At 66.0% G+C, this 55,324-nt stretch carries 55 protein-coding genes and 1 tRNA gene (1 of these 56 cut by a window edge); 19 read left to right on the plus strand and 37 right to left on the minus strand.

What is annotated here, in order from left to right:
* The coding region (locus D9X30_RS14710) for an integrase core domain-containing protein (protein WP_153948964.1) at nucleotides 1–287 on the plus strand (287 nt) is incomplete at its 5' end.
* Between the two features lie 142 nt (nucleotides 288–429).
* On the opposite strand, the gene D9X30_RS14715 is transcribed toward D9X30_RS14710, so the two are convergent.
* From D9X30_RS14715 to D9X30_RS14735, 5 genes are all read right to left on the minus strand, one after another.
* Nucleotides 430–2,826: an FUSC family protein gene (locus D9X30_RS14715; RefSeq protein WP_153949166.1), complete on the minus strand. Its 2,397-nt coding sequence runs from the start codon at nucleotides 2,824–2,826 to the stop codon at nucleotides 430–432.
* Between the two features lie 97 nt (nucleotides 2,827–2,923).
* Nucleotides 2,924–4,738 carry a M61 family metallopeptidase gene (locus D9X30_RS14720; protein WP_153949175.1) on the minus strand — a complete coding sequence of 605 codons (1,815 nt, stop codon included), beginning with the start codon at nucleotides 4,736–4,738 and terminating at the stop codon, nucleotides 2,924–2,926.
* A 62-nt stretch (nucleotides 4,739–4,800) separates the two neighbouring features.
* Nucleotides 4,801–5,805, minus strand: coding sequence for an acrylyl-CoA reductase (NADPH) (gene acuI, locus D9X30_RS14725; protein ID WP_153949165.1), 1,005 nt, complete (start codon nucleotides 5,803–5,805; stop codon nucleotides 4,801–4,803).
* Between the two features lie 123 nt (nucleotides 5,806–5,928).
* Entirely contained in the window at nucleotides 5,929–6,687 is a 759-nt protein-coding gene (locus D9X30_RS14730; protein ID WP_153949164.1) for a DsbC family protein, read from the minus strand.
* Between the two features lie 155 nt (nucleotides 6,688–6,842).
* On the minus strand, nucleotides 6,843–8,150 hold the full coding sequence (locus tag D9X30_RS14735; RefSeq protein ID WP_153949163.1) for a UbiH/UbiF family hydroxylase: 1,308 nt from the start codon (nucleotides 8,148–8,150) through the stop codon (nucleotides 6,843–6,845).
* A gap of 264 nt (nucleotides 8,151–8,414) precedes the next feature.
* Between D9X30_RS14735 and ychF the strand changes: the two genes are divergently transcribed.
* Entirely contained in the window at nucleotides 8,415–9,506 is a 1,092-nt protein-coding gene (gene ychF, locus D9X30_RS14740) for a redox-regulated ATPase YchF (protein ID WP_153949162.1), read from the plus strand.
* A 99-nt stretch (nucleotides 9,507–9,605) separates the two neighbouring features.
* Here ychF and D9X30_RS14745 read toward each other — a convergent pair whose 3' ends face one another.
* From D9X30_RS14745 to D9X30_RS14760, 4 genes are all read right to left on the minus strand, one after another.
* Nucleotides 9,606–10,106, minus strand: a complete 501-nt coding sequence (locus D9X30_RS14745; protein WP_153949161.1) for a GDYXXLXY domain-containing protein — start codon at nucleotides 10,104–10,106, stop codon at nucleotides 9,606–9,608.
* Complete coding sequence (locus D9X30_RS14750; protein WP_153949160.1) at nucleotides 10,103–11,257, minus strand: DUF4401 domain-containing protein; 1,155 nt, start codon at nucleotides 11,255–11,257, stop codon at nucleotides 10,103–10,105. Before D9X30_RS14750 ends, D9X30_RS14745 begins: the two co-directional genes overlap by 4 nt.
* Complete coding sequence (locus tag D9X30_RS14755) at nucleotides 11,254–12,267, minus strand: DUF2157 domain-containing protein (RefSeq protein WP_153949159.1); 1,014 nt, start codon at nucleotides 12,265–12,267, stop codon at nucleotides 11,254–11,256. The genes D9X30_RS14750 and D9X30_RS14755 overlap by 4 nt, the downstream gene beginning before the upstream one ends.
* A 93-nt stretch (nucleotides 12,268–12,360) precedes the next feature.
* Nucleotides 12,361–14,490, minus strand: coding sequence for a TonB-dependent siderophore receptor (locus D9X30_RS14760; protein ID WP_153949158.1), 2,130 nt, complete (start codon nucleotides 14,488–14,490; stop codon nucleotides 12,361–12,363).
* 258 nt (nucleotides 14,491–14,748) lie between these two features.
* On the opposite strand from D9X30_RS14760, the gene D9X30_RS14765 reads away from it, so the two are divergent.
* Nucleotides 14,749–15,516, plus strand: a complete 768-nt coding sequence (locus D9X30_RS14765) for a 5'-methylthioadenosine/adenosylhomocysteine nucleosidase (protein WP_153949157.1) — start codon at nucleotides 14,749–14,751, stop codon at nucleotides 15,514–15,516.
* 50 nt (nucleotides 15,517–15,566) lie between these two features.
* Here D9X30_RS14765 and D9X30_RS14770 read toward each other — a convergent pair whose 3' ends face one another.
* Complete coding sequence (locus tag D9X30_RS14770; RefSeq protein WP_153949156.1) at nucleotides 15,567–15,809, minus strand: hypothetical protein; 243 nt, start codon at nucleotides 15,807–15,809, stop codon at nucleotides 15,567–15,569.
* 157 nt (nucleotides 15,810–15,966) lie between these two features.
* On the opposite strand from D9X30_RS14770, the gene hemA reads away from it, so the two are divergent.
* The 6 genes from hemA to D9X30_RS14800 all read left to right on the plus strand — a co-directional run bounded on the left by hemA (nucleotide 15,967) and on the right by D9X30_RS14800 (nucleotide 21,024).
* Nucleotides 15,967–17,271 (plus strand): glutamyl-tRNA reductase, encoded by a 1,305-nt coding sequence (gene hemA, locus D9X30_RS14775; RefSeq protein WP_153949155.1) that lies wholly within the window; start codon nucleotides 15,967–15,969, stop codon nucleotides 17,269–17,271.
* Nucleotides 17,272–17,380: 109 nt separating this feature from the next.
* Nucleotides 17,381–18,463, plus strand: a complete 1,083-nt coding sequence (prfA, locus tag D9X30_RS14780; protein WP_153949154.1) for a peptide chain release factor 1 — start codon at nucleotides 17,381–17,383, stop codon at nucleotides 18,461–18,463.
* A gap of 190 nt (nucleotides 18,464–18,653) precedes the next feature.
* Nucleotides 18,654–18,983, plus strand: coding sequence for a hypothetical protein (locus D9X30_RS14785; protein WP_153949153.1), 330 nt, complete (start codon nucleotides 18,654–18,656; stop codon nucleotides 18,981–18,983).
* Between the two features lie 144 nt (nucleotides 18,984–19,127).
* A complete protein-coding gene (gene prmC, locus D9X30_RS14790) occupies nucleotides 19,128–20,000 on the plus strand; it encodes a peptide chain release factor N(5)-glutamine methyltransferase (RefSeq protein ID WP_153949152.1) in 873 nt (290 codons plus the stop codon).
* 83 nt (nucleotides 20,001–20,083) lie between these two features.
* Nucleotides 20,084–20,395: a Grx4 family monothiol glutaredoxin gene (gene grxD, locus D9X30_RS14795; protein WP_153949151.1), complete on the plus strand. Its 312-nt coding sequence runs from the start codon at nucleotides 20,084–20,086 to the stop codon at nucleotides 20,393–20,395.
* Nucleotides 20,396–20,412: 17 nt separating this feature from the next.
* Complete coding sequence (locus tag D9X30_RS14800; RefSeq protein WP_153949150.1) at nucleotides 20,413–21,024, plus strand: UbiX family flavin prenyltransferase; 612 nt, start codon at nucleotides 20,413–20,415, stop codon at nucleotides 21,022–21,024.
* A gap of 165 nt (nucleotides 21,025–21,189) precedes the next feature.
* On the opposite strand, the gene D9X30_RS14805 is transcribed toward D9X30_RS14800, so the two are convergent.
* The 3 genes from D9X30_RS14805 to D9X30_RS14815 all read right to left on the minus strand — a co-directional run bounded on the left by D9X30_RS14805 (nucleotide 21,190) and on the right by D9X30_RS14815 (nucleotide 24,283).
* Complete coding sequence (locus D9X30_RS14805) at nucleotides 21,190–21,420, minus strand: hypothetical protein (protein ID WP_194946569.1); 231 nt, start codon at nucleotides 21,418–21,420, stop codon at nucleotides 21,190–21,192.
* 149 nt (nucleotides 21,421–21,569) lie between these two features.
* The gene (gene amaB, locus D9X30_RS14810; RefSeq protein WP_153949149.1) at nucleotides 21,570–23,093 is read right to left on the minus strand and encodes an L-piperidine-6-carboxylate dehydrogenase; all 1,524 of its coding nucleotides are present in this window, start codon (nucleotides 23,091–23,093) and stop codon (nucleotides 21,570–21,572) included.
* The gene (locus tag D9X30_RS14815) at nucleotides 23,090–24,283 is read right to left on the minus strand and encodes a saccharopine dehydrogenase family protein (RefSeq protein ID WP_153949148.1); all 1,194 of its coding nucleotides are present in this window, start codon (nucleotides 24,281–24,283) and stop codon (nucleotides 23,090–23,092) included. The genes amaB and D9X30_RS14815 overlap by 4 nt, the downstream gene beginning before the upstream one ends.
* 137 nt (nucleotides 24,284–24,420) lie before the next feature.
* Here D9X30_RS14815 and D9X30_RS14820 point away from each other — a divergent pair, with 137 nt between their 5' ends.
* Together D9X30_RS14820 and dapB are read left to right on the plus strand one after the other, a co-directional pair.
* Nucleotides 24,421–24,870, plus strand: coding sequence for an Lrp/AsnC family transcriptional regulator (locus D9X30_RS14820; RefSeq protein ID WP_153949147.1), 450 nt, complete (start codon nucleotides 24,421–24,423; stop codon nucleotides 24,868–24,870).
* 134 nt (nucleotides 24,871–25,004) lie between these two features.
* A complete protein-coding gene (gene dapB / locus D9X30_RS14825) occupies nucleotides 25,005–25,814 on the plus strand; it encodes a 4-hydroxy-tetrahydrodipicolinate reductase (RefSeq protein ID WP_153949146.1) in 810 nt (269 codons plus the stop codon).
* Between the two features lie 69 nt (nucleotides 25,815–25,883).
* Here the strand turns inward: dapB and D9X30_RS14830 are convergent, their stop codons facing one another.
* The 5 genes from D9X30_RS14830 to D9X30_RS14850 all read right to left on the minus strand — a co-directional run bounded on the left by D9X30_RS14830 (nucleotide 25,884) and on the right by D9X30_RS14850 (nucleotide 31,435).
* The gene (locus D9X30_RS14830) at nucleotides 25,884–26,669 is read right to left on the minus strand and encodes a hypothetical protein (protein ID WP_153949145.1); all 786 of its coding nucleotides are present in this window, start codon (nucleotides 26,667–26,669) and stop codon (nucleotides 25,884–25,886) included.
* Nucleotides 26,670–26,773: 104 nt separating this feature from the next.
* Nucleotides 26,774–27,055 carry a hypothetical protein gene (locus D9X30_RS14835; protein WP_153949144.1) on the minus strand — a complete coding sequence of 94 codons (282 nt, stop codon included), beginning with the start codon at nucleotides 27,053–27,055 and terminating at the stop codon, nucleotides 26,774–26,776.
* A 254-nt stretch (nucleotides 27,056–27,309) separates the two neighbouring features.
* The gene (locus D9X30_RS14840) at nucleotides 27,310–28,773 is read right to left on the minus strand and encodes a chloride channel protein (RefSeq protein WP_153949143.1); all 1,464 of its coding nucleotides are present in this window, start codon (nucleotides 28,771–28,773) and stop codon (nucleotides 27,310–27,312) included.
* 91 nt (nucleotides 28,774–28,864) lie between these two features.
* Nucleotides 28,865–29,833, minus strand: a complete 969-nt coding sequence (locus D9X30_RS14845; protein WP_153949142.1) for a Bug family tripartite tricarboxylate transporter substrate binding protein — start codon at nucleotides 29,831–29,833, stop codon at nucleotides 28,865–28,867.
* Nucleotides 29,834–29,941: 108 nt separating this feature from the next.
* On the minus strand, nucleotides 29,942–31,435 hold the full coding sequence (locus D9X30_RS14850) for an acyl-CoA synthetase (RefSeq protein ID WP_153949141.1): 1,494 nt from the start codon (nucleotides 31,433–31,435) through the stop codon (nucleotides 29,942–29,944).
* A 152-nt stretch (nucleotides 31,436–31,587) separates the two neighbouring features.
* Between D9X30_RS14850 and D9X30_RS14855 the strand changes: the two genes are divergently transcribed.
* From D9X30_RS14855 to D9X30_RS14865, 3 genes are all read left to right on the plus strand, one after another.
* Complete coding sequence (locus tag D9X30_RS14855) at nucleotides 31,588–32,508, plus strand: LysR family transcriptional regulator (RefSeq protein WP_153949140.1); 921 nt, start codon at nucleotides 31,588–31,590, stop codon at nucleotides 32,506–32,508.
* A gap of 77 nt (nucleotides 32,509–32,585) precedes the next feature.
* On the plus strand, nucleotides 32,586–33,098 hold the full coding sequence (locus D9X30_RS14860) for a winged helix-turn-helix transcriptional regulator (protein WP_153949139.1): 513 nt from the start codon (nucleotides 32,586–32,588) through the stop codon (nucleotides 33,096–33,098).
* On the plus strand, nucleotides 33,085–34,455 hold the full coding sequence (locus tag D9X30_RS14865; protein ID WP_153949138.1) for an MATE family efflux transporter: 1,371 nt from the start codon (nucleotides 33,085–33,087) through the stop codon (nucleotides 34,453–34,455). Before D9X30_RS14860 ends, D9X30_RS14865 begins: the two co-directional genes overlap by 14 nt.
* Before the next feature lie 345 nt (nucleotides 34,456–34,800).
* Here D9X30_RS14865 and D9X30_RS14870 read toward each other — a convergent pair whose 3' ends face one another.
* On the minus strand, nucleotides 34,801–37,203 hold the full coding sequence (locus tag D9X30_RS14870; protein WP_153949137.1) for a carbohydrate-binding family V/XII: 2,403 nt from the start codon (nucleotides 37,201–37,203) through the stop codon (nucleotides 34,801–34,803).
* Between the two features lie 211 nt (nucleotides 37,204–37,414).
* On the opposite strand from D9X30_RS14870, the gene D9X30_RS14875 reads away from it, so the two are divergent.
* Entirely contained in the window at nucleotides 37,415–38,557 is a 1,143-nt protein-coding gene (locus D9X30_RS14875) for a metallophosphoesterase (protein ID WP_153949136.1), read from the plus strand.
* A gap of 363 nt (nucleotides 38,558–38,920) precedes the next feature.
* Here the strand turns inward: D9X30_RS14875 and ettA are convergent, their stop codons facing one another.
* Nucleotides 38,921–40,588: an energy-dependent translational throttle protein EttA gene (gene ettA / locus D9X30_RS14880; RefSeq protein WP_153949135.1), complete on the minus strand. Its 1,668-nt coding sequence runs from the start codon at nucleotides 40,586–40,588 to the stop codon at nucleotides 38,921–38,923.
* 159 nt (nucleotides 40,589–40,747) lie between these two features.
* On the opposite strand from ettA, the gene D9X30_RS14885 reads away from it, so the two are divergent.
* Nucleotides 40,748–40,972 carry a hypothetical protein gene (locus tag D9X30_RS14885; RefSeq protein ID WP_092602214.1) on the plus strand — a complete coding sequence of 75 codons (225 nt, stop codon included), beginning with the start codon at nucleotides 40,748–40,750 and terminating at the stop codon, nucleotides 40,970–40,972.
* A 37-nt stretch (nucleotides 40,973–41,009) separates the two neighbouring features.
* A complete protein-coding gene (locus D9X30_RS14890; RefSeq protein ID WP_153949173.1) occupies nucleotides 41,010–41,522 on the plus strand; it encodes a M48 family metallopeptidase in 513 nt (170 codons plus the stop codon).
* 47 nt (nucleotides 41,523–41,569) lie between these two features.
* On the opposite strand, the gene D9X30_RS14895 is transcribed toward D9X30_RS14890, so the two are convergent.
* From D9X30_RS14895 to petA, 7 genes are all read right to left on the minus strand, one after another.
* The gene (locus D9X30_RS14895) at nucleotides 41,570–42,466 is read right to left on the minus strand and encodes an endo alpha-1,4 polygalactosaminidase (RefSeq protein ID WP_153949134.1); all 897 of its coding nucleotides are present in this window, start codon (nucleotides 42,464–42,466) and stop codon (nucleotides 41,570–41,572) included.
* 258 nt (nucleotides 42,467–42,724) lie between these two features.
* Nucleotides 42,725–42,800, minus strand: a tRNA-Thr gene (locus tag D9X30_RS14900).
* 52 nt (nucleotides 42,801–42,852) lie between these two features.
* Nucleotides 42,853–43,353 (minus strand): ClpXP protease specificity-enhancing factor, encoded by a 501-nt coding sequence (locus D9X30_RS14905; RefSeq protein ID WP_092602079.1) that lies wholly within the window; start codon nucleotides 43,351–43,353, stop codon nucleotides 42,853–42,855.
* A gap of 29 nt (nucleotides 43,354–43,382) precedes the next feature.
* Complete coding sequence (locus tag D9X30_RS14910; protein WP_008643086.1) at nucleotides 43,383–43,994, minus strand: glutathione S-transferase N-terminal domain-containing protein; 612 nt, start codon at nucleotides 43,992–43,994, stop codon at nucleotides 43,383–43,385.
* Nucleotides 43,995–44,286: 292 nt separating this feature from the next.
* Nucleotides 44,287–45,030 (minus strand): cytochrome c1, encoded by a 744-nt coding sequence (locus D9X30_RS14915; RefSeq protein ID WP_153949133.1) that lies wholly within the window; start codon nucleotides 45,028–45,030, stop codon nucleotides 44,287–44,289.
* Between the two features lie 37 nt (nucleotides 45,031–45,067).
* Nucleotides 45,068–46,471 carry a cytochrome b gene (locus D9X30_RS14920; RefSeq protein ID WP_092602083.1) on the minus strand — a complete coding sequence of 468 codons (1,404 nt, stop codon included), beginning with the start codon at nucleotides 46,469–46,471 and terminating at the stop codon, nucleotides 45,068–45,070.
* Between the two features lie 2 nt (nucleotides 46,472–46,473).
* The gene (gene petA / locus D9X30_RS14925; RefSeq protein ID WP_092602085.1) at nucleotides 46,474–47,091 is read right to left on the minus strand and encodes a ubiquinol-cytochrome c reductase iron-sulfur subunit; all 618 of its coding nucleotides are present in this window, start codon (nucleotides 47,089–47,091) and stop codon (nucleotides 46,474–46,476) included.
* A 244-nt stretch (nucleotides 47,092–47,335) separates the two neighbouring features.
* Here petA and mscL point away from each other — a divergent pair, with 244 nt between their 5' ends.
* Nucleotides 47,336–47,770, plus strand: coding sequence for a large conductance mechanosensitive channel protein MscL (gene mscL / locus D9X30_RS14930; RefSeq protein WP_153949132.1), 435 nt, complete (start codon nucleotides 47,336–47,338; stop codon nucleotides 47,768–47,770).
* A gap of 52 nt (nucleotides 47,771–47,822) precedes the next feature.
* Here mscL and D9X30_RS14935 read toward each other — a convergent pair whose 3' ends face one another.
* Nucleotides 47,823–48,569 carry a Nif3-like dinuclear metal center hexameric protein gene (locus tag D9X30_RS14935; protein WP_153949131.1) on the minus strand — a complete coding sequence of 249 codons (747 nt, stop codon included), beginning with the start codon at nucleotides 48,567–48,569 and terminating at the stop codon, nucleotides 47,823–47,825.
* A gap of 20 nt (nucleotides 48,570–48,589) precedes the next feature.
* On the opposite strand from D9X30_RS14935, the gene D9X30_RS14940 reads away from it, so the two are divergent.
* Complete coding sequence (locus tag D9X30_RS14940) at nucleotides 48,590–49,783, plus strand: Do family serine endopeptidase (RefSeq protein WP_153949130.1); 1,194 nt, start codon at nucleotides 48,590–48,592, stop codon at nucleotides 49,781–49,783.
* Between the two features lie 547 nt (nucleotides 49,784–50,330).
* On the opposite strand, the gene D9X30_RS14945 is transcribed toward D9X30_RS14940, so the two are convergent.
* The 9 genes from D9X30_RS14945 to hisF all read right to left on the minus strand — a co-directional run.
* Nucleotides 50,331–51,488, minus strand: coding sequence for a porin (locus D9X30_RS14945; RefSeq protein ID WP_153949129.1), 1,158 nt, complete (start codon nucleotides 51,486–51,488; stop codon nucleotides 50,331–50,333).
* Between the two features lie 254 nt (nucleotides 51,489–51,742).
* A complete protein-coding gene (gene tatC, locus D9X30_RS14950; protein ID WP_153949128.1) occupies nucleotides 51,743–52,543 on the minus strand; it encodes a twin-arginine translocase subunit TatC in 801 nt (266 codons plus the stop codon).
* A gap of 2 nt (nucleotides 52,544–52,545) precedes the next feature.
* A complete protein-coding gene (tatB, locus tag D9X30_RS14955; RefSeq protein ID WP_153949127.1) occupies nucleotides 52,546–53,064 on the minus strand; it encodes a Sec-independent protein translocase protein TatB in 519 nt (172 codons plus the stop codon).
* 90 nt (nucleotides 53,065–53,154) lie between these two features.
* The gene (gene tatA / locus D9X30_RS14960) at nucleotides 53,155–53,391 is read right to left on the minus strand and encodes a Sec-independent protein translocase subunit TatA (RefSeq protein WP_153949126.1); all 237 of its coding nucleotides are present in this window, start codon (nucleotides 53,389–53,391) and stop codon (nucleotides 53,155–53,157) included.
* A gap of 160 nt (nucleotides 53,392–53,551) precedes the next feature.
* Nucleotides 53,552–53,908 (minus strand): histidine triad nucleotide-binding protein, encoded by a 357-nt coding sequence (locus D9X30_RS14965; RefSeq protein WP_153949125.1) that lies wholly within the window; start codon nucleotides 53,906–53,908, stop codon nucleotides 53,552–53,554.
* A gap of 85 nt (nucleotides 53,909–53,993) precedes the next feature.
* A complete protein-coding gene (locus D9X30_RS14970; protein ID WP_153949124.1) occupies nucleotides 53,994–54,386 on the minus strand; it encodes a DUF4870 family protein in 393 nt (130 codons plus the stop codon).
* Nucleotides 54,387–54,453: 67 nt separating this feature from the next.
* Nucleotides 54,454–54,840, minus strand: a complete 387-nt coding sequence (locus D9X30_RS14975; protein WP_228771010.1) for a phosphoribosyl-ATP diphosphatase — start codon at nucleotides 54,838–54,840, stop codon at nucleotides 54,454–54,456.
* Entirely contained in the window at nucleotides 54,837–55,244 is a 408-nt protein-coding gene (gene hisI, locus D9X30_RS14980; protein WP_153949123.1) for a phosphoribosyl-AMP cyclohydrolase, read from the minus strand. Before hisI ends, D9X30_RS14975 begins: the two co-directional genes overlap by 4 nt.
* A gap of 2 nt (nucleotides 55,245–55,246) precedes the next feature.
* On the minus strand, nucleotides 55,247–55,324 hold the final stretch of the coding sequence (hisF, locus tag D9X30_RS14985; RefSeq protein ID WP_153949122.1) for an imidazole glycerol phosphate synthase subunit HisF. The gene runs 693 nt beyond the window's last position; only the last 78 of its 771 coding nucleotides appear in the window; the start codon falls outside the window, past its right edge; it ends in the stop codon at nucleotides 55,247–55,249.

Below are 55,324 nucleotides of genomic sequence, written 5' to 3' on the forward strand. Positions count from 1 at the left end.
ATGCAAGCGAGGAGTACCAGGGATTGCTGGCGCGCCACGGCCTGGTTTGCAGCATGAGCCGGTCGGGCGATTGCTGGGATAACGCCGTAGCCGAACGCTTCTTCCTGAACCTGAAGATGGAGCGCGTCTGGCAAAGGCGGTACGCCGACCGCGCCGAAGCCCGGCGCGACATCACACAGTACATCGTGGGCTTCTACAACCCGGTGCGCTTGCATTCGACACTGGGCTACGCGTCGCCAACAGACTACGAGGACAAGTTCCAACAGACCACCCTAACACCTGTCTGAAAAAACTTGACCACTACAGAGAAAATCGTCGCGGCAGCGAATCTTCGGGGGAGAAAATCGTCGCGGCAGCGAATCTTCAGGAGAGAAAACCACCGCGGCAGCGAGTCTTCAGGAGAGAAAACCGTCGCGGCAGCCAGACTCCTCAAGTCTTCAGCGGCACCCGGATCGCGCGGCCGATCGCGCCGGTCCGCAGCGCGATCTTGGCCGCGTCCTCGCGCAGCGCGCGCAGGCGACGTTCGAGCAGCGCATTCGCGGCGCGGCCCGATGCGCTGGCCGACGTAGCCGCGTGCTGGTCCTGCGTCTTCTGCAGCGGTTCGTTGGCGCCAATCTCGCCGGCTGCGGCGGCCTGGGCCAGCACGTCGGCCTTGCGCTTGTCCGCCGAATCGGCGATGCGGGCGCGGCGCTCGCTGGCTTCGTCGTCCGACGCCTCTTGCGCCGGCGCGGGCAACCCGGCCCCGGCCGATGCCGGCGCGGCCTCATGCACCAGCCCCACCCCTGCCACCGCCGTCTCGGCAGGCGTACGGATAAAGCCCGCGCCACGCGGGCCGTGCCGTTCCTCGCCCGCCAGACGTTCGCTGGCCAGCGTCAGCGAACGCAGTGCGGCATCGGTGGCCTGCTCGATCGCGGCCTCGGCCGCCGGCACGTCCATGTCGCCGAAGTGCTGCCGCACCTGGATACGCGCCGCCGCCACGTGGGCCGCCACCAGGTAGTTCTGCACGATGAAGCGGCTCAGGTTGTCCACGGCACGATGCCGGCTGCGCGGCTCGTCGAGCATGCGCTGGAACGACCCGATCAGCGCCGACAGGTTGTCCATGAACTGCTTGCGCTGCACGCGATAGGCAAAGTCGTCCTTGGCCTTGCGCGTCAGCAGGTCGCGCGTGGCCGCGATATAGCGGCGATTGGCCTGCAGCACGTTCTCCACCAGCTTCGGGATCGCCCGGTATTCCCAGCTAGGGAGTACAAAGCTGAAAATCGACGCGATGATGCCGCCGATCACCGTATCCACCAGCCGCTCGCCCACCACGGTCTGGCTGCCCGGCATCAGCAGGTTGATCTGGATAAGCACCTGGATGCAGGCGGCAATGGCCGTATAGCGATACTTGATCTGCACGAACGCGGCGCTGGCCACCAGCGCCAGGTACAGGATGCCGATCAGCAACAGCGGCTCGTGGACCCAGCGCAGGATGCCCACGCTGACGATGCAGCCGATCAGCGTACCGATCAGGCGGTCGTTGTATCGCTGCTTGGTCATGCTGAAGTTCGGCTTCAGGATCACGACGATGGTCAGCAGGATCCAGTAGCTGTGCGACGCATACGGCAGCCGGTCGCCCACCCACAGTCCCACCGCCACCGCCATCGTGATGCGCAGCGCAAAGCGGAAGGCGGGCGAGCGCCAGTGCAGGTTGTCGCGCACCACGCCGAATTCGTACTTCTGCCGTGTCAGGAACGGTGTCATGTCCGAGCCCGGCAGCACCTTGGCCGGCTCGACCGGCGTGCGCGATGCCTCGTGCAGCTGGCCTACCAGCGTGATGGCGCCGCGAATCATCTCCAGTGTGTCGCGCAGCGCGTTCATCGCGGCCGGGGATACATGGTGATGGCGCAGCTGGTCGATCTCCTCTTCCACCTTGCGCAGGTCCGGACGATAGTCGAACGCGCTGTACGAAGGCCGGCCGCGCGTGACGTCGTAGGCGATTTCCTCCAGATCCTTGCACAGGCCCAGCACCAGCCGGCGCAGCCCGTCCAGCACCGGCGTGCCGCCGAAGGTCTGGCGCAGCAGCGCGTAGTCGGTGTTGGTCGACAGCAGGTATTCGTAGAGGTCGAGCATGCGCAGGTGCACCTGCACCAGCAGCCCGTCATGCGGCGTCTTGTTGCCGCGCAGCACCATGTCGCGGGCGGCCTGCTGGCGCTCGGCCACCACGATCTGCTGACGCACCAGCCGGTTGAACTGCTCGTCGTAGTCGGTGCCGGCGTCGTAGAAGGCCGCCTTGATCTCCAGGTAGCCGGCCATCTCGTATAGCGATTCGGCCAGAATCTGCTGGCGCGTGCGGCGCTCCGTGATCCAGCTGACGGTCATCGCATACAGCAGGTAGCCCAGCGCGCCCGCGCCGAACAGCGCCGAGTGCTCCAGCGCCTTGCGCACCAGGAATTCCTCGTTGATCGTCAGCGTCATGACGAACAGCATCGAGAACTGCAGCGGCATGGTCTTGTTGCCGTAGACCGTCATCATGCCGGCCAGGAACGTCACCAGCACCAGCACGAACGGCATCACGCGCGGAAACGGCGTGGCCAGCGCCACCAGCGCGGTGACCGCCGTACACAGCAGCACGCTGGCCAGCATTTCGTTGAACTTGTGCGGCAACGGGCTGGGCAGGTCCATCAGGCTCGTGCAGAGCGCACCCACCGACACCACCATGGCGCTGGGCAGGTCCATGAACTGCATCGCGATCAGTGTCAGGCCGATCACGCCCGTGGCCGACCGCAGGCCACGGTAGATGTAATGCGAAAACAGGAATGTGCGGGGGTCGTGCGCGTATTCCATGGGGCGGAGGCCAGAGGCCGGGCAGAGACGGATAAATTGGGGGCAGCCGGGGGGCGGGCGCCGTCACCATGGTGGCCACGGCGCCGTGACAGGCAGGTTACTGGCCCAGCCAGCGCGCTCGCCCCGCATGCTTGCCCGGTTCCAGCTTGACCTTGTACTGCGCGGCCGGCTCGCGCGCCAGTGTCACCGGCAACACCTGCAGTTCGTCGCGCCGGAATACGTGCAGCTCGGCCCGGTCGCCTGGGCGGTAGCGCGACAGCAGCTTGTCGAGCTGGCCAGGCGCCACGCGCAGGCCGTCCACGGCCGCGATCAGGTCGCCCGCCGACACGCCGGCCCGCTGGCCCGCGCCGCCATCGAGCACCTGGCTCACGCGCACCCAGCCGTCATCGGTGCGGGTCTTGATGCCCAGCGCGGCGCTGCCGTTCGGCTTCTGCGGCTCGGCCACGATGCCGAAGTCACGCAACAGGGCCGGCAGGCCGATCTCGTCGGTACCTTCGGTCAGCGCACGCAGCAGCCGGCCCAGGCGCAGCCCGGTCACGTCGTCGAACAACGCATGCACCTCGGCCTCGGTCACGCCGCGCTGGTTGGCGCCCGGCGCATAGAAGTCGCGGCCATAGCGTTGCCACAGCGCGCGCATGATGTCGTCCAGCGACCGGTGGCCGCGTGTCTTTGCGCGGATGGTCAGGTCCAGCGCCAGCGCCACCAGCGACCCCTTGGTGTAATAGCTGACGATGGCATTCGGGGCGTTCTCGTCCTGGCGATAGTATTTCGTCCAGGCATCGAAGGCGCTTTCGGCCACGCTCTGCTTGGTGCGGCCGTTGCCGCGCAGCACGCCGTTCCAGGTCTTGGCCAGCATGTCCACGTACTGCTGCGCCGAGACCAGCCCGGTGCGCACCAGGATCAGGTCGTCGTAGTAGCTGGTGAAGCCCTCGAACAGCCACAGCAGCGGGGTGTAGGTTTCCTGCGTCAGGTCGTACGGCACGTATGCCGCCGGCTTGATGCGCTTGACGTTCCAGGTGTGGAAGTACTCGTGGCTGCACAGGCCCAGGAAGGTGCGATACCCCTCGCTGGTCTCGTTGTTGCCGCGCACGGGCAGGTCGCTGCGCGCGCACATCAGCGCCGTGCTGGAGCGGTGCTCCAGGCCGCCGTAGCCGTCGGTGGTGACCATCGTCATGAAGACGTAGCGGCGATTGCTGTCCAGAAACGGCGCGCGGGCCGAACGCGGCTCGAACAGCTTGATCTGCGCTTCGCAGATCTGCTTCAGGTCGCGGCAGATGCGCGCCATGTCCAGCTGCGGCACGCGGCCCGTGAACACCACGTCGTGCTGCGCGCCGCAGGCGCGGAAGGTGCCCAGCGCAAACGTGCCCATCTCCACGGGATGGTCGATCAGCTCGTCGTAGTCGGCCGCCTGGTAACGCCCGAACCCGTAGCGGCGCGCACCGCCCGGGCCGCGGGCCTCGGGCAGCGACGTGGCCACGCGCCAGCCGGCATAGGCCTCGCCGGCGGGCGGATGGATATCGACCGTGCACGGATGCGCGTCCTGTCCCACCACGCGCAGGAATACAGAGCTGCCGTTGTAGAACCCATGGGTGGTGTCCAGGTGTGCGCTGCGCACCGACAGGTCCCACGCGTAGACCTCGTAGCTCAACGTCAGCGGGCCGGCCTGGGCTGGCACCGGGGCGGCCTGCCAGGTCTGCTTGTCGAGCTTGGTCAGCGGCACGCGCACGCGGCCCGCGTCGGCGCGGATGCGGACGATGTTGCGTGCGAAGTCTCTGATCATGTAGCTGCCCGGAATCCACGCGGGCAGCGTGAAGACCTGGCCGGCCGGGTCGGGAACGTCCACCGTCACGGTCACGGCGAACAGGTGGGCTTCCGGTTGAAGCGGGGCAATGGCGTAGCGGATCGGCGTCATGGTCACGATTGTAGCGTCACGCCCCGGACCATCCGGGACGTGCGATATCTCCGAGCCGCGCGTCAGCCGTTCACATCGACCACCACGCGCCCGCGCATGCCGCCTTCCATGATCTTGCGGCCCGCCTCGATGGCCTCGCCCAGACGGATCTCCCGCGTGATGGCCTGCAGCCGGTCGGGCGCCAGGTCCTGCGCCAGCCGCTTCCACGCCGTCTCGCGCAGCGGCATCGCGGCCATCACGCTGTCGATGCCGGCCAGCGTCACGCCGCGCAGGATGAACGGCGCCACCGATGCCGGAAAATCCATGCCCTGCGCCAGCCCGCATGCCGTGACCACGCCGCCGTAGCGCACCTGGGCGCAGGCATTGACCAGCGTGTGCGAGCCCACCGAATCCACCACGGCTGCCCAGCGTTCCTTCTGCAGCGGCTTGCCGGGCACGCCCAGTTCGGCGCGGTCGATCACGTCGGCGGCACCCAGTGCGCGCAGGAAGTCGGCTTCCGCCGACTTGCCCGTCGAGGCCGTCACGCGATACCCGAGCTTCGACAGGATGGCGATCGCCACCGACCCCACGCCGCCGGACGCGCCGGTCACCAGCACGTCGCCATCGCCGGGCCGCACCGGACCGTTCACACCGCCGCGCTCCAGCGCCAGCACCGACAGCATGGCCGTATAGCCAGCCGTGCCGATGGCCATGGCCTGGCGCGTGGTGAAGGCGTCCGGCAGCTTCACGAGCCATTCGCCCTTGAGCCGCGCGCGCTGGGCCAGGCAGCCCCAGTGCGTCTCGCCCACGCCGTAGCCGTTCAGCACCACGCGGTCGCCGGTCTTCCAGCGCGGATCGCTGGAATCGAGCACCGTGCCCGCGCCGTCGATGCCGGCCACCATCGGCCACTTGCGCACCACGGGCGAGCGGCCCGTGATCGCCAGCCCGTCCTTGAAGTTGATCGTGGAATAGTCGACGGCCACCAGCACGTTGCCGTCCTCGGGCAACTGGCTCTCGTCAAGCTGGGCGATCTGCGCCTGCGTGGATTTGTCGTCGGCCTGGGTCAGCAGCAAAGCCTGGAACGTCATGATGGCGTCTCCCGTTTTCTTGTGGATGGACTAAAGGGGCGTCCGGACAGGGGCATCCGGCAATGAAAAACGGCCGGACAGTGCCGGCCGTTCCTGACAGCCGGCTGCGGTCCGGCGTCGTCGTTATTTCTTGAGGCTTGCGAGCTTGCGTTCGAGCGTGGCGGCGTCCGCCGCGCCCGGGATACGCGTGCCGTCGGTAAAGAACACCGCCGGCGTGCCCGAGATATTCAGGCTTTGGCCCAGCGCCAGGTTGTCGTCGATCGGCGTCTTGCAGCTGCCGTTGCCCACCAGCGCCACGTGGTTCAGCATCCAGTCGCGCCACACCTTGGTACGGTCCGCCGCGCACCATACCTGTTTGGCCTTGACCGACGAGTCCGGCGACAGCACCGGGTACAGGAAGGTGTAGACGGTGATGTTGTCCATCTGCTGGAAGGTCTGCTCGATCTTCTTGCAGTACCCGCAGTTCGGATCGGAGAACACGGCCACGGTGCGGCTGCCGTCGCCCTTGGTCCACTTGATGGCGCGCGTCAGCGGCAGGTCCGACCACTTGATCTTGTTGATCTCGGCCAGCCGCTCTTCGGTCAGGTTGGTATTGGTCTTGGTGTCGATCAGTTCGCCGTTGAGGATGTAGCGGCCGGTGGAGTCCGTGTAGACCAGCTGGCCGCCGACGTTGACCTCGTACAGGCCCGGCACGGGCGCGCGGGTCACGCTCTTCACTTCGGCACGGCCGCCCAGCATCTTCTGGATCGACTGCCTGATCTTGTCCGTGCCCGGTTCGTCCGCGGCCAGCGCGTGAAGGGCATAGCCCGCTGCGGCCACGCCGCTGGCAAAGGCTGCGATCGCGGCAACGCGTGCGGATCGGCGGCGGAACAGTTGCAACATATTGACTCCAGGTAACGATATGCCGGTCAGTGTGCCGGCTTTGCATGTCATCGGTAAATCGCCGAATGCGTGATTGGCCGCATTCGGCGCGCCGATGGGGAGATTGTCGCGCGTTCCGGGAAACTCGGGGTATCCGGTGATCCGGGCCGGCCGGGCTACCCGAGCGCGCGGCCGATCAGGAACCGCTTGAGCAGCCCCTGGCTGCCCACCGCGCGAATGCCCAGGTTGCGCACCACCCGGGCAGGCGTGCCCGGTAGCGAAAACAGCCGGTGCAGGCCGTCCGTGGCCGCCGTCAGCGACAGCAGGTCAGTGGCGCGGGCCCGCTCGTAGCGGCGCAGCAGGCGCAAGTCGCCTTCATGGCGGAACGACTCTTTGTCGGCCATCACCCGCCCAAGTTCCACCACGTCGCGCAGGCCCAGGTTCATGCCCTGCCCGGCCAGCGGATGCACCACGTGCGCCGCATCGCCCACCAGCACCACGTGCGGCTGGGCAAAGTGATCTGCCCGCTGCAGCACCAGCGGAAAAACCTGCGCCGGCGTGATGCAGCGCAGCGCGCCGAACCGGGCGCCCACGGCGCCACTGGCCACCTGGGCCACGGTCGCGGCCAGGGCTTCTGGCGACAGGGCCAGCAAATCCCGCGCATGGGCCTCTTCGGCCGACCACACCATCGACAGCCGGTTGCCCGGCAGCGGCAGCATGGCCAGGATCTCGCCATTGGCTGACTCCTCGTCGGCCATCAGCTTTTCAGGGCAGCCCAGGAACCACTGCCACGCCGTTTCCTGATGCGGCAGTTCGCAGCGGAAATTGGCGACCACGCCCAGCTGGCGGTAGCGCCGCTGCGTAGTGCCGATATGGCATTGCTGGCGCACCCACGACCGCGCGCCGTCGGCGCCCACCAGGCAGTTGGCGCGCACGCGCTCGCCGCTGGCCAGCGTGAGCGTCACACCGTCGATGTCGCGCTCCAGCTGCCCGGCCGTGTCGTCGAACCGTTTCACCTGATGCTGGAAGCGCAGCGCGGTATCGAGCACACGCTCGACATGGCCCGATTCGATGATCCAGGCCAGTTGCGGCACGGCGGCGGCATACGCCGAGAAATGGAGGTCGCCATGCGGCGAGGGATCGCTCTCGCAGGCGCTTTCGTCGCCATAGATGCGCATGTCGCGCACCGGCTGCACGCGCGCCGGGTCCAGCGCCTCCCAGACCCGCAGCCGTTCCAGCAGCGCCTGCGAACTGGCCGAGAACGCGTAGATGCGGCTGTCCCAGTCATCGTCGCCGGTGCGCGCGGTGTCGCCGGCCGGGCGCGGCGCCACCAGCGCCACTTGCATGCCCTGTTGCGCCAGCAGCAGCGCACAGGCCTTGCCGACAATGCCACCGCCGACCACGGCGATCTGGAAGCGGGAAGAAGGATTCGACGACATCGATGGGGCGGCGGCGCTGGGCGCCGGCACGGCAGGTCCGGACATGGCTGGATTATAGCGACGTGACGGGTGCGGCATTGGCCGCGCGACGCCGGGCCGCACCGGTGCGCCCGCGCCAGCGCGACGTCCGGCAGGGGTACAATGGCGGTTTTTCCGGCGGCAGCACCCGGCACGGATCGTCGAGCAATGCCCCGATCCGCTGGTCCTGTCCCGCCTGGCCCACTCTGCCCCGGCTTGTCGCAGGTCGTTCGCCCGACCGCCCGCCGCGCGTCAGACGCACTGCAACCCATTGATTGTTAAAGGTTTCCCATGAGCCTCAAATGCGGCATCGTCGGCCTGCCCAACGTCGGCAAGTCCACGCTGTTCAATGCCCTGACCAAGGCCGGCATCGCCGCCGAGAACTATCCGTTCTGCACCATCGAGCCCAACGTGGGCGTGGTGGAAGTGCCGGATCCGCGGCTGGCCAAGCTGGCGGAGATCGTCAAGCCCGAGCGCATCCTGCCGGCGACGGTCGAGTTCGTCGATATCGCGGGCCTGGTGGCTGGCGCGTCCAAGGGTGAAGGCCTGGGCAACCAGTTCCTGGCCAACATCCGCGAAACCGACGCCATCACGCACGTGGTGCGCTGCTTCGAGGACGACAACGTGATCCACGTGGCGGGCAAGGTCGATCCGCTGTCGGACATCGAAGTCATCAACACCGAACTGGCGCTGGCCGACCTGGCCACCGTCGAGAAGGCGCTGGCGCGCTATATCAAGCCGGCCCGCGCTGGCGACAAGGAAGCCCAGCGCCTGGTGGCCGTGCTGGAAAAATCGCAGGCCGTGCTGGACCAGGCCAAGGCCGTGCGCACGCTGGACCTGTCGCCGGAAGAGTGGGAAGCCCTGCGCCCGTTCTGCCTGATCACCGCCAAGCCCACCATGTACGTGGCCAACGTGCGCGAAGACGGCTTCGAGAACAACCCGCACCTGGACGCCGTGCGCGAATACGCCAAGGCCACCGGTTCGCCGGTGGTGGCCGTCTGCGCCGCCATCGAGGCCGAGATCGCCGACCTGGACGACGCCGACAAGGCCGAGTTCCTGGCCGACCTGGGCATGGAAGAACCGGGCCTGGACCGCGTGATCCGCGCCGGCTTCACGCTGCTGGGCCTGCAGACGTACTTCACGGCCGGCGTGAAGGAAGTGCGCGCCTGGACGATTCACGTGGGCGACACCGCCCCGAAGGCCGCCGGCGTGATCCACACCGACTTCGAACGCGGCTTCATTCGCGCCCAGACCATCGCCTACGCCGACTACATCCAGTACAAGGGCGAAACGGGCGCCAAGGAAGCCGGCAAGATGCGCGCCGAAGGCAAGGAATACGTGGTGCAGGACGGCGACGTGATGAACTTCCTGTTCAACGTCTAAGCCGCGCGGGGAGCCTTCTCCCCTACCGGCAGCCCACGACAATCGCCCGCAGCCGTGAAGGTTGCGGGCGATTTTTCATTGCAGCGGCCCGGGGCCCGGCTACATGCCGCGCAGCGCCTCGTCCCGCATCCCCACCAGCAACGCCTGCCCATCCGCATCGACTCGGAATTCTCCGAATTTCGCCTGGGCATAGCGTTCCGCCTGCCCCTCCTGGAAGAACCACGCGTCCGTCGACACCTGCACGCCGGTGCCGCCCCAGCGCGCGGGCACGTTCTGCACACGCAGCAGGCGCTCGTCGGCGGCCAGCGGCTCGCCCTTGTGCAGGCGGGCGAAGTGGCCTTCATTGCGCGCGTCGCGGCGGATCACGATGATTTCCTCGCGTGCCAGCCGGGTCTGCGCCGTGCCATGCGCCACGCGCACTTCGTTGGCGATCGAGAAATTCAGTGCCATGTAGTCGCCCTGCATCAGCGAGCGCGGGTCCACCGGCGCCAGGCGCAGGTAGACCACATCGCCGCGTGCCAGCAGCCGCTCCTTGCCGACGATGCCTGCCAGGGCGACGCCAACTGTCAGCAGCCATCCCACGATGATCCAGCGTTTCATGCCACGGCCTCCGTGTTGGCGATACGGCCAAGCGCCGCGCGGGCCGCCAGCAGCAGCGCGCCGGCGGCCACCAGCGTGGCGGACTTGGCCAGCAGCGTCCATTGCAGCGTGCTGTAGTACCAGACGAAGCCGATCAGCACCGTGGCGATGGCCAGCCCGAGCCACGGCAGCGAACCGCGCCGCAGCGCCATGGCCAGTGCCAGCGCGCCGGCCGTCACGGCTGGCGCGTACACCATCAAGGCGCTGAACGCGACGGCCACCGCCAACGTCGCCACGCCAGCCGGCATGCTGCACGCCAGCCGCCGGCACTCCAGCAGCGTCATGGCCACCAGCGCCGCGCCAAGCAGCGCGCCGGCCAGCCACCCGCCCTGCGCGCGCCAGGGCGTGTCGACGCCGAAGATCAGGTCGGCCGGATGCGCAAAGCCGGTCACCACCAGCGCGCCCAGCAGCGCCATCAGCAGGGTCGCATCGGCGGCCGGCCCGGCCATCTGCAGGCGCCCCGCCGCCGCAAGCCGGTCCTCGTGCATGACGAAGGCCAGCAGCGCAGCAAAGGCCAGCGCCGTCATCGGCCCGAGCGCCATCGGAATGGCGGTCCAGCGCGGCGCGATCAGGTCGCCCAACGCCACGCATGCGGCAATGGCCAGCGCCAGCCACAAGGCGAGCACCGCCAGAAAGCGGTGCAGTCGGTCGGGCACCAGCACGCACAGCACGGCTTCGAACAGCGCCACGCCCAGCCAGAACGGCGCCGTTTCCAGGAATCGCCCGAAGCCCATCGCCTCGCCCACGCCGGCGATGACCATGCCCTGGCCGCCCAGGCTCAGCGCCAGCGCAAACTGCCCCAGCGCGATGCGGCCGCTTTCGCGGCCGGTCACGCGGTACAGGGCAACGGCGATGCCGATCATCACCAAGCCCGTGACGGCCATGGCCGGGCCGTTGCCGCGCGTGGTGGCAAACACGGTGCCGACCAGGAATATCTGGAAGAACAGCGCCCCCAGCCAGCCCGCGCCGCCCATCAGCAGGCGGATCGGCCACGGCGTGCGCAAGGTCGGGGCATAGTCGCCCCGCACCGTGCCGCGCGCGGCCAGCTGGTTCCAGAGCCAGCGTTCGGTCTGTTCGGTCGGATCGATGCGGTCGATCGGATGCTGACTCATGCCGGGCTCCCCGATGTCTCGCGCCAGGCGCGCAGCAGCCACGTGGCGGCCGCCACGGCCAGGCCGATGGTCAGCAGCGCCAGCAGCAGGAAGGCGCCGAAATCGCCGTGGAAGTCGGCCAGCCAGCGGCCCACCGCCGAGACGATCACGCCGATGCCGGTCAGGCACACCAGGCTCAGCACCACGATGTCGAACGCGCGCCAGCGGAACCAGGCGGCCAGGCCCACCAGCGCCACCGCGCTGACCAGCAGCCCCATGGCATTCACCTGACCGGTCAGCACGCTCATCAGCCCCACCCATGCCGCATAGCCGCAGGCCAGCAGGCCCAGCAGCCGGGGGCCGGTGGCACCCACGAAGCCCCAGCGCCCCGCCCGGCCGGCCAGCACGTACCAGACCGCCAGCTGCACGATCGACGTCCCAAGCAGGAACATCATCGTTTCGCGTGCGAAGCGGGCCGAGAACAGCAGTTCGAACATGCCGCCGATGCCCAGCCGCACGCTGCAGAACCGCAGCAGCGCCACGTTGCCGATGACCAGCACGATCCACCAGTGCGGCGCCGCGCGCGCCGCCAGTGCCCAGGGCACGGCCAGCAGCGTCCACAGCGCGAACAGCTGCCAGGCATCGGCGCCGGTCTGGTACGTCTGTCCGATCACGGCCATCAGTACGCCGGACACCATCTGCGCACCGCCCAGCGCGGCCCGGCCCGCCATGTCGCCGGCGTGGCGCCACGCGGCAAACCCGGCCAGCACGGTCAGCAGCCCCGCCAGCAGTCCAAATTTGGAGAATTTGTGAAGTGACGCCCAGTTGAAGGCAAAGAAGACGATGACGCCCGCGCACAGCAGCGCCGTGCCGAGGATCAGCAGCGCGCGGTCCAGCCAGTCATGCCAGTGGGCGCGGCGGGGCAGCGTGGGCGCCCAGGCGGCCAGCAGGTCGGCGGCGCCAAGGCGGCCCTGGGCGCGCCAGTCGGCCAGCGCCTGCTGGATGGTGCCGCGAGACGTGAAAGTTTCCAACCGGCGATCCCCCGAAGAGTCGGCATGGGCTGCATGCTAGCAAACCGGCACGCCGAAGTCTCCCGGGGGTCCCCCGGCCCTGAACCTGACGTGTCAGAAGCGGTAGGTCACGTTGCCGATGATCGAACGCTGCGTGCCGAAGAAGCAGTCGCCACGTGCGATACAGCTATAGACGTACTGCTTGCCGAACACGTTGTTCATGTTCAGCGATACGCGCACCGGGCCGCGATCGTAGGCCACCACGGCGTCAAACACCGTGAAGCCGCCCACCCGGTTGTTGCCCGTGCCGTCGGTGCTCGGGCCGTTGTACCGCGCGCCGGCGCCGGCCAGGAAGCCGGGGATATCGAACAGGCTGAAGCGATAGTTGGCCCACAGCGACGCCGTGTTGGCCGGCACGCTGGCCAGCCGCTGCCCCTGCTCGGCCGCCGTGCCTTCGAGCGTCCTGGCGTTCAGGAACGTGTAGGCGGCGATCAGGTCCAGCCGGCCCAGCGACACCAGCGCCTCCAGTTCGGCGCCGCGCGTGCGGGCCTCGCCGATCTGCACCGTGCCCGCCATGCCGTTGACCACGCCGGCCACCTTGCGGTTTTCCTCGCGCATGTCGAACACGGCCGCCGTCAGCGTCATGTTCTTGCCCGGCGGCTGGTACTTGATACCGGCTTCCCACTGCTTGCCGCGCAGCGGCTTGAACGCCGTGCCGTCGACATTGAAGCCGGCCTGGCCCTGGAACGATTCGGCATAGCTGACATACGGGTTCAGCCCGAAGTCGGAGCGGTACATCAGGCCAAATCGCTTGGTCAGTTCGTTGTCGTCACGCGAGGCTGACGGCGTGTTGTCCTGCGCCGCGCGCGACCAGTCGTAGCGCAGCCCCACCATCAGCAGCCACTTGTCCCATTCGATCTGGTCCTGCAGGTACACGCCGGTCTGGATCTGCTTGGCCGGCGGCAGGTCGCGGAACGCCGTGGGCGCCACGTAGTTGCCGTAGACCGGGTTGAACACGTTGATCGGCGCGGCCGACCCGTTGGCATTGGTGCGGCCCGTGCTTTCGCTGTTCTGGTAGTCCATCCCGGCCAGGAACGTGTGGCCCACCGGGCCGGTGCGGAATTTCGCCTGGCCCTGGGTATCCACGGCGAACTGGTTCAGCGTGGGCTGGTTCAGGTAGAGCACGCGGCGCAGCAGGGTGTCGCTGCCCGGCACCCAGCCGTGCGTGGCGCCGGTGAAGCCGGTGGTGTAGATGCTGCGGTAGTCCACCGTGCTGTGCGTGTAGCGCAGGTTCTGGCGCACCGTGAAGGTGTCGTTGAAGCGGTGCGAGAACTGGTAGCCCACGGCGTGCTGCTCGGCCGTGTATTTGTCGAATCCCGGTTCGCTGACGAAGAAGTTCTGCGGAATCTGGCCGGCCGGGTTCTCGATCAGCGTGCCGCGCCAGGGGAAGAAGCCGATCATCGTGCCGCTGTCGTCCTTCTGGAAGTTGGCCAGCAGCGTGAATTCGGTATCGGCGTTCGGCCGATACGTCAGCGACGGCGCGATGAAGTAGCGGTTGTCCTTCACGTAGTCCACCGACGCATCGCTGTCGCGGGCCATCGCCACGAAGCGATACAGCCACTTGCCGTCGGCATCGATCGGGCCGGTCAGGTCGGCCTGGATCTGCTTGCGGTTGTAATTGCCGAAGCTCACGCCGATCTCGCGCGCCGCTTCGGCCTGGGGCCGCTTCGACACCAGGTTCACGATGCCGCCCACGGCGCCCTGGCCGTACAGCATGCCCGACGGCCCCTTCAGCACTTCGATGCGCTCCAGCGCGTACGGGTCGGGGCGGGTGTTGTTATAGAAGCCGACCGCGTTCAGCAGGCCGTCCAGGTACTGGGTGGAATCGGTGCCGCGGATCTTGATCGTATCGGTACGGTTGTCGTTGGCAAAGCCGGCCGTGGTCACGCCGGCCGTATAGCCCACCGCCTGCGCCACCGACTGCGCACCTTGCAGCTCCATGCGATCCCGCGTGATGACCGTGATCGACTGCGGCGTCTCGATGATCGGCGTATCGGTCTTGGTGGCCGTCACGGCGCGCCGGGCCACGAAGCCCTGCACGGGGCCCGTGGGCGACGCCTCGCCGCGGCTGCCGCTGACCGTCACCACGGGCAGGCTGTGATGGGCCGACTCGGCGGCGGCGGGCACCTGTTCCTGGGCGTTGGCCAGGCTGGCGGCCGGCAGGCTCAGGGCAAGGGTGGTCATCTGAAGGACGTGCGAGCGGCGAACGCGGCCCCGGGCGCGGACTGACATGGATTTCTCTCTCGTTGCTTATCGGAAATACGAATGCGAATGAATCGCATTAATCGCAACGGATTGTAACGCCATGTATTGCGCAGCACCAATCGAACTCTTCGTCATGTTCGAATGTCGCACACTGCCCACAGTCCGGCGCCGGCTTCCGCATCGATCCGGTCGCCGGTAAGCTGGCGCCGTTTCGACTCCGTCCCCCCTCAAAGCACCATGACCCTAGGCATCCTCGCCGCCCTGCATCACGAAGTCGACGGCCTGATCGCCGCCATGCGCCACGAAGACGCGCGTGCCACCATGCAGACCATCGGCATGCGCGACTACTACCGCGGCACGCTACATGGCCAGCCCGTGGTGCTGGTGCTGGCGCGCGTCGGCAAGGTGGCGGCAGCGGCCACCACGGTCACATTGATCCGGGAATTTGGCGTTGAGGAGATCGTATTTACCGGACTTGCAGGCGGAGTGGGCACTGACATACAGGTCGGTGACATCGTCGTGGCCGACCGCACCGTCCAGCACGACATGGATGCTCGTCCGCTATTTCCGCGCCACGAGGTGCCCCTGCTGGACCAGGCCGAATTCCCGGCCGACCCCGCACTCACCGCTGCGTTGCGCCGCGCGGTTGAGGACTTCCTGCGCGACGATCTGGCCACCGAGGTGCCCGATGGCGTGCTGGCCCGCTTCGGCGTCGATCAGCCGCGCCTGCACGTCGGCATGATTGCCAGCGGCGACCAGTTCATCAATGCGCCGGGCGCCGTTGCCGATTTGCGACAGGCGTTGCCCGGCCTGCTTGCCGTGGAGATGGAAGGCGCCGCGCTGGCGCAGATCTGCCACGAATATGGCGTGCCCTATGCGTTGATGCGCACCGTGTCCGACCGTGCGGACGATACGGCACACGTGGATTTTTCGTCGTTTTTGCGCGACGTGGCCAGCCACTACTCCAGCGCCATCCTGCGCCGCTTTCTGGACGCAAGAGGCTGATCAGGCATATCGGCCAGCGCCGATTCCTGACCAGTTTGTCCGTTCTGAACTTACCGGCGCGGGCGCGCCACACCCCAGACCGCCACCAGCAGTGCCGCACCGGCCATCGCGGCGGCCCATCCGAATATCTGCCCGTCGGTAAACAGATGCGCGGCGCGCCCGCCGTAGAACGCCGCCAGCGCGCCCAGCACGCCCAGCCATAGCGCGGTGGGCACCGTAACCACGCGGCCGGCCGGGTGCAGCAGCCGTCCAGCGACTCCCACCACTGCGCCCACCACTGCCAGTCCCAACATAACAACTCCCCTGTCTTTTGATCCACAGCAAAAGTGGATGTGTCGTAACGATACTGCACGTGGCGGGCGCCGCTCGGGGTTCCCTGCAACTTTGTAACGGGGCGGTATAATGACCACCGCTTCCGGCACCGTTCCGGATGGCAATCCAACCCCACAAATGCAACTGCTCGCGATCGGTATCAATCACACCACGGCACCCGTCTCGCTCCGCGAGCGTGTGGCGTTTCCGCTTGAGCAGATCAAACCCGCACTCGGCGCGCTGCGCACCCACCTGGCTGGGCGCAACGGCACCGAGGCCGCCATTCTTTCCACCTGCAACCGTACCGAGATCTACTGCGCCACCGATGTGCTGCAGCCGGGTCAGGAAGGCTTCGAGCACACGCTGCGCTGGCTGGCCCAGCATCACAACGTGCCCGCAGGGGATCTGGCGCCGCATTTGTACGCCCTGCCCCAGTCCGAAGCCGTGCGCCATGCCTTCCGCGTGGCCAGCGGGCTCGATTCGATGGTGCTGGGCGAAACGCAGATTCTGGGACAGCTCAAGGACGCGGTGCGTACCGCTGGCGAAGCCGGCGCGCTGGGCACCTACCTGAACCAGTTGTTCCAGCGCACGTTCGCGGTGGCCAAGGAAGTGCGCGGCCAGACCGAGATCGGCGCGCACTCCGTATCGATGGCCGCCGCCGCCGTGCGCCTGGCCCAGCGGATTTTCGAAAGTGTGTCGACGCAGCGCGTGCTGTTCATCGGCGCCGGGGAGATGATCGAACTGTGCGCCACGCACTTCGCCGCGCAGAAGCCGCGCCAGGTGGTGGTGGCCAACCGCACTGTGGAACGCGGCGAGAAGCTGGCCGAGCAGCTGGCCGGTCAGGGCCTGACCACGCAGGCCATCCGCCTGCAGGACCTGGGCGAGCGCCTGCACGAATTCGACATCGTCGTGTCGTGCACCGCAAGCTCGCTGCCGATCATCGGCCTGGGTGCGGTGGAGCGCGCGGTCAAGCGCCGCAAGCACCGCCCGATCATGATGGTCGACCTGGCCGTGCCGCGCGACGTCGAACCCGAAGTGGCGCGCCTGAACGACGTGTTCCTCTATACCGTCGATGACCTGGGCGCCGTGGTGCGCGAGGGCAACGCGATGCGCCAGGCCGCCGTGGCGCAGGCCGAGGCCATCATCGAATCGCGCGTGCAGCACTTCATGCACTGGCTGGAAACGCGCAGCGTCGTGCCCGTGATCCGCGACCTGCAGGCCAGCGGCGAAGCCATCCGCCAGGCCGAAATGGAGCGCGCGCGCCGCATGCTGGCGCGTGGCGACGATCCGGCCGCCGTGCTCGAAGCCCTGTCCGGCGCACTGACCCGCAAGTTCCTGCACGGTCCCACGCACGCGCTGAACCACACCCAGGGCGAAGACCGCGAGGCGCTGCTGCGCCTGGTGCCGGGCCTGTTCCGCCACAGCAGCCACTCGGAACGCTAGCCGCGTTGTCCATCCCGCGCTGGCGTCCGCCGGCGCCGCCGGGCATCCGCCCGCCGATCCGCGCCGTGGCCACGCCACCGCGTCCCCCAGCCTCCCGATTCCGCTACCGATGAAACCCAGCATGCTCCATAAGCTCGACCAGCTGGCCGAGCGACTCGATGAAGTCAACGCCCTGCTCGCCAGCGAAACGGCCACGGCAGACATGGACCAGTACCGCAAGCTGTCGCGCGAACATGCCGAACTGTCGCCGGTGGCCGAGCAGTACGCGCAGTATCGCCAGGCGCAGGACGACCTGGCCACCGCGCAGGCGCTGCTGGACGATCCCGAGATGAAGGACTTTGCCGCCGACGAGATCGCCGCCGCGCGCAACCGGCTCGAAGCGCTGGAAACGTCGCTGCAGACGCTGCTGCTGCCCCGGGACCCCAACGACGACCGCAACCTGCTGCTCGAAATCCGCGCCGGCACCGGCGGCGAGGAAAGCGCGTTGTTCGCGGCCGACCTGCTGCGCATGTACACGCGCTATGCGGAACGCCAGCGCTGGCAGGTGGAAATCATGAGCGAATCCGCATCCGACCTGGGCGGCTACAAGGAAGTGATCGTGCGCATTGCCGGCGATGCCGCGTTCTCGAAGCTCAAGTTCGAGTCGGGCGGCCATCGCGTGCAGCGCGTGCCAGCCACCGAAGCGCAGGGCCGCATTCATACGTCGGCCTGCACCGTGGCCGTGATGCCCGAGGCCGACGAAGTGGGCGAGGTCGAGATCAACCCGTCAGACCTGCGTGTCGATACGTTCCGCGCGTCGGGCGCAGGCGGCCAGCACGTGAACAAGACCGACTCCGCCGTGCGCCTGACCCACCTGCCCACCGGCATCGTGGTGGAGTGCCAGGACGACCGCAGCCAGCACCGCAATAAGGAAAAAGCCATGAAGGTGCTGGCCGCGCGCATCAAGGACGGCCAGATGCGTGCGGCGCAGGCCAAGGAAGCCAGCACGCGGCGCAACCTGATCGGCTCCGGCGACCGCAGCGACCGCATCCGTACGTACAACTTCCCGCAGGGCCGGGTGACCGACCATCGCATCAACCTGACCCTGTACAAGATCGACATGATCATGGACGGCGACCTCGACGAACTGCTGGGATCTCTGGCCGCCGAGCACCAGGCCGACCAGCTGGCGGCGCTGGGCGACGATGCCTGACCGGGAGGGGGCGTCCCGGAAGTTTGTAACCTGGGTAAATGCTTGAAACAGCACTGGCTTGTAAAAACGCGCTGTCTATAATCGATTTCGACCAGACCACCCCAATACGTCACTTTGCTGAGATCGGCGCGTTGGGGCATCGAAGTCTGGGTGGATGTCACTCCTCCAACAGACACACAAGGACGAAATCATGAACAAGCTGCTCGCCGTGCTGATGCTTACCGCCGCCATTTCCGTTGCCGCCTGCGGCAAGAAGGAAGAGGCCCCGCAAACCAACGCTGACACCGCCATGCAGAACGCCGCCGAATCGGCCAAGGCCGCTGCCAGCGACGCCGCCGCTGCGGCCGCGAATGCCGCCGACGCCGCCAAGGCCGCCGCCAGCGGCGTGGCCTCGGATGTCTCGGCCGCCGCCGACAAGGCCCGCCAGGACGCCGGCAATGCCATGGCCCACGCCAAGGAAGCCACCAAGGACGCCGTCAACACCACGGCCGACAAGGCCAAGGACGCCGTCAACAAGTAATAGCCCTACGCAGGCGCGCGCGGAAGCCGGCCCCGAATGGGCTTACACTAGGCGCCTGAAGCAGAGCCACGCGAAAACCCCGTCAGGCCCAGGTCCGACGGGGTTTTTTGCGAGCCGGCCGCCGATTGTCCAGACGCACCGCCGATGTCCTCGAACCCTCCGGGCGATTTTCCGCCCCTGCCGTCCACGCCCACCCTGCGCGAAGCGCAAACGCTTGCCGCCATGGCCGGCCTGCCGGCGCTGGAGGCGCGCATGCTGCTGTCCCACGTCACCGGGCTCACGCGCACGCAGCTGATCACCCGCGACCAGGACCATCTCAATGATGCACAACGTGATGCATTTTCCACGTTGCTGGCGCGGCGGCTGACCGGGGTGCCGATGGCGTACCTGCTGGGCGAGCGCGAGTTCTTCGGCCGCACGTTCCGGGTCACGCCCGATGTGCTGATTCCGCGCCCCGACACCGAAGTGGCGGCCGAGGCATCACTGGCCCGCCTGGCCGGCATCCACGCGCCGCGCGTGCTGGACATGGGCACCGGCTCCGGCATCCTGGCCGTGACCATCGCCCGCGAGCGGCCCGACGCCGAAGTCTGGGCCACAGACATTTCGCCCGGCGCGCTGATGGTGGCGCAGGACAACGCCCGTGCGCTGCAGGCGGACAATATCCGCTTCCTGGTGTCTGACTGGTATCACGCGCTGCCGCCCGGGCAGCGGTTTCATCTCATCGTCAGCAATCCGCCCTACATTGCGGCGGGCGACCCGCACCTGGCCGAAGGCGACCTGCGCTTCGAGCCGATCGACGCGCTGACCGATCACGAGGACGGCCTGACCGACCTGAGGGCCATCGTCGCAGGCGCCACGCAGCGGCTGCTGCCACAGGGCTGGCTGCTCATGGAGCACGGCTACGACCAGGGCTACGCTACCCGTCACCTGCTGACCAGCGCGGGTTTTGCCGAGGTGTTCACGGCACGCGACCTGGGCGGCAACGAACGCTGCAGCGGCGGCCGGCTGCCGGGCTGACGCCTGGCTGATACCCCTACCTGATGCCGGAGCCCGATTCCGGTAAAATCCGCTGATCCCCATGCAACCGGACCGTTTTCATCATGAGTGACGTACAACAGAAGATCGACCAGATCGTGAAGGGCAGCCCCGTCGTGCTGTTCATGAAGGGCACCGCCCAGTTTCCGATGTGCGGTTTCTCGGGCCGTGCGATCCAGATCCTGAAGGCCTGCGGCGTGGACGCGCCGACCACGGTCAACGTGCTCGAAGACGACGCCATCCGCCAGGGCATCAAGGAATACGCGAGCTGGCCCACCATTCCGCAGCTGTACGTGAACGGCGAGTTCGTCGGCGGCTCGGACATCATGATGGAGATGTACCAGAACGGCGAACTGCAATCGCTGCTGAAGGCCTGAGCCTGTCTGGAACTGCCATGCCTGTGAATCAGGGCGGCGCGCCGCAACGGCTGATCGTCGCCATCACGGGTGCCACGGGCGCCGTCTACGGCGTCCGGCTGCTGCAGGTGCTGCGCGATGTGCGCGGCGTGGAAACCCACCTGCTGATGTCGCCGGCCGGCGTCATGAACCTGCAGCATGAACTGGACATCGGCCGCGCGGAAGTCGAGGCGCTGGCCGATGTGGTTCACAACGTGCGCGATATCGGCGCCACCATTGCCAGCGGATCGTTCCGCGCCCACGCGATGATCGTGGCGCCGTGCTCGATGCGCACGCTGGCCGCCGTGGCCCACGGCCTCTCGGACAACCTGATCACCCGCGCTGCCGACGTCACGCTCAAGGAACGCCGTAAGCTGGTGCTGATGGTGCGTGAAACCCCGCTGAACCTGGCCCACCTGCGCAACATGACCGCCGTCACCGAGATGGGCGGCATCGTATTTCCGCCAGTGCCGGGGTTCTATCAGAAGCCGCAAAGCATCGCCGAGCTGGTCGACCATACCGTCGGCCGCGTGCTCGACCTGGTGGACCTGCGCGACATCGGTGAAACGCTCGCGCCGGGATGGGGCGGGCTGAATGGGTCGGGCGATTGATTGAATATCCCCCGGTTTGCTCCCCCCGCATGAAGTGGGAGAGGGGTCGGGGGTGAGGGCCAGTGCGTTCAAGATGCGCTGACCGCGGATCGAGCCTTGTGCCCTCACCCCCAGCCCCTCTCCCGCCTTGCGGGAGAGGGGAGCAAAACGACGCTCACCGCCCGCTCACCAATGCCTGTAATACCGGCGCCCGTAATACCCACCGTAATACCCACCGTAATACCCGTAAGCCGGCCGCACCACCACGGCCGGCGGCGCCACGTACACCGGCGCGGGCGCCACCGCGACCGGGGCCGGGCCGACCTCCGGCCCGTACGGCGTGGGATATACCGCGCAGCCGCCAAGCATGGCCGCGCCAGTCACTGCCAGACCCAACACAATCGCTTTCGTTCTCATCACAACGTCCTTTTTGTCCCAGGCATTGCGTCATCTCAATGCGCTGTCCTTAAGAACGTTATACGGGTGCGTCTGGTAATACAGCGTCAAGGCGCTGTAACCCTTGTTACGATTCGCAACGTCTTCATGCATGTAAGCGGCATGCCGTTTCAGACGTCGAAGCGAATGCCCTGTGCCAGCGGCAGGGTGTCGCCGTAGTTGATCGTATTGGTGGCCCGGCGCATATAGCCCTTCCACGCGTCGGACCCCGACTCCCGGCCGCCGCCCGTCGCCTTTTCGCCGCCGAACGCGCCGCCGATCTCGGCCCCACTGGTGCCGATGTTGACATTGGCAATGCCGCAGTCGCTGCCCGCCGCCGACAGGAACACCTCCGCCTCGCGCAACGACTCGGTAAAGATGCAAGACGACAGGCCATGCGATGCCGCGTTGTTCAGCGCGATGGCTTCGTCCAGCGATGTGTACGGCATCAGGTAGAGGATGGGCGCGAAGGTCTCGGTCAGCATCGTGTCATGCTGGGTATCGGTCAGCACCAGCGCCGGCCGCACGTAGCAGGCGCGCGGGAAGCGGTCGGTCAGCAGCCGTTCGCCGCCATGCACGACGTTGCCCTGCGCGCGGCAACTGGCCAGCGCGTTGGCCATGGCGTCGCCGGCCGGCGCATCGATCAACGGCCCGACCAGCGTGCCGTCCTGCAGCGGATCGCCCACTGGCAGGCGCGCATACACCTGGCGCAGACGCTGCGTCACGGCCTCGATCCTGTCCGCGTGCACGAACGCGCGGCGCAACGTGGTGCAACGCTGTCCGGCCGTGCCCGCCGCCGCGAACGTCATCGCGCGGATGGTCAGTTCCAGGTTGGCCGAAGGCGCGACGATCGCCGCGTTGTTGCCCCCCAGCTCCAGGATGGCGCGCTTGAAGTGCGCGGCACAGGCCATGCCGACTTCGCGGCCCATGCGCGTGGAGCCGGTCGCGCTCATCAACCGCACCGAAGGATGCTGCACCAGTGCCTGCCCCAGCTGACGCCCGCCCGTCAGCACACAGCACAGCCCCGCAAGCTGCGGCGCATGGTCGTCGAACACCCGGTCGAGCAGGCCCTGCACGGCCAGCGCGCACAGCGGCGTCTTTTCCGAAGGCTTCCACACCACGCCATTGCCACACACCAGCGCCAGCGCGGCATTCCAGGCCCACACCGCCACCGGAAAGTTGAACGCAGAGATCACGCCGCACAGCCCGTACGGATGCCAGGTCTCGCGCATGGCATGCGCGGGCCGCTCGGAGGCAATCGTCAGCCCGTGCAACTGGCGCGACAACCCCACGGCAAAGTCGCAGATATCGATCATCTCCTGCACTTCGCCCAGCCCTTCCTGCAGGATCTTGCCGGTCTCCAGCGACACCAGCCGGCCCAGCGCCACCTTGTGCACGCGCAGCGCCTCGCCCAGGCGGCGTACCACCTCGCCGCGCGCCGGCGCCGGCATCAGCGCCCAGACGCTCTGCGCCGTGCGGGCGCGGGCGATGCGGGCGTCGGCATCGGCGGGAGAGCTCACTGGCACCTGGCCGAACACCTCGCCGTCGATCGGGGAACGCACGTCCAGCGTGCCCGCCGCGGCGGCACCTGTCGAGCGCCATGGCAACGGCAGGCCCATCGCCTGCCAGCAATCGGCAAATTCCTGCGCTTTCATGCGAGCGTCTCCTGAAGGGGGTGCCGCGCGTAATGCTGGCCGAAGCGGTTGGCCAGAAAGCTGTCGAGCGGCATGGCTTCCTGTTTCACGAATCCGGACTGCGGCAACACCCCGGTGGCCACCAGATCCAGCGCGGTACAGATGCCGGCCGCCGTGGTCAGCTGGATCGCATTGACATGGCCAATGCCGGCGAAATCGTCCATGCCCCCGATCCGCGCGGAGAACGACGCCTGCGTCAGTGGCCCGCGCCCCCCGTCGCCGCGCGCGCCGGGCGGATGGCCGGTGGCGCTGGCAAACACCACCACCACATCCTGCGCCGTCACCGGAATGGCGTGCTCGAAGATCTCGCGCAACCAGTCGCGCCGTTCGCGCAACCGCAGGTCGTTCAGCAGCAGCTTCATCTGGGCACAGTGGCCGGGATAGCGGATCGACTTGTAATCGACCTGGCGCGCGCGTCCGGCCAGCGTATCGGGCAGCGTGCCCAGCCCTCCAGAGGTATTAAAGGCTTCGTACTCGACGCCGTCCAGTGCGAAGGACTCGTGCCCCTCCAGCGCGGGCAGTTCCACGCGGCGGCCGTCCACGATGGCCTCGCACGGATTGCAGTATTCGTTGATCAGACCCTCGGTGCTCCACGTCAGGTTGTACTTGAGCGCGTTGCTGGGGTAGCGCGGCAGCGCGCCCACGCGCATGCGCAGGTCGTGCAGTTCACCGCCGCCGCGCAGGAAGCGTTGCGCGAGGTCGTGCCCGACCACCCCGATAAAGCCCGGCGCCAGCCCGCACTGCGGCATCAGCACCGACCGCGCGCCGCCGGCCAGCGCGCGGATGGCATGGGTGGCCGCCACGTCCTCGGTCAGGTCGAAGTAATGCACGCCCAGGCGCGCCGCCACCGTGGCCACCGGAATGGCGGCATGGAACGGCAGCGCATTCATCACGGCATCGGCCCCGGCCAGCAACGCCGCGCAGGTGCCCGGTTCGGTCGGATCGCCGGCCCGTACGTCGATGCCGCGCGGCACGCCATCGAGCCGGTGCGCGTCGCGATCGACCAGGCATACGCGGTAGTCGCCGGTATTGGCCAGCATCGTGGCCATCACGCGGCCGATCTTGCCGGCCCCGAGCACGACCACCGAAAGCGGACGGGGGGCGAGCGTCAGGTCGCGCACCGCGGCGGGACCGAGCGTGGAAGCTTGCATGGCGGACTCCGTCAGAAACGTGTTGGGGGTGACTGAAGTATGGGCAGCCGCGCGCACGTTTTATAGCCACAAGATTGACGAAACCCCGGCATAATCGGTCACATTGACATAGTAATTTGACGAATCGTCATCGACCCATGGCTGACCTCGACCAGACCGATCGCCACCTGCTGGCCCTGCTGCAGGCCAACGCCCGGGAGAGCGCGGCCAATCTGTCGCGCGCGCTGGGCATCGCGCGCACGACCGTGGTGGCCCGCATCGCGCGGCTGGAACGCACGGGCGTGATCGCCGGCTACGGCGTGCGGCTGGGCAGCCAGATGGAGGACAACGCCATCCTGGCGTTCTGCGGACTGTCGGTGCAGCCGAAGGCGGCGCCAGCCGTGGTACGCGCGCTGCGGCGATTCCCCGAGGTGGAGGAACTCAATTCGGTCAGCGGCCCGGTGGACTACATGGCCGTGATCCGGTGCGATACCCACGCGCGGCTGGACAAGCTGCTGGACGAGATCGGCATGCTCGACGGCGTGAACCACACCACCACGTCGATCGTGCTGGCGCGCAAGATCGACCGGCGGCGCGCGGCCGGGTAGCCGGTGCCGGTGCCGGTGCCCCGGCAGGAAGCCCCCAGCATCGCCCGACATCGCCAGGCATCGCCCGGCATCGCCAGCGCGATTGAAACGGGCGCGCTATGCTTGCCCTCCTTGCAACCGGACGGGAGAGAACGATGAACGAGACGATTCGCGTTGCCGTGGGCGGCGTCACAGGCTGGGCCGGCGGCGAACTGGCGCGGGGCGTGGCCCACGCCGCCGACATGACGCTGGTGGCCGGCCTGTCGCGCGGCGCGGCGGGCCAGACGCTGGCCAGCCTGACGGGCCACAAGGACACGCCCGGCGTGGCGGCGGCCAGCATCGACGAACTGGGCAAGACGCCGTATGACGTCTATGTCGAATACACGAAGCCGGTGGTCGCCAAGCACAACATCCTGCAGGCGCTGGCGCACGGCGCGCATGTGGTGGTGGGCACGTCGGGGCTGTCGGACGACGACTATGCCGAGATCGACGCCGCCGCGCGCAAGGCCGACCGCGGCGTGCTGGCCTGCGGCAACTTTGCGATCACGGTGGTATTGCTGCAAAAGTTTGCCGAGATGGCGGCGCGCCATCTCGACCACTGGGAGATCATCGACTACGCCAAGGCGGGCAAGGTGGATGTGCCGTCCGGCACGGTGCGCGAACTGGCGTTCCGGCTAGGCCAGGTCAAGCAGGCGGCGCAGGCCGTGCCCGTGGACCAGGTCAGCGGTCCGAAGGAGACGCGCGGCGCCACGATGTCCGGCACGCAGGTGCATGCCGTGCGGTTGCCGGGATACCAGCTGGGGGTCGAGGTGATCTTCGGCGCCGACGGCCAGCGCCTGCACATCAGGCACGAAGCCGGCGACGGCTCCAAGCCCTATGTGTCCGGCGCGCTGCTGGCCATCCGCAAGGTGCATACCGTGCGCGGTGTGGTGCGCGGCCTGTACAAGGTGATGGAAGGCCTCTGACGCTGGCGCGCCCCCGGTCCACCGATCCGTCGGCCTGACGGCGCGCTGTCCTGCCGCCAGGCGGTCGATTTACCAGCTGCCCGGATTGATCGGCTTGGCCGGGGCTTTCTTCTCGGCCTTGTCGGACTTTTCCGTCTTCTCGGCCTTGTCCGTCTTTTCAGCCTTGTCGGACTTGCCGCCCTTGCCTGCCGGCGCGGGAGGCGGCGCCAGCGACTTGGCCACTTCGGCATCGCGGTTGGCCATCAGCGCGCGCGCCTGCGGCAGCAGCAGTTCGATCGTGCCTTCGGCCGGGTTCTCGGGAATCGCGTAGAGCTCGACGGTCAGCGGCTTGCGCATCCAGCCCGCGTGGATGCTTCGCACGTCCTTGCCGGCCTTGTCCTTCATGTCCACCATTTCCTGGCGGAACGGCTTGCCATAGCGGGCGTTGAGCGCCTGGGCGGCGGCGTCCTGCGAGCGGATGCCGTCGGTCGGCACGATGACGCCCACCAGCGCATTGCCATCGACCAGCGCCACCAGGCGCGGTCCGTCCATGAACGCGGGCCGCTGGTCGCGCGGCACGCCCACCTGGCGCATCGCGCCGTCGCCACGCAGTTCCACGCAGTACGCGGTCACATCCTTGCCATCCGGGGTCCGGTGGTCGGCGCAATCGGGCAACGCGGGCAGCGGGCTGCCGATCTCGAGCGTATCGAGCATCGTCGAAAAACGGTCCTTGCCGTCGAGGGCCGCCGTGGCGGTGGCATTGGGGGCCTTGGTGGCAGGCTGCGCGGCCGGTGCGGCCGGTGCAGCCGTGGCGGCTTGGGCGACAGACGTCGCCAGCAGGGCGGCAACTGCCAGCCCGGCAAGAGGAAATCTCAAAACACACTCCTGAAAACGGCTCCGCATTGGAGCCGGCTCCGTCCCGAGGGTTCCTGCCGGGGAAATACCCGGCATCAGCGATGTGATGCCGGATCGACAGGGGGTCAGAGCATACGCTTCACGGCATGGAAGCATACCAGCGCGATGCCGATCAGCACTGCCCACAGGATCAGCTTCGGCACCGGGCTCGGCGGCAATTGCTGTGCCGGCGTGCGTCGGGGGGCGGGTGCGCGCATGCGGGTGTTGGACTGCAGCCCGCGCGTATGCCAGATGGCGGTGTCCGCGCCAAGGTCGTGCCATGTGGCGCTGTGACGCGACGTGCTCGTGTGCGGCTTGTCGGCGCGCGGCGTGGTCGGGCGCGTGCCGCCCGGTCGTTGTGTGGCCATCTTCTGCTCCCCGAAAATGCATCGAATGCCTGTCCGACGAGGTCTTGTGCCGCCGGTACACATGCGTTGCCGGCCAATCTGCTGCTGCCCTTCAATGCGCAGCAGATGTTAAGACATCGCCCATGCGTCCGCTACGGCGCTTCAATGCCGAACCCACAGTTTGGCGAGCGCTCGCCCAGGGAAGTTTGTAACCAGCTGTTACGGCCACGACGAAGGGCCGCTTGCGCCACTATCCGGGCCCGCTTAAAGGGGTCTCATCCCGGTGGGTCCCTCCGTGCGATGGCCATCGCTTCACGGCGGAACGCATGACCCATATGGTGATAGAACGGATGCGGGTTGAACTGGCGCGACAGGAACGACGCCAGCAGCGATGCCGCCAGCAGGAAGATGGTCAGATCCTGCGTGCGCGTCATTTCCATCACGATCACGCTGGCGGTGATGGGCGCCTGCGTAGCCGCCGCCAGGAAGGCCGCCATCGACACCAGCGCCAGCACGCGCGGCTCGGCCATGCCCGACATGAAATGGGTCACAAAATCGGCAATGTTCGCGCCGATGCCGGCACCGATGGCCAGCGCCGGGGTGAAGATCCCGCCCGGAATGCCCGCGAAGTACGACACCACCGTGGCCACGAACTTGGCCAGCCCGAACCACAGCGTGCTGTGCGGCTCGCCATTGATCAGGCCGGACGCCTGCTCGTAGCCCGTGCCGAACGTGGCGCCAGCGGTGGCCCAGCCCACCACGGCCACGACCAGCCCGCACAGGAAGGCCAGCCAGACCGGATGCGCGGTCGTCCAGCCGCGCCAGGCCGATGGCACCAGGCCGGGCACGCCGCGAATCAGCAGCTTGGCGAACAGGCCACCGGCCACCCCGTTGACCACCGCGCACAGCAGGACCGGGCCCCAGGCATCGTGCAGCACCAGCATCGGCACCTTCACGCTGAAGTACGGGTTGTTGCCCAGCACGGCCAGCGACAGGAAGCCCGCTGTCAGCACACCGGACAGCACCAGCCTGTCCCACCGCACGGACGTGCCGCGACCCAGTTCCTCGATGGCGAAGACCACGCCGGCCAGCGGCGTGTTGAACGCAGCCGCCAGGCCGCCGGCCGCGCCGGCCGCGATCAGCGAACTGGGATGAAAGCCAATGCGGAAGCGCAGCTTCTGCTGGCACCACTGCCCCCAGGCCAGCATGGCAGCGGCCCCCACCTGGACCGACGGACCTTCGCGCCCCACCGACGCGCCCGCCAGCAGCGCCCCGGCAGTCAGCAGCACCTTCCACATCGATTGCCGGAACGACACGAGCACAGTCTGCGCCACGCCAGCCGGCGGCAACGTTACGGCCGCGATCACCTGCGGAATGCCGGAGCCGCGCGCCTGCGGCGCCAGCCGGATCGTCAGCCAGCGCAGCGCGGCCAGGCCGAAGGGCAGCATCACGAATGCCAGCCACGGCGTGGCCATGGTCAGCTTCGCGTTCCAGCGCAGCGCAATTTCGGCGATGTAGGCAAAGACCATCGAGAACAGCGCCACCCCGCCAGCGCCGCACATGAACGCCGCATAGCGCATCGACGTGCGGGAGATACGGCCCACCTGGCGCGTCTTGCGATTCGCCGCGCGGCGCGCGTGAACGCGGAGTTCGCCGAGCCGGTTGCGGCGCGCGGCAGGTTCGGATGGCGCATTGGCGTCAGGAAGGTTCGAATCAGGCGGCTCGACAGGGTCGGTCATGGCGTCGATGCGGAAAGCATGCGGGGGCGTAAAAAACGCCCTCAACTATACGCCCCTGATTTTCCGCCACGCACGTGTCCGCCGCGCCGGCTCAGTCCAGGCTGATGCTGTTGGCGCGAATCACCTTGCCCCAGTTGTCGCGATCGGCTTGCACGTAGCGGTCGATCTCGGCCTGGCTGCGCGGCTGTTGCACGATCAGTCCCAGCGCGTTGAACGTGTTGCGGAACGGCGTCTCGGTCAGCACGTGCGACGCGGCAGCCTGCAGTCTGGCGACAGCCTCCGGCGGCGTCTGGGCCGGCACGGCCAGGCCGAACCATGTCGCCGCATGGAAGTTGGGGTATCCGCTTTCGGCAACCGTCGGCACATTGGGCAGGACATCGAGCCGCGAGCGGCCCGTCACGGCCAGCGCCTTGAGCTTGCCGGCCTTGATATGCGGCAGCGAGGTGCTGACCACGTCCACCATCAGCTGCGTATCGTTGGCCAGCAGCGACGCCAGCGCCGGCGCGCTGCCGTTGTAGGGCACGTGTGTCATCTCGATGCCCAGCTCCGACTTCAGCATTTCCGTGGCCAGTTGCAGCGGATTGCCAAGCCCCACCGACGAATAGTTGAGCTTGCCACCCGCCGCCCGGGCGTATGCGGCAAAGTCCTTGATGCTGCTGGCCGGCACCTGATTGTTGGTGACCACCACCAGCGGCACCTCGATGCCGATCAGGATGACCTTGAAGTCCTTCGGGTCGTAGCCGGTCTTCTTGTAGAGCATCGGGTTCAGCACCATGCTGGCGCTGCTGCCCATCAGCACCGTGTAGCCATCCGGCTGCGCTCGTGCCACGCCCTGCGTGCCCACCATCGTATTGGCGCCGGGCCGGTTCTCCACCACCACGGGCTGCTTCAGCTCGCGCGCCATGCCTTCGGCCATCGCGCGGCCAAACTGGTCGGTCGAGCCGCCCGGCGTGTATGGGACGACGAGCTTGACCGGCCGGTCGGGATAGGCGGCCAGCGTGGGCGCAGTGAACGCAACCGCCAACAAGGCGGCGCAGAGGGTGAGGGAAATACGGTGCATGGTTGTCTCCTGCTTTATAGGAATGGAATCGCGATGCCGCGCCTGCCCTCTCCCCCGCCCTTCTTCAGTCGAGCGGGAGAAGGGCAAGAACCGTGGGGCAAGTCGTGATCAGACCCGCCGCTGGCGGCCAGCCCAGTGCTGGTCCCGCAGCCGGCGCTTGGCCAGCTTGCCGGTTTCGTCGCGCGGCAGCCGCTGGACGACCTCGATCGAGCGCGGCACCTTGAAGCCCGACAGCCGGCCGCGCAGCCATTCGATCACCGCGGCGGACTCCACCTCGGCGCCCGCCACCGGCTCGATCACGCCGTGCAGGCGTTCGCCGTACTCGTCATCCGGCACCCCGAACACCACGCAATCCGCCACGCCCGGATAGCGCGCCAGTTCATGCTCGATCTCGGCCGGATAGATGTTCACGCCGCCCGAGATGACCATGTCCGACGCCCGGTCGCAGATGAACAGATAGCCGTCGGCATCGACGTAGCCCATATCGCCCAGCGTGACGCGCCCGTCGATGTCGATCGCCCGGCGCGCCTTGTCGTTGTTCAGGTAGGTGAAGTCGGGGTAGGCGGGCTGCCGCACGTAGACCAGGCCCACCTCGCCCGGCGCGCACGGCCGGCCGTTCTCGTCGATGATGCGCACGCTGGCGTCGTCCACGGGGCGCCCGGCCGTACCAGGGCGGGCCGCGGCATCCTCTGGCGTGGCCACGGTGACCAGGCCGGCCTCGCTCGATGCGTAGGTTTCGTGGATCACCGGCCCGAACCAGTCGAGCATCGCGCGCTTCACGTCCGGCGAGCACGGCGAGCCGGTGGACGCGACAAAGCGGATCGACGACAGGTCGTACTTCGCGCGCACTTCGGGCGGCAGCTTCAGCAGCCGCACGTACATGATCGGCACCAGATAGAGCACGTCGATGCGGTGCTTTTCCACCAGCGCCAGCACCTGCTCGGCGTCGAAGCGCGGCGCCAGCACCAGCCGCTCTGCCATCTGCAGCGCGTTCTGCACGTACACGCTCGGCGCGCTGTGATACAGCGGCGCCGCCATCAGCGCACGGCAGCCGGGCACGATGCCATAGGCCTGCCGGATCAGTGAGCGCAGGCGGTCCTGCTGCGCGTCCAGGTCCGCCAGCGGCATCGCCTGACGCAACACGCCCTTGGGCCGGCCGGTGGTGCCCGACGTGTAAGCCAGGTGCCCGCGCGGCGCCACGCGCGGCCCGTCGTAGGCGGTCTGCGCGGCCAGCCAGGGTTCGTATTCGATCGCATCGGGATGCGCGCCGCCCACCACCAGCACCGCAACGCCGTCCGGTATTACCGCCCGCACGGCCGGCAGCAGATCGGCATGGACGATCAGCGCGCGTGCACCGCTGTCTTCCAGCAGGTAGCGCACTTCCTCGGCCATGAAATGCCAGTTGATCGGGCAGTAATAGGTGCCTGCCGTGCGGCACGCGAACACCACGTCGGCGAATACCGGGTCATTGCGCAGCAGCACCGCCACCACGCTGCCCTCTTCCAGCCCGAGCCGCCTCAGCCCGCCGGCCAGCCGCATGCCGCGGTCCAGCACCTCCGCGCCGGGACGCTGCAACGATTCGAACCAGAGGTCTGCGGGCATGCGGGGTCTCCTTGTATTGGCTGCCGGCGGCGATGGAATCGCGAATGTCTGCCGATGACTGGCCACTTTAGCGATGCACGCCAGCATCGACAATCCCATCTGACCGAATCACAATGTTGCGTCAAACTTGACATTGCTTTCAGAGTCGTCGCATGGACCTCAACCTTGTGCAGGCCTTCGTGGATATCGTCGAAGCGGGCACCCTGGCCGAGGCGGGACGCCGGCGCGGCGTCACGCGGTCGCAGATCAGCCGGCAGCTTGGGCAGCTGGAAGAACAGGCTGGTGCCATGCTGCTGCGCCGGACCACGCGCCACCTGGAGATGACCGATGCGGGCCAGTCGCTCTACGAGCACGGCCTGCGCATCCTGCAGGAGATGGCCGCCGCGCAGGCCGAGATCGACAGCCTGGGCAAGACGCTGCGCGGCCATGTGCGCGTGAGCGTGCCCACCGGGCTGGGCGACGCCTTTATCGCCCCGCTGCTGCTGCGCTTTGCCGAACTGCACCCGGGTATCTCGCTGCGCGTGTTTTTTGCCAATCGCGTGACCGACCTGATCGCCGCCGAGATCGATGTGGCGCTGAAAGTGACGTCGCTGCCGCCGCTGGACACCGTGGCGCGCGAGGTCTGCGCCATCCGCTGGCAGCTGTGCGCGTCGCCGGAATATCTGGCGCGCACGCCGCCGCTGCAAAAGCCGTCCGATCTGTCTGCGTGCCGGTTCGTTTGCCCGCCCTACACTTCGAGACGTTTCCTATTGACGCTGGGCCGGGATTCCGCGTGCGGGCCGGAGCGGCACGATGTGGAGATCACGCCCTACCTGCAATCCGAACACTTTCCGTTCCTGATGAACGCCGTGCGCCAGGGCCACGGCATCAGCCTGCTACCGGTCTACATGGGCTGGGAAGATGTGCGCCGGGGTACGCTGGTGCCGGTGCTGCCAGACTGGAAGCCCGAAGGCCTTGGCAACCGCCTGTACATCATCACCACGCCAAACCCGCATCTGTCGATGGCTACGCGGGCGCTGATCGGGTTCCTGCGCGAGGCGGTGACGGGATTGCCGGTATTCGCACAAGCCTGACAAAAATCGCCTGTCGACTTTCAAATCGCAAGCTATTATCTCCTTTACTTGCATATCAAAAGTAAAACGAGGAGACGATGGCACATACGGACTTTGCCAATATGCCGTGCCCGGTGGCGCGGTCGATGGCGGTGCTGGGCGAGCGATGGGCAATCCTGCTGATGCGGGAGGCCTACTACGGCAGCTCGCGATTCGACGATTTCGAGAAGCACCTGGGCATTGCGCCCAACATCCTGAGCGCGCGGCTCAAGACGCTGGTCGAGCATGGGCTGCTGGAAAAGGTGCCGGCACCTGGCGGCGGCGCGCGGCAGGTGTACCAGCTGACCGAGATGGGGCGCGACTTCTTCCCCGTCTACGTGTCGCTCAAGGCCTGGGCCGACCGCTGGCTGGCCGACGACAAGGGGCCGCTGACCGTGCTGGAAGACAAGCGCGACGGCGGCGAGATCGTGGCCGGGTGCCTGACCCGGGCCGATGGCAGCACGATCACCGTCGATGACCTGCGTGTGCGGCCCGGCCCCGGCGCCGGCCGGTATCTGCGCGAACGCTTTGGCACGCAACCCGCCACGGAGGCCGCCGATGAGCAAGCCTGACGCATTGACGCTGGACGGCCGGGCCGCCGCCGCGGAGCCGGTCTCCAACGGCGAGATCGCCCGGCGCATTGCCGTGCTGGCTGCGCCGACCAGCCTGGTGGCCTTCCTGCAGGCCGGTTCCCAATTGATCGAAACGTGGCTCGCCGCGCGCCAGGGCACGGAGGCGCTGGCCGGCTGGGCGGTGGTGCTGCCATTCGCGCTGCTGCTGCAGCAGATGTCGACCGGGGCGATGGGCGGCGGCGTGGTGTCGGCCATCGCCCGCGCGCTCGGTGCCGGCAAGCGCGACGATGCGTCGTCGCTGGTCATGCACGCGATGATCATCGCGGTGACAGCGGGCCTGGTCTTCGCGATTGCGCTGGCCGGTTTCCCGCATCAGGTGTTTGGCGCCGTTGGCGGCAGCACGGCGGCCGAAGCGGCCGCGACCTATGCGATCTGGCTGTTCGGCCTGGGTGCGGTGCCGGCGTGGCTGGCCAATACGCTGGCGTCGGTGCTGCGCGGTGGGGGACGCCATGCCCTGGCCGCGCGCGTGCTGGCCGGCATGTGGATCGTGTTCCCCGTGCTGGCGTGGTGGTTTGCCGAAGGACTGGGCATGGGATTGGCTGGCATTGGCGCGGGGCTGGCGGCAGCATCGTGGGCGGCGGCGCTGATGATGGCCTGGGTGGTGATGCGCGGCGGCGCCGGCTTTGTGCCGACGTTGCGCGTGAAGCTGTCGGGTGCGCTGTTCCATCGCATTCTGGCCGTCGGCCTGATCGCCTGCGCGCTGGCATCGGTGGCCAACCTGACGACGATCCTGGTCACGGCGCAGCTGCGTCATTACGGCACCACGGCCGTGGCGGCCTATGGCATTTCGGCGCGGCTGGAATTCCTGATGATTCCGCTGGCATTCGGCGTGGGATCGGCGCTCACGGCGCTGGTGGGCCGCTCGGTGGGCGCTGGCGACTGGCATACGGCGCGCCGTACCGCCTGGGTGGGCGCGCTGCTGGCACTGCTGCTGGCGGGCAGCGTCGGCGCCGCCGTGGGGCTGGCGCCAGGGCAGTTCGCCGCCCTGTTCACCAAGGATGTGGAAGTGGCCGCCATCGCGGCGCGGGCGCTGTCGTGGGTCGGCCCGGCATTCGGCGGATTCGGGCTGGGCATGGCGCTGTACTTCGCCTCGCTGGGCGCCGCGCGCATGCGCTGGCCGATCGTCGCCGGCCTGAGCCGGATCGGCCTGGCCGCGGGCGGCGGCTGGGTGCTGGCCAATGTGGCCGGGATGGGCCTCGACGGCCATTTCCTGGGCGTTGCGCTGGGGATTACCGCTTATGGGCTGGTCACGGCGATGGGGGTGCGCAAAGGGGAGTGGTCGCCGCGTAATGGATGACTGATGGGCTTTTTGACTTGGGGGGGCGGTGGCTCTGGTTGCGGGGGGTCTCGATTTGCAGCGCTTTGCCCTCTCCCGCGGCCCCTCTCCCGCCGGGCGGGAGAGGGGAGAAAGACGGCGGTGTTTCCAAGGCTCTCGGGGTTTTCTTTTTTCCTATGACATTTGCGCTGCTTTGCCCTCTCCCCCGGCCCCTCTCCCGCCGGGTGGGAGAGGGGAGAAAGACGGCGGTGTTTCCAAGGCTCTTGGCTTTTTCTTTTTCCTCTGACATTTGCGCCGCTTTGCCCTATCCCCGGCCCGTCTCCCGCCGGGCGGGAGAGGGGAGAAAGACGCTCGCGCGTGCGGTAGCTACCGCCGGAACCCGCCATGGAAGCGGCCGCCGCCGAATCTACCGCCCCCGCCCGCAAAGCGTCCCTGCCACTGCTGGGCCGCTGCGGTGTTGAAGCGTTGCTGCCCGGCCTGCCGCGCCTGGCGCTGCTGATCGAGCCGGCCCTGCATTTCGCTGTTCTGCTGCATCGGTTCCCAGCCATTGGTGGTGTGCTTCTGCCAGCCGTCGTCGGTGTGCTGGTAGACGTTGCCGTCATGGCCCGCGTAGACGTTGCCGTTGTTCCAGACCACAGCGTTGTCCTTGCCCGGATTGGCGACAAAGCCACGGCTGCCCGCTGTGTACTGGCCGGTCTGCGTATTGCCGGCGATGCCGGCTTCGCCGGCGCCGATGCGTCCGGTCTGGGCGTTATATCCGGCCGCCTGCCGGCCCGCCGCATAGTTGCCCGTGTATTCGTTGCCGGCCACGCCGCCGCGCCCGGCACCCTCGCGTCCCGTTGACGGGTTGGCGAAAGATCCCTGCCGCCCCGCCGCGTAGTTGCCCGAGTATGGATTGAACGCGGCGCCCTGGCTGCCCTGGAAGCGCGCGCCCGTGGCCGGGTTGTAGCCGGCGCCGGCCGTGCCGCGCCACTGCGTGCCCGTCCAGGCGTTCCAGCCTTCGGCATGGGTCACGGTGCCCTGCCCCCAGCGGCCGTAGAAGTTCGCCTGGTTGATATTGACGAAGCTGCCGCCCCCATACCAGTAGGGGCCCCAGTACGGCGCCGCCGCGCCCCAGATCGCGCCGGCCGCGAAGCCGAAGGCGAATCCTTCGGCCACGCCAATGCCGAATCCCGCGCCATAGCCGTAGGTCACCGGGTAGCCGTAGTAGTACGCGCCGACATACGGCGGATAGACATAGCCGGTGCCGTAGACCACCGTGCCGTCCGGGTTCACCACCACGCCCAGGTAGCCGGGCGTGTAGCCGACCACCACCGTGGTCGGCGTGACCGAGTAGATGCGGACGTAGGTCACGTAGTACAGCGGTGAGCTGGGCGGGATCGTGTAGATGGCCGATGGCACCTCGGTGGCCACCTGCCAGGGGCCGCCCGGCGCGCCGGCCGTGAACCAGACGCCGTTGACCACCGCGAAGTAGTGCGACGAATCGACCTCGATCACGGGCGTGGCCGTGTTGACCGCATAGCGCAGCGACGTGCCGGCGATCGACTCGAACTTCGGCGTGCCGTCGTAGGTCACGGCCGTTACGGCCTTGGTGCGCGACACCGACGCCGTCTGCGGAATCGTCGCCGCGATCTCGGCCTCGCGGGCCTGCGGCGTGCCAGGCACCGACACCAGCACGTTGGCCTTCGGGTCCTGCGGCGAGATCTTCGCGAACTCGGCCGGCAATTGGGCGCCCGGCACGTATTCCCACGGGCCATTGAGCATCGCCGCACGGAACCAGCGGCCCGAGATCAGCACGTAGGTCTGGTTGCTCGACGGATCGATGAGCACCGCATGGTCGGCGTTCGACATCGTCAGCAGGCTGGTGCCGCCCACGGGCGTCATCTGCGGCTCGCCCGACGTCTGGATCAGTTCGGCCGGCCGCGTGGCCATCAGCACCACCGGGGCACGCGGCGGTTTCTTGCCGTCGGCGGGCATCATCGGGTCGGGCTTCGGCTCTTCCTTCGATGCGGTGAGCTTGCTGGCTGCGCCCAGCAGCGCGGCAGGCGGGCTGGGCACGGGCTCCCACGTGCCGCCAGCCGATTCCGACCGATACCAGTAGCCGGCCGCCTGCAGCCAGAGTTCGCCGCCGGTATCGCGCAGCAGCAGCGCGCGGCTGTTGATGGCCCGCTCGTACGATGTGCCGGCCACCTGGCGCCAGGCCGGGTCGCCATCGACATGGACCATCAGCGTGGGCGTGGTGGCAAACAGGATCTCCGGCGCGTCGTTCCTTACCGGCACGCGCTGCGCCTTTGCCAGCTGCTGCGACACCGCGTAGCTGGCCTGCAGCTCTTCGAGCGGCACGGTCAGCCCCTGCGGCGACAGCCGGCCGATCAGCGCCTGCCGTACCTTGTCGGCAGCGTCGGGGCGGGTCGGCACGTCAACGCTGTCGATCTGGATATTCGTCAGTTGCACCAGCGATGACGGCTTGTCGATATCGGCCTGCGCCGAGAAGCGCGCCACGCCATAGACCGGCGTGCCCTGCTTGGCGCCGATGGCCACGGCGGCCCGGCCCGACAGCCTGTTGCCGTCCCATTTCTCGATGTCGGGCTGGTAGAGCTCCACGTGGTCGCCAGCCACCTCGAAATTGCGCGGCCAGGTCAGCGGCGCCAGCTTTTGCGCGGCACTGGCTGCGGACGCGGACTTGGCGGACACCCCCGCCGGCAGGGCGGCCAACAGCGCCACGGCAAGCAAGGTCAGGCCCAGACGGGCGGGCTTCGCACAGGACATGGAATCTCCAACATTCGGCGTCAGATGAATCTAAATTAGTGCGGTGGCCGGAACAATGTGCGGCAAAAACATTCATCGGCCCTGCGCAAACCGGACAGATCACATGGGCGCCTCAAAGTGGTGCACGGCGCATTTTTCGTTGGATGCCCGCCCTTGAAGCACAGCCTGCGCAGCCTCACCTACACTCGAATCCGACTCTGACGCCCCTGCCATGAGTACCAGGCGCTCCCGCCGTTCCCTGCTGGTTCCCACTGCGATCGTTGCCGCGCTGCACGCCTATATCGGCGCGCGGCTGCTGCCCGCCCTGCCCCTGCCGGCCGCGGTCCATATGCTGGCCGTGCTGTGGCTGATCGCTTCGACATTGCTGATTCCGGCCGCGCTGATGGCCCGGCGCCTGGCCGGAGACTGGGCCGATCGCCTGAGCTGGTTCGGCATGCTCGCAATGGGATTCTTCTCATCGCTGCTGGTGCTGACCTTTGCGCGCGACATCTTCCTGCTGGTGGCCATGCTGGCCCGCTGGCAGCCGGCGGGGCTGGCGTTCTACAGCGCGTCGGCGGTGGTGGGGCTGGCGGTGGCCGTATCGGTGATCGGCTACTTCAATGCGCGCGGCCTGGCGCAGGTGAAGAGGGTCGATGTGCCGATCGCCAACCTGCCGCAGGAATTTGAAGGTTTTACGATCGCGCAGATCAGCGATATTCACGTGGGGCCGACCATCAAGGCGCCCTACCTGAACCGCATCGTCGACAGCGTGAACGCGCTGAAGCCCGACGCCATCGCCATTACCGGCGATCTCGTGGATGGTTCGGTGCGCGAGCTGTCGGCCCACACGGCGCCGTTTGCGCGGCTGTCGGCGCCGCATGGTGCCTACGTGGTGACGGGCAACCACGAGTATTACTCGGGCGCGGAGCCGTGGATCGAGGAACTGACCCGGCTGGGCCTGCGCGTGCTGATGAACGAGCACGTGGTGGTGGCGCGCGGCGAGGCATCGCTGGTGCTGGGCGGCGTGACCGATTTCACGGCCGGCGGCTTTATCGAGAGCCATCGCAGCGACCCCGTACGCGCGCTGCACGGGGCACCGGCCAACGCCGCGGCACGCGTGCTGCTGGCCCACCAGCCGCGCTCGGCCCCAGCGGCCGCCGCGGCCGGATTCGACCTGCAACTGTCCGGACACACCCATGGCGGCCAGTTCTGGCCGTGGAACCTGTTCGTGCCGATGCAGCAGCCCTATGTGCATGGGCTGAACCGGCATGAAAACATGTGGGTCTACGTGAGCCGCGGAACGGGCTACTGGGGTCCGCCAAAGCGGTTTGGCGCGCCGTCGGAGATCACGCTGGTGAGACTTGTGCGGGCTTGAGGCTGCCACTGACCTGCATGCTCCCCTCTCCCGCGTGCGGGAGAGGGGTTGGGGGAGAGGGCATGGAGGTTCTACTTGCCAGCTTGCCGTAATTTGAACCGCCGGGCCCTCTCCCCCGCCCCTCTCCCATCCATGGGAGAGGGGAGAAAACCGAACCTGTCGCCGGTATCACGCTGGTGAGACTCGTCCGGGCTTGAGGCTGCCACTGACCTGCGTGCTCCCCTCTCCCGCGTGCGGGAGAGGGGTTGGGGGAGAGGGCATGGAGTTTCTGCTTGCCAGCTTGCCGTAATTTGAACCGCCGGGCCCTCTCCCCCGCCCCTCTCCCATCCATGGGAGAGGGGAGAAAACCGAACCTGTCGCCGATCAGCGAGTAATCGGCTTGTAGCGGATGCGCTTCGGCTTGGCGGCTTCTTCGCCCAGGCGCTTCTTCTTGTCGGCTTCGTATTCCTGGTAGTTGCCGGGGAAGAACTCCACATGCGAATCGCCTTCGAAGGCGAGGATGTGGGTGGCGATGCGGTCCAGGAACCAGCGGTCGTGGGAGATCACCATGACGCAGCCGGCGAATTCCAGCAGTGCGTCTTCCAGCGCACGCAGCGTTTCCACGTCGAGGTCGTTCGACGGTTCATCGAGCAGCAGCACGTTGCCGCCCGCAATCAGCGTCTTGGCCATGTGCAGCCGGCCGCGTTCACCGCCCGACAGCGTGCCAACGGTCTTCTGCTGGTCGCCGCCCTTGAAGTTGAAGCGGCCGATGTACGCGCGCGACGGCGTTTCGTAGCGGCCCACGGTCAGGATGTCCGACCCGCCGGAGATTTCCTCGAACACGGTCTTGCTGCCATCCAGCGCGTCGCGGCTCTGGTCGACGAATGCCATCTTCACGGTGGGCCCGATCTTGATTTCGCCGCTGTCCGGCTTTTCCTTGCCGGTCAGCATCTTGAAGAACGTGGACTTGCCGGCGCCGTTCGGGCCGATGATGCCGACGATGGCGCCCGGCGGCACCTTGAAGCTCAGGTTCTCGATCAGCATGCGGTCGCCAAAGCCCTTGCTGACGTTGTCGAACTCGATAACCTCGTTACCCAGGCGCTCGCCCACGGGGATGAAGATTTCCTGGGTTTCGTTGCGCTTCTGGTATTCCTGGCTGTTCAGCTCGTCGAAACGGGCCAAACGCGCCTTGGACTTGGCCTGGCGGCCCTTCGGGTTCTGGCGCACCCACTCCAGTTCCTTGTTCAGCGCCTTCTGGCGGGCCGACTCGGTGGCCTCTTCCTGCTTCAGGCGGTCTTCCTTCTGCTCCAGCCACGAACTGTAATTGCCCTTCCAGGGGATGCCGTGGCCGCGGTCCAGTTCCAGAATCCACTCGGCGGCGTTGTCCAGGAAGTAGCGATCGTGGGTGACGGCCACCACGGTGCCCGGGAAGCGCGTCAGGAACTGTTCGAGCCAGTCCACCGATTCGGCGTCCAGGTGGTTGGTCGGTTCGTCGAGCAGCAGCATGTCGGGGCGCGACAGCAGCAGGCGGCACAGCGCCACGCGGCGCTTCTCGCCACCGGACAGATGGCCGATCCTGGCGTCCCACGGCGGCAGGCGCAGCGCGTCGGCGGCAATTTCCAGCTGAAGTTCGACGTTGTTGCCATCGCTGGCGGCCAGGATCGCCTCGTACTTGGCCTGGTCGGCGGCCAGCGCGTCGAAGTCTGCGTCCGGCTCGGCGTACGCGGCGTAGATCTCGTCAAGCTTCTTGCGGGCCTCGAACACGCCGCCCAGGGCTTCTTCCACCGATTCGCGGACGGTCTGCTCTGGGTCGAGCTGCGGTTCCTGCGGCAGGTAGCCGATGTTCAGGTTCGGCATCGGCGTGGCATCGCCTTCGATCTCCTTGTCGAGACCAGCCATGATCTTCAGCAGCGTGGACTTGCCCGAGCCGTTCAGGCCCAGCACGCCGATCTTGGCACCGGGGAAGAAGGACAGCGAGATGTCCTTGAGAATGTGACGCTTGGGCGGAACGATCTTGCCCACGCGGTTCATGGTGAAAACGTACTGTGCCATGGAGCGTGTTCGGTTGGATTCGGTTGGAATGCGGGGAATGGCGGGAGTGTAGCAAACGGACCGGCCCCCATCGGCCACCACTCGCCCGGCCCGGCAGCCGACGGCCGCGGCCGGTACAATGGCGGGTTTCGCATCGACGCAGTTTTTACCCCGATTCCCATGAGCAAACCCGCCCTGACCCTCAAGTTCAAGTGCAAGAAGTGCGCAAAACCCGTCACGCTGTATCTGCAGAAGACGTCGGCGTGCTCGCACATCACGCCGTACCAGGGCTTCTGCAAGTGCGGCGAAATGATGCGCCACGCCCTGGGCGACAAGGATGCCGTGGAGTCGTTCGTGCATTCGATGGATAACAGCTGGATGCATCACCACCATCACCACCACTGACATGACCGAAGGCTGGCGGCCGGGCGTGAAAGACCCGATGCGATTCCTGGGCGGCTATCCGCCCAACGTGCTCGACCAGGTGCGCGCCGCGATGGCGGCCGGCACGCTGGGCGACCACATCGCGCGCCGCTACCCCGGGCGTCACACGATCCAGACCGACCGCGCGCTCTACGAATACACGGCCGAGATCAAGCAGGAATACCTGCGCAGCGCCCCGCCGCTGCACAAGGTGGGCTACGACGCGCGGCTCGACACCGCGCAGCACGCGCTGGGCCTGCACACGGCCATTTCGCGCGTACAGGGCGGCAAGCTGAAGGCGAAGAAGGAAATCCGCGTGGCGTCGCTATTCAAGGAGGCGCCGCCCGAATTCCTGCGGATGATCGTGGTGCACGAACTGGCGCACCTGAAGGAATCGGACCACAACAAGGCGTTCTATCGGCTCTGCGAGCATATGGAACCGCAGTATCACCAGCTGGAATTCGATACGCGCCTGTTCCTGGCGTGGCGGGAAACGGAAAAGGCGGACAGCCGCGAAGCCGCCCGCCCCTAAATCCGCCGACTACTGCTTCGTAGTCGAATCTTCAAATTTTCAGATCTTCAGTCGCAGCTGTAGCGGAACCTGTCGTTCAGGGCGAGCGGCAGCACCAGCGTGTGCAGGTTCAGCGCCTGGGCCTTGGCACAGAGCTTCTGCCGCGTGGCGGCATCTTTCCACTTCGACTGGTATTCGACGTTGAACACGGGCTTGCCCTGCACGGTGAAGGCCGAATAGCCGCTGCACTCGTTGTACTGGAAGCACTGCTCGTTGACCGCGAAATCGAACGACGGCGCCAGGTCGCTCAACTGCGCGACGGCGTTCTTCAGGCCGATGGCCAGGCCCCGGGCATGCGCCTGATCGGCCAGGAAGCGGTTGTAGTCGAGCTGCGTGGCGGCGGTGAGCGGCAGGCCCGGGTTGTTGGTATAGCCGTCGACGTTGTCGGCGTCGATACCATCGCAGCCCTTCGATATCGCCAGATCCATGCGCGCCTGCATGATCGCGCGCACGTTGGCCGAGCGCGTATCGAGCCAGCGTTCGCCCGCCCAGCCATCGAGCGCGTTGCCCATGTCCGCCGGCTTGAACTTCGCGTAGTCGGGGCGCCAGTCCTCGCTGCTGCCCGCAGAGAAATAGCACACCACCCGCTTGCCCTGCGCCTTCAGCGCATCGATGGTGGCTTGCGGTGTATCGAACAGGTCGATGTCGTACACCGCGACGTTGTAGCTGGTGTTGATCGTGCCTTGCAGCTGAAGCTGCCACGTGTCGGTGAGCGACGGCATCCAGCGCGTGGGGCTGGCCGTGACACTGCTGCTGACGGCCTGCGTGGAAAGCGTGGATGCCTCGGACACGCGCACCACCGATCCGCCGCTATCGTCACCACCCCCGCCGCAAGCGGCCAGCGTGGCGACGAGACTTGCCAGGGCCAGTCGCACCGGGCGACGGCCTGCCAGTTTGCTGTGCATGTTTGACCTCTCCTGTTGTACCCAACAAAGAACTACCACTGATGTCTTGCCCTTTTTGAAAAGGGTCGATCTGGCGTGACGCCGATTATGCGCGAGACAAGCGCCGATGCCATCGCCTTGAGGTTGACCGCCTCAGCCATCGCGTTTTTGGTTGTCGGTACCTGCCCCGCCGTGGGCTGCCGTCGAAAGACCGTCGTCGAGCGGGAGGCCAGAAATGCAAAAAAGCCACGCTTTTCGCGTGGCTTTTTTATATGAAACTGGTGCCGGCTGCAGGACTCGAACCCGCCACCTGATGATTACAAATCAACTGCTCTACCTGATGAGCTAAGCCGGCATGTTTGGTGCAGACCGCGATTCTACTGCATGCGGTGTGTCTTGGCGATGGCTTATTTGACCACCTTCAGGGACGGCTTCTTGCCGCCGATGCGGGGTACGGGCGGCGGGTTCGGATCGTCGTCCGAGCCGTCTGCGCCCTCTTCCGCGGTGACCGGTGCTGGCGTGTCGGCGTCTACCGGGGCCAGTTTCGGGGGCGGGTTGTTTTCGCGTTCCGTGGCGGCCTGGGTTTCGGGGACGCTGCGTTCCACCGGGAATGCCATGCCCTGGCCGTTCTCGCGCGCGTAGATCGCCAGCACGTTTTCCACGGGCACGTCGATCTTGCGCGAAACGCCACCGAAGCGTGCGCTGAAGGTAATCCACTCGTTGCCCATGTCCAGGCCGCTGGTCGCGTCGAAGCTCACGTTCAGCACGATTTCGTTGTTCTTTACGAACTCGCGCGGCACGTTGGTGTTGCCGTCGACAAAGACTGCGATATACGGCGTGAAGCCGTTATCGGTACACCATTCGTAAATGGCGCGGATCAGGTAGGGCTTGGTGGAAGTTTCTGGCATTACGCTTGTGCGGTGGCGTCGGGTCCGTCTTAGCGACGCATGACCTTTTCAGACGGGGTCAGTGCTTCGATGTAGGCCGGGCGGCTGAAGATGCGTTCCGCGTACTTCAGCAGCGGCGCGGCGTTCTTCGACAGTTCAATGCCGTAATGATCCAGGCGCCACAGCAGCGGGGCGATGGCCACGTCGAGCATCGAGAACTCTTCGCCCAGCATGTACTTGTTCTTGACGAAGATCGGTGCAAGCTGCGTCAGGCGGTCGCGGATGGCGGCGCGGGCACGCTCGTGGTTCTTCTCGGCGGCCTTGCCTTTTTCGTTCTCCAGCACGTAGACGTGCGTAAACAATTCCTTTTCGAAGTTGAACAGGAACAGGCGAGCGCGCGCACGCTGCACCGGGTCGGCCGGCATCAGCTGCGGGTGCGGGAATCGCTCGTCGATGTACTCGTTGATGATGTTCGATTCGTACAGGATCAGGTCGCGTTCGACGAGGATCGGCACCTGGCCGTACGGGTTCATCACCGAAATGTCTTCCGGCTTGTTGAACAGGTCAACGTCGCGAATCTCGAAATCCATGCCCTTTTCGAACAGGACAAGGCGGCAACGCTGGGAAAACGGGCAAGTGGTACCCGAATACAACACCATCATGGTTGAATTCCTTGGGTGTGAAGTGCGCCAAATCTATTGAAATTTGACGAACTTGGCGGTGCTAACTCTGGACAGGGCAAACATTCTGTCAGAACGGCCCATTGAAAAGCAAATTAGTTACAAATAGCCGACGGAGCCGGCAGGTGTCTTTTGGGACGCTTTCGACCCGGATAGCGCAAAACGAAAGGGCCGGCGCGGTGCTGCACTGCTGCAACTTCCGCGCCGGCCCTTCCGGTGGCGAGTCCTGCGTTGTTACATATTCCGTTACAACCGCCGGCCCTCGCGCGCGGGCTTACTTCACGTCTTTCCAGTACGCGGCGTTCAGGCGCCAGGCGAACACGGTGAGCACGCCCAGGAACAGCAGCACCCAGACGCCCAGGCGCTTGCGGTGGCTCTGGGCCGGCTCGGCCATCCAGTTCAGGTAGTTCACCAGATCGGCCACGGCCTGGTCGTATTCCTGCGTGCTCATCTTGCCGGGGGTGATCTGCTCCCATCCTGCCAGCTTGTGCACCTTTTCGCCGTGTTCTTCCACCTCGGTGTACTTTGGCGCGCGCTGACCCTGCAGTTCCCATAGCACGTGCGGCATGCCCACGCTCGGGAAGACCAGGTTGTTCCAGCCCGTGGCGCGCGTGTCGTCGCGGTAGAAGGTGCGCAGGTAGGTGTAGAGCCAGTCGTTGCCGCGGGCACGGGCGATGACCGACAGGTCCGGCGGAATGGCGCCGAAGAAGGCCTTGGCATCCTTCGGCGGCATGGCGATCGTCATCGTTTCGCCAACCTTGTCGGCCGAGAACAGCAGGTTCTGGCGGATCTGATCGTCCGTCAGGTCCAGGTCCTTGAGCCGGTTGTAGCGCATCATCGACGCGCCGTGGCAGTTCAGGCAGTAGTTGACGAACAGCTTGGCGCCACGCTGCAGCGACGACACGTCGCTCGTGTCCAGCGGAGCCGGTTCCAGCGGATAACCGCCTTCTGAGGCCATCGCGGGCAGCGCGGCAAGGCATGCGCCGACCAGTGCGAAGATCGAAAGCAACTTTTTCATCTTGTGTCCTTGTCCTCTTGTAGGGTCGCGCAGCGTCTTAGTGCGGATGGAACGTGACGCGCTCCGGCACCGGCTTGAACGTGCCGGCACGGCTCCACAGCGGCATGGTCAGGAAGAAGGCGAAGTACAGCAGCGTACCGAGCTGCGACACCTTCTCGCCCACCGGCGACGGCGGTTGCACGCCGAGGTAGCCGAGGACCAGGAACACCACCACGAAGACGATCAGGATCGACTTGTGGAAAGCGGGACGATAGCGGATGGACTTGACCGGCGAGCAGTCGAGCCACGGCATGAAGAACAGCACGATGACCGAGCCGCCCATCACCAGCACGCCCCAGAACTTGGCGTCGATGAAATAGAAGCCGACGGCCAGCACCACCAGCACGGCGATCGAGCCGATGCGGATGCGTGCGTCCTTCGTGCGCAGGAACACCATGCCCAGCACGACCGCGAAGAACAGCCACAGGATCGGCAGGAAGTTCGACGTCGTGGCGCGCAGCATCGAGTAGAACGGCGTGAAGTACCACACCGGCGCGATGTGCGGCGGCGTCTTCAGCGGATCGGCCGGGAAGAAGTTGTTGGCTTCCAGGAAGTAGCCGCCGACTTCCGGAAAGAAGAAGATCACGGCCGAGAAAATGATCAGGAAGCCGGTCACGCCCAGCAGATCATGCACCGAGTAGTACGGGTGGAACGGGATACCGTCCAGCGGGATGCCGTTCTCGTCCTTCTTCGCCTTGATCTCCACGCCGTCCGGGTTGTTCGAACCCACTTCGTGCAGCGCGATGATGTGCGCCACCACCAGGCCCAGCAGCACCAGCGGCACGGCAATGACGTGGAACGAGAAGAAGCGGTTCAGCGTGGCATCGCTCACCACGTAGTCGCCGCGGATGAACAGCGACAGGTCCTGGCCGATCACGGGGATCGCCGAGAACAGGTTCACGATCACCTGCGCGCCCCAGTACGACATCTGGCCCCACGGTAGCAGGTAGCCCATGAACGCTTCCGCCATCAGGCACAGGAAGATCAGGCAGCCGAAGATCCAGACCAGCTCGCGCGGCTTGCGGTACGAGCCGTACAGCAGCCCGCGGAACATGTGCAGGTACACCACGACGAAGAACGCCGAGGCGCCGGTGGAATGCATGTAGCGCACCAGCCAGCCCCACGGGACCTCGCGCATGATGAATTCCACGCTGGCGAACGCCACGGGGATGCCGGCCGCGTTCAGCGTGCCGTCCGGCTTGTAGTTCATCACCAGGAAGATGCCGGTGACGATCTGGATGACCAGCACCAGCAGCGCCAGCGATCCGAAGAAGTACCAGAAGTTGAAGTTCTTCGGTGCGTAATACTTGGAGAGGTGGTCTTCCCAAAGCTGCGTCGCGGGGAAACGGGCGTCGATCCAGCCCAGCAGCCCGGTAGTCTTGACTTCTTTTTCGGCCGCCATGATCACGCTTCTCCTTTCTCGTCCTTGCCGATCACGATCTTGGTGTCGGACAGGAACTGGTACGGGGGTACGTCAAGATTCTGCGGGGCAGGCTTGTTCTTGAACACGCGGCCTGCCAGATCGAAGGTGGAACCGTGGCAGGGGCACAGGAAGCCGGGGTCCGCGCCAAGCTGCGGGTTGGCGCCCGAGGCAAACGGGCCCGAGGGCGAACAGCCAAGATGGGAGCAGATGCCGACCACGACCAGCAGGTCCTTGTGTTCGGCGCGCGAACGGGTCTCGTTCTTGCAATAGTCCGGCGTCTTCATGGTGAAGGGAACGTCCGAACCGGGGTCCGCTACCTCTGCGTCGGTCTTCTTGAGCGAGGCAAGCATTTCGGGGGTACGGCGCAGGATCCAGACCGGTTTGCCGCGCCATTCAACCGTCATCATTTCGCCGGGTTTCAGGCCGCCCACGTCGGCTTCGACGGGCGCCCCGGCGGCCTTGGCCTTTTCCGACGGTGCAAAGGTGCTGACGAACGGTACTGCTACTGCAACGCCTCCTACGCCGCCCGCGACTGATGTCGCGATCAACCAATTGCGGCGACCTTTGTCCACGTTCTTCACGTCTTGCTGGTCACTCATTCCAAACCCCAGGGGATGTCATCAATTGAATCCTGCGTCAACAAAAAATTATACCTGAGGCACATCTGGCGACGATAGGCGAACTACTGATAGCCGTGGCGCCGATAATCGTTCATGGGATCGGATGGGGAATCGCAGCGGAAAGCGTTCTATTGCGGCATCCAGACTTGCACTCGAGGTTGCGATGATGCAGGCTTTGTCAAATACAAACGTTAATCTGGAACAACAAATTGGAGAAAAACCGATGGGAATGATGAGCGAGTTCCGAACTTTCGCGATGCGCGGCAACGTGATCGACCTGGCTGTGGGTGTGATCATCGGCGCTGCGTTCGGGAAGATCGTCGATTCTGTCGTCAACGACCTGATCATGCCGCTGGTGGGCCGCATCGTGGGCAAGCTCGATTTTTCGAACATGTTCATCATGCTGGCCGAGCCGCCGCCGGGTGTGCCGCACACCCTCGATGCCTTGAAGAAGGCCGGCGTGCCGGTGTTCGCCTACGGCAATTTCCTGACCATTGTGGTCAACTTTGTCATCCTCGCGTTCATCATCTTCCTGATGGTCCGGGCGTTCAACAAGATGCGCGAGAAGGAGCAGGAAGCGCCGAAGCCGGCCGAAACGCCCGAGGACATCCAGCTGCTGCGCGAAATTCGCGACAGCCTGAAGGCCCCGCGCGCCTGATCTCGCCCGGGCGCGCCTGATCTGGTCGGCTGAAAAGTCCGGGCCCGGCTGCTCAGACCGGGTTCGGAATATCGATAAAGGTGTGGCGCAGGTCGAAACGTTGCGCCAGATGTTCGCCCACGGCCCGGATGCCATACCGCTCCGTGGCGTGGTGGCCGGCTGCGATATAGGCTACCCCGCTCTCTCGCGCCAGATGCGTGGTGGGCTCCGACACTTCCCCGCTCAGGTAAACATCCACGCCCGCCGCGACCGCCGCTGCGAAATACCCCTGCGCGCCGCCGGTGCACCAACCCACGCTGCGAACCATCTGATCCGGATCGCCAAGGGTGAGCGGTTCGCGGTCGAGCACGCCGCCCACGTGGGCGGCGAAGGCGTGCAGCGGCATCGGCTGTGGCAACGTGCCCGTCCAGCCCAGTTGGTCGTCGCTGAAACGACCGTTCGGTGCGATGCCCAGCTGCAGGCCCAGTTGCGCGTTGTTGCCCAGTTCCGCGTGATTATCCAGCGGCAGGTGGAAGGCCATCAGGTTGATGTCGGCCGCAAGGAGTTTCTTCAATCTCGCGTGTTTTTGACCGATGACACGTGCATCTTCGTTCTTCCAGAAGTAACCGTGATGCACCAGGATGGCGTCGGCGCCGGCCTCGATGGCAGCGTCGATCAGCGCCAGGCTGGCGGTGACGCCCGTCACGATGTGGGTGACTTCGGGGCGACCTTGCACTTGGAGCCCGTTCGGGCAATAGTCCTTGAAGCGGGAAACTTCCAGCAGGTCGTTCAAGTACAATTCCAGCTCTTTGGTTTTCATTTTCTGGTCAAAACTCCGATATGTTGCGCCGATTCTGGCTGTTCTTTGCTCAGGCCGTCACGGTCGTGCTGGCCGTGTGGTTTGTGATAGCCACGCTCAAACCCGAGTGGCTGCAACGCGGGCGGGTGGCCGTGCAGTCGGGGTCGCCTATCGTGGCACTGAAGGAAGTCGTGCCAAGCGTGGCCGGCTCTGCAGCCCAGGGTTCCTATAGCGATGCCGCCAAGGAAGCCATGCCTGCGGTGGTCAACATCTTCACCAGCAAGAACGGCACGAAACGGTCGCCCAATCCGCAGGCGGAGGATCCGTGGTTCCGGTTCTTCTTTGGCGATCGGCTGCCAGAACGCCAGGAGCCGGTGTCCAGCCTGGGTTCGGGCGTGATCGTCAGCGCCGAGGGTTACATTCTAACCAACCACCATGTGGTGGATGGCGCCGATGAAATCGAGGTGGCGCTGACCGACGGCCGCAAGGCCAACGCCAAGGTCGTGGGTTCCGATCCCGAGACCGATCTGGCCGTCCTGAAGATCACGCTCAAGGATCTGCCTGCGATCACGCTGGGTCGCATCGAAAACGTGAAGGTTGGCGATGTGGTACTGGCCATCGGCAATCCGTTCGGCGTCGGCCAGACAGTGACGATGGGTATCGTGTCGGCGCTGGGTCGCAGTCACCTGGGCATCAATACCTTCGAAAACTTCATCCAGACCGACGCGGCCATCAACCCGGGCAACTCGGGCGGCGCGCTGGTGGATGCGCAGGGCAACCTGCTGGGTATCAACACCGCGATCTATTCGCGCTCCGGCGGCTCGCTGGGTATCGGATTCGCTATTCCCGTATCGACGGCCAAGCAGGTGATGGAATCGATCATCTCGACCGGCAGCGTGACGCGCGGCTGGATTGGCGTGGAGCCCCAGGACCTGACCCCGGAGATCGCCGAATCGTTTGGCCTGGATGCGAAGGAAGGCGCGCTGATCGCCGCAGTGGTCCAGGGCGGGCCAGCCGACAAGGCCGGCGTGAAGCCTGGCGACGTACTGGTATCGGTCGACAACCAGGTGATTTCGGATACGACTGCCCTGCTCAATGCCATCGCGCAGCTCAAGCCGGGTGCCGAAGTCAAGATGAAGGTCATTCGCCGTGGCAAGCCGGCGGACATCGCGGTGATGATCGGCAAGCGCCCGCCGCCGCCGCGCCGCGCCATGCCGCTGGACGAGGAAGAGTGATGGGTAGCAGGCGGTTTCGTAGGCGCCCTACGCCTAGCTGACGATCTGCCGGACCCTTAGCGTTACGGCTTCAAAGCAAAAGCCCCTGCCAGTGATGGCCGGGGCTTTTTGTATTCTGGCAGGTGTCCACCGCCGATGAACCGGCCTACGATCGATGTGAGCCGCGAGCCTACGAGGCGTGCCGACTGTCGCGGCGAGTGTGATCTCCTCTCGTGCCAGGTGTGCTGCGACAAGGGCGCAGGACAGGAACGCTACACGAGATCGAATTGCGCCGGGACCTTTCGTCCCGCCTTGATGCTGTACAGAGGCCCTCGGGAACGAACAGCCGAGGCAACCGCCAGAACGCAGTTTGTCGATGGGGGGCGCCCCCGCGTCACGATATGGGCCCACCGCGCATCTCGCCTCGCCTGCCAGCGCACCGATACAGGGAGCCGTGAACCGTGACGCGCAGAGCTACTCGCTCCGCCAAAAACAAAACGCCGGCATCCTTTCGGATACCGGCGTTTTGATCAAGCCGAATCTGAAGCGGGCTTACACCCGCATCAAATTAGAACTTGTGGCGAACACCAACCACAGCGCCGAACTGGTTGTACGAACCTTGGGTCGTACCGAAGCCCGAGCCACCTTGGTTGCCGGTTTGACCCGACGACACGCCCAGGTTCGAACCGTCCTTGTTCTTCGTGTACGACACGTTGAAGTAGGCGTCCGTACGCTTCGAGAAAGCGTAGTCCGTCGACACCACGAAGCTCCACGGATCAGCACCCGAATTGCGGAAGTCTTGGTAGTAAGCGGCGCCCGTCAGCGACAGAGCCGGGGTCAGCTGGTAACCAGCGCCCAGCCAGTACAGGTTCGACACGGTAGCGTTCGTGATCGTACCGTTGTTGGTGGTCACGCCACCCGGCAGGATCGCGCCCGACAGAGCGTGAGCGTAACGGTAACCAGCGAACACCTTGGCCGGGCCAAAGGCGTACGTACCAGCCACCGAAGCGCGCTGGACCTTGGCGTTCGGGTTCGTACCAGTGCCGGCCACCGGAGCGCCCAGGTTGGTTTCGTCGAAGATCGCGCCGATCGAGAACGGGCCGCCGTTGTAAATCAGGCTGGCGCTGTACTCACGACCGGTGTGGTAGTTACCCGGGATTTCTCCCGAAACGCCTTGGAAGGCATTGGCCGTGCCAACGGTATTGGCGCCGGTGCTGTACAGCAGCGAGCCGGTCAGGCCACCGAACGTGCCGGTGTACTTGATCGAGTTGTCAGCGCGGCTCGAGAAGCCAGCGTCTTGAGCGGTGATCGAGTAGTTCGTCGAGATGGCCATCGGATCGAAGGCCAGACCGAAGTCATAGAACGGCGTCTGATGACGGCCCAGGCTCAGCGTACCGTACTGGCTTTGCAGACCCACGAAAGCTTGACGACCGAACAGACGGCCACCTTGACCCGACGTGCCGGTGTCCAGGTTGAAACCGCTTTCCAGCACGAAGACGCCCTTCAGGCCACCGCCCAGGTCTTCCACGCCGCGCAGGCCCCAACGGCTGCCGGACATGTTGCCCGAGGTCAGGCGAACTACGTCGTGGCTACCGGTCACGCCCGGCTGGTGGTTAGCGTACTCAACGCCAGCGTCAACCACACCGTACAGGGTCACGCTCGACTGGGCATAGGCACCGCCGGCGGCCAGAGCGGCAACGGCAGCTGCAAACAGTTTCATCTTCATATCGACACTTTCCTTGTCAACTGATTGGGAAATCTTGGTTGCCCAAGTGCTTGGGCGACGCATTAACCTTCACGTCTGCGTCGTATTATGTGTCACCCCCCCAGCGCGTCAGAAGTCTTTTTCGCCGTAAACACGGTTTACCGACGCTTCTTGTTGTGACGAAGCAACAGCAAACACGGGGGATTTCACCAATTTGGTGCAAAACGCAGCATTCAGACTACCCGGATACAGCCCGTTAACAACTGTCGGGGAACTCAGTCTGCCTGCGTTTCGCCTTCGGCAGCGGTACCAAGCGGCTGCCTTGTCACAAAACGGGCCATCAACAGGCCCAGCTCGTACAGGGCTACCAGCGGAACGGCCAGCAACAGTTGTGACATCACATCAGGCGGCGTGACCACGGCGGCGATGATGAATGCGCCAACAATCACGTACGGACGGATCTGCTTGAGTTTTTCCAGTTCCACCACGCCGAACTTCACCAGCACGATCACCACCACCGGCACCTCGAAGGTGATGCCGAATGCCAGGAAGGTCGTCATGGCAAAGCTCAGGTACTTGTCGATGTCGGTCGACATCTCGGCCCCGAGCGGCGCGTTGTAGTGCGCCATGAAGTGGAACACCGTCGGGAACACCAGAAAGTACGCGAAGGCCACACCGCACAGGAACAGCACGTAGCTGCTGCTCACCAGCGGCAGGATCAGCTTCTTCTCATGCTGGTACAGTCCCGGCGCGACAAAGCGCCAGATCTGGTAGAGCACCCACGGCAGCGCGATCAGGAACGACACCAGCATCGTGACCTTCATCGGCACGAAAAATGAACCGGTGACATCGGTCACGATCATGCGGCCGTTCTTGGGGAGCGACCGCGTCAGCGGCGCCGAAAACAGGTTGAAGATTTCCGCCGCCCAGTAGACCAGGCCAAGAAAGACGATGATGACCCCGGCCACCGCCTTCACCAGCCGCTCGCGCAGCTCGATCAGATGGGAAATGAAAGTCTCTTGCTGGGACTCGTCGCTGGGATCGTGGGAGTCGTTGGGGTCTTGGGTGCCCGCCATGCTTACTCGAAGAAGGAACGGTTACGGCCGCTGGCCGGGCGATGACGCTTGACGCGGGCAGCGCCGGACTGCACCCACACGCGCACGTTCTGCTGGCGCTTGAACCAGACCGGCCGCGCGCCCTGCTTGACGCGCCAGCTCTTGCGGCCGTTATGGGATTTGTGCGCGCTGTCCCAGCTGGGCACATAGCCGGCACTGACGCCGCTGGCGTCGGACCCGCCCGTGCCGGAAGCCTCGACACCGCCCAGTGCCTCGTTCAGCGCCTGGGTGTGTTCGTTGACTTCCTTGTGGATGGTCTGCTCGACGTCGCGCGCGGCGTTCTCGAATTCCGTGCGCATCTTGCGCAGTTCCTCGAGTTCGACCTCGCGGCTGACCTCGGCCTTTACGTCATTGATATAGCGTTGTGCGCGACCGACCAGGGCGCCGACCGTGCGCGCCACCTTTGGCAGACGCTCGGGGCCGATCACGATCAGCGCCACGGCGCCGATCAGTGCCAGCTTGGAAATGCCGAGATCGATCATGCGAAAACCGGAACTGAGACACAGGACAGGCGGGCCGCGCCGTGCGCGGCCGCCGGGAGGATGGCTGACAAGAAAAAACCGGCCGGCGGATTATTCCTGGCGCTGCTTTTCCTTGGCTTCCACGTCGATCGTGGTGGCGTCGCGCAGTTCCTTGGCAGCAGCGGGCTTGGCGCCAGGTTCCTCGGCGTTGCCGTCCTTCATGCCATCCTTGAAGCCCTTCACCGCGCCACCCAGGTCCTGGCCGATATTGCGCAGCTTCTTGGTACCGAAGACGAGCATGACGATCACCAGCACGATCAGCCAGTGCCAAATGCTAAACGAACCCATTTCTTGCTCCTGATAAAGCCGCGGGCGTCGGAATATGATCGCCCGGCCCCGTAGTTCCGTCCTTCAAAGGCCGCGTCGGGGCGACGGTACCCGACGCAACATCTGGCCGGGACATCGCTGTCCCAGCCCCTTTTTCATGCCAGGCTTCCCGAACCTGCGTTCAGAACGCCGGTGACTTCCACTGGTCGCGCGGGCCGCCGAGTACGTGCAGATGGAGATGGAACACCTCCTGTCCGCCGTCCGTGCCGGTGTTGATCACCGTACGGAAGCCGTTGTTGCAGCCGGCAAGGCGTGCCAGTTCGGGCACCTTGAGCATTATTCTAGCAAGCACATCCGCATCGCCGGACCCGCAGTCAGCCAGCGAATCGACATGCGATTTCGGAATGACCAGAAAGTGTACCGGCGCCTTGGGATGGATATCGTGAAACGCCAGCAGATCGTCGTCCTCGTACAGCTTGCTGGACGGGATCTGACCGGCCACGATCTTGCAGAAAATGCAATTGTCCTGGGATTTCATGAAGTTCTTGTTGCAGCCTGTCAGCACATTGCACGAAATCGTGCCGTCCTGCTGCCACTTTTCTCGCGCTCTTGCCAGTCTGGCCTCAGAACGACTCGCCCGGATACATCGGCCTGCGGTCGTTCAGGTACAGCCAGCCCTTGACGATACGATACAGTATCCACAGTGACAAAATGCAGAAAACGGCGATTGCCACCGGGAACAGCAACACCGTCACGAACATGATGCCGCCGGCCACGTACCAGACGATCGACCACCAGAACGTGCGGATCTGCCACGCAAAGTGCGAGGCATACACGGTTCCCCGGGTGTCGTCGCGCTTTACGTAGTTGACGATGATCGCGATCAGCGCCGTAATGCCGCCCGTAAACCAGTGGATCGCATACAGCGCGTAAAGGATGTGCGTCAGCTTGCGCAATCCGTCGAGCTTGTCCGCATCAGCGGTTGTCGTCACCTGCGTGGTGTAGTCCGTCGCCATCGTGCCCTCCAGCGTTGCACCGCGTTATGCCGTGTCCGGAACATCCCGGGCGGCCATAGGCTCAATGCTACTCCTTGCGACTGGCTTTCTCGACCAGCCCCGACAGCCCCTCGCGGCGCGCCAGTTCGTTGACCACGTCGGCCGGCGTGGCGCCGATATGCGAGAGCAGCACCATCGTGTGGAACCAGAGATCGGCCACTTCGTAGACCACCTTGCCCACGGCTTCGTCGGCCAGGCCGGCCGCGCGGGCGTCCTTGGCCGCCATCACGGTCTCGGTGGCTTCCTCGCCGATCTTCTTCAGGATGGCGTCGTCGCCCTTCCTGAACAGCTTGGCCACATAGGATTTGTCGGGGTCGCCGCCGTTTTCGGGCTTGCGCGATTCCAGCGTGGCGGCCACACGGGCCAGCACATCTGTCGAGTCGACCGAGCCAGTCGTTTGCGTGTCCTGGCTCATGGCTTGGCCGCGTAGATCGCCGACGGGTCCTTGAGCACTGGCTCGACGGTATGCCAGTCGCCCGACTCGACGTCGCCTTCGAACTTCTGGAAGAAACACGAATGCCGGCCGGTATGGCAGGCAATGCTGTCGATCTGGGTGACCTTCAGCAGGACCACGTCCTCGTCGCAATCCAGCCGGATTTCGTGCACCTTCTGCACGTGGCCCGACTCCTCGCCCTTGTGCCACAGGCGCTTGCGCGAGCGCGACCAGAACACGGCCTCGCCCAGCTCAACCGTGCGCTGCAGCGCCTCGCGGTTCATGAACGCGAACATCAGCACGTCATTGGACCCCGTCTCCTGGACGATCACCGGCACCAGGCCGTTGTCGTCCCACTTCACCTTGTTCAACCACTTCTTTGCCATGATCAGATCCGGACGGGGATGCCCTCGCGGGCCATGAATGCCTTTGCTTCGCCAACGGTGTGCTGGCCGTAGTGGAAGAT

The sequence above is a fragment of the Cupriavidus sp. U2 genome (assembly GCF_009663685.2).
Lineage (GTDB): Bacteria > Pseudomonadota > Gammaproteobacteria > Burkholderiales > Burkholderiaceae > Cupriavidus > Cupriavidus necator_C.

Bases quoted from the DNA above. Each gene is read 5' to 3' on its own strand.
- D9X30_RS14715 (WP_153949166.1), bottom strand. From the start codon at position 2,826: ATGGAATACGCGCACGACCCCCGCACATTCCTGTTTTCGCATTACATC.
- D9X30_RS14770 (WP_153949156.1), bottom strand. From the start codon at position 15,809: ATGTTGGGACTGGCAGTGGTGGGCGCAGTGGTGGGAGTCGCTGGACGG.
- D9X30_RS14850 (WP_153949141.1), bottom strand. From the start codon at position 31,435: ATGCCCGCAGACCTCTGGTTCGAATCGTTGCAGCGTCCCGGCGCGGAG.
- D9X30_RS14870 (WP_153949137.1), bottom strand. From the start codon at position 37,203: ATGTCCTGTGCGAAGCCCGCCCGTCTGGGCCTGACCTTGCTTGCCGTG.
- D9X30_RS14730 (WP_153949164.1), bottom strand. From the start codon at position 6,687: ATGTTGCAACTGTTCCGCCGCCGATCCGCACGCGTTGCCGCGATCGCA.
- hemA (WP_153949155.1), top strand. From the start codon at position 15,967: ATGCAACTGCTCGCGATCGGTATCAATCACACCACGGCACCCGTCTCG.
- ettA (WP_153949135.1), bottom strand. From the start codon at position 40,588: ATGGCACAGTACGTTTTCACCATGAACCGCGTGGGCAAGATCGTTCCG.
- D9X30_RS14860 (WP_153949139.1), top strand. From the start codon at position 32,586: ATGGCACATACGGACTTTGCCAATATGCCGTGCCCGGTGGCGCGGTCG.
- D9X30_RS14970 (WP_153949124.1), bottom strand. From the start codon at position 54,386: ATGGCGACGGACTACACCACGCAGGTGACGACAACCGCTGATGCGGAC.
- D9X30_RS14875 (WP_153949136.1), top strand. From the start codon at position 37,415: ATGAGTACCAGGCGCTCCCGCCGTTCCCTGCTGGTTCCCACTGCGATC.
- D9X30_RS14800 (WP_153949150.1), top strand. From the start codon at position 20,413: ATGCCTGTGAATCAGGGCGGCGCGCCGCAACGGCTGATCGTCGCCATC.
- D9X30_RS14815 (WP_153949148.1), bottom strand. From the start codon at position 24,283: ATGCAAGCTTCCACGCTCGGTCCCGCCGCGGTGCGCGACCTGACGCTC.
- prmC (WP_153949152.1), top strand. From the start codon at position 19,128: ATGTCCTCGAACCCTCCGGGCGATTTTCCGCCCCTGCCGTCCACGCCC.
- dapB (WP_153949146.1), top strand. From the start codon at position 25,005: ATGAACGAGACGATTCGCGTTGCCGTGGGCGGCGTCACAGGCTGGGCC.
- D9X30_RS14885 (WP_092602214.1), top strand. From the start codon at position 40,748: ATGAGCAAACCCGCCCTGACCCTCAAGTTCAAGTGCAAGAAGTGCGCA.
- amaB (WP_153949149.1), bottom strand. From the start codon at position 23,093: ATGAAAGCGCAGGAATTTGCCGATTGCTGGCAGGCGATGGGCCTGCCG.
- tatC (WP_153949128.1), bottom strand. From the start codon at position 52,543: ATGGCGGGCACCCAAGACCCCAACGACTCCCACGATCCCAGCGACGAG.
- tatA (WP_153949126.1), bottom strand. From the start codon at position 53,391: ATGGGTTCGTTTAGCATTTGGCACTGGCTGATCGTGCTGGTGATCGTC.
- mscL (WP_153949132.1), top strand. From the start codon at position 47,336: ATGGGAATGATGAGCGAGTTCCGAACTTTCGCGATGCGCGGCAACGTG.
- D9X30_RS14765 (WP_153949157.1), top strand. From the start codon at position 14,749: ATGACCCTAGGCATCCTCGCCGCCCTGCATCACGAAGTCGACGGCCTG.
- D9X30_RS14785 (WP_153949153.1), top strand. From the start codon at position 18,654: ATGAACAAGCTGCTCGCCGTGCTGATGCTTACCGCCGCCATTTCCGTT.
- D9X30_RS14905 (WP_092602079.1), bottom strand. From the start codon at position 43,353: ATGCCAGAAACTTCCACCAAGCCCTACCTGATCCGCGCCATTTACGAA.
- D9X30_RS14920 (WP_092602083.1), bottom strand. From the start codon at position 46,471: ATGGCGGCCGAAAAAGAAGTCAAGACTACCGGGCTGCTGGGCTGGATC.
- D9X30_RS14965 (WP_153949125.1), bottom strand. From the start codon at position 53,908: ATGAAATCCCAGGACAATTGCATTTTCTGCAAGATCGTGGCCGGTCAG.
- D9X30_RS14840 (WP_153949143.1), bottom strand. From the start codon at position 28,773: ATGACCGACCCTGTCGAGCCGCCTGATTCGAACCTTCCTGACGCCAAT.
- D9X30_RS14945 (WP_153949129.1), bottom strand. From the start codon at position 51,488: ATGAAGATGAAACTGTTTGCAGCTGCCGTTGCCGCTCTGGCCGCCGGC.
- D9X30_RS14865 (WP_153949138.1), top strand. From the start codon at position 33,085: ATGAGCAAGCCTGACGCATTGACGCTGGACGGCCGGGCCGCCGCCGCG.
- ychF (WP_153949162.1), top strand. From the start codon at position 8,415: ATGAGCCTCAAATGCGGCATCGTCGGCCTGCCCAACGTCGGCAAGTCC.
- D9X30_RS14735 (WP_153949163.1), bottom strand. From the start codon at position 8,150: ATGTCCGGACCTGCCGTGCCGGCGCCCAGCGCCGCCGCCCCATCGATG.
- D9X30_RS14845 (WP_153949142.1), bottom strand. From the start codon at position 29,833: ATGCACCGTATTTCCCTCACCCTCTGCGCCGCCTTGTTGGCGGTTGCG.
- tatB (WP_153949127.1), bottom strand. From the start codon at position 53,064: ATGATCGATCTCGGCATTTCCAAGCTGGCACTGATCGGCGCCGTGGCG.
- D9X30_RS14855 (WP_153949140.1), top strand. From the start codon at position 31,588: ATGGACCTCAACCTTGTGCAGGCCTTCGTGGATATCGTCGAAGCGGGC.
- D9X30_RS14720 (WP_153949175.1), bottom strand. From the start codon at position 4,738: ATGACGCCGATCCGCTACGCCATTGCCCCGCTTCAACCGGAAGCCCAC.
- D9X30_RS14835 (WP_153949144.1), bottom strand. From the start codon at position 27,055: ATGGCCACACAACGACCGGGCGGCACGCGCCCGACCACGCCGCGCGCC.
- D9X30_RS14940 (WP_153949130.1), top strand. From the start codon at position 48,590: ATGTTGCGCCGATTCTGGCTGTTCTTTGCTCAGGCCGTCACGGTCGTG.
- D9X30_RS14975 (WP_228771010.1), bottom strand. From the start codon at position 54,840: ATGAGCCAGGACACGCAAACGACTGGCTCGGTCGACTCGACAGATGTG.
- D9X30_RS14750 (WP_153949160.1), bottom strand. From the start codon at position 11,257: ATGAGTCAGCATCCGATCGACCGCATCGATCCGACCGAACAGACCGAA.
- acuI (WP_153949165.1), bottom strand. From the start codon at position 5,805: ATGACGTTCCAGGCTTTGCTGCTGACCCAGGCCGACGACAAATCCACG.
- D9X30_RS14910 (WP_008643086.1), bottom strand. From the start codon at position 43,994: ATGATGGTGTTGTATTCGGGTACCACTTGCCCGTTTTCCCAGCGTTGC.
- prfA (WP_153949154.1), top strand. From the start codon at position 17,381: ATGAAACCCAGCATGCTCCATAAGCTCGACCAGCTGGCCGAGCGACTC.
- D9X30_RS14805 (WP_194946569.1), bottom strand. From the start codon at position 21,420: ATGAGAACGAAAGCGATTGTGTTGGGTCTGGCAGTGACTGGCGCGGCC.
- D9X30_RS14820 (WP_153949147.1), top strand. From the start codon at position 24,421: ATGGCTGACCTCGACCAGACCGATCGCCACCTGCTGGCCCTGCTGCAG.
- D9X30_RS14745 (WP_153949161.1), bottom strand. From the start codon at position 10,106: ATGAAACGCTGGATCATCGTGGGATGGCTGCTGACAGTTGGCGTCGCC.
- D9X30_RS14760 (WP_153949158.1), bottom strand. From the start codon at position 14,490: ATGACCACCCTTGCCCTGAGCCTGCCGGCCGCCAGCCTGGCCAACGCC.
- hisI (WP_153949123.1), bottom strand. From the start codon at position 55,244: ATGGCAAAGAAGTGGTTGAACAAGGTGAAGTGGGACGACAACGGCCTG.
- D9X30_RS14935 (WP_153949131.1), bottom strand. From the start codon at position 48,569: ATGAAAACCAAAGAGCTGGAATTGTACTTGAACGACCTGCTGGAAGTT.
- D9X30_RS14890 (WP_153949173.1), top strand. From the start codon at position 41,010: ATGCGATTCCTGGGCGGCTATCCGCCCAACGTGCTCGACCAGGTGCGC.
- D9X30_RS14915 (WP_153949133.1), bottom strand. From the start codon at position 45,030: ATGAAAAAGTTGCTTTCGATCTTCGCACTGGTCGGCGCATGCCTTGCC.
- grxD (WP_153949151.1), top strand. From the start codon at position 20,084: ATGAGTGACGTACAACAGAAGATCGACCAGATCGTGAAGGGCAGCCCC.
- petA (WP_092602085.1), bottom strand. From the start codon at position 47,091: ATGAGTGACCAGCAAGACGTGAAGAACGTGGACAAAGGTCGCCGCAAT.
- D9X30_RS14895 (WP_153949134.1), bottom strand. From the start codon at position 42,466: ATGCACAGCAAACTGGCAGGCCGTCGCCCGGTGCGACTGGCCCTGGCA.